The sequence below is a fragment of the Staphylococcus lugdunensis genome (genome assembly GCF_001558775.1).
Classification (GTDB): Bacteria; Bacillota; Bacilli; order Staphylococcales; family Staphylococcaceae; genus Staphylococcus; species Staphylococcus lugdunensis.
In genome coordinates this window covers 173,014-230,684 of record NZ_CP014022.1, presented here as the reverse complement: position 1 = coordinate 230,684, position 57,671 = coordinate 173,014, and the positions used below count along the sequence as shown (strand labels likewise).

Annotated in this window: 61 protein-coding genes and 1 other RNA gene (1 of these 62 running past the window's edge); 4 read left to right on the top strand and 58 right to left on the bottom strand. The window is 33.2% G+C overall.

The genetic code is table 11. The features are described 5' to 3' along the window. The 3 genes in view from dnaG to AL499_RS01110 are tightly spaced (at most 60 nt apart) and all read right to left on the bottom strand, a layout consistent with a single transcriptional unit that may run on beyond the window. A protein-coding gene (dnaG, locus tag AL499_RS01120; RefSeq protein WP_002478118.1) for a DNA primase crosses the window boundary here: on the bottom strand, positions 1-138 show its start. 1,677 nt of this gene lie to the left of the window's left edge; 138 of the gene's 1,815 nt are visible here — the first part of the coding sequence; it begins with the start codon at positions 136-138; its stop codon lies beyond the left edge, outside the window. 60 nt (positions 139-198) lie between these two features. After that, positions 199-1,017 (bottom strand): pyruvate, water dikinase regulatory protein, encoded by an 819-nt coding sequence (locus AL499_RS01115; RefSeq protein WP_002458996.1) that lies wholly within the window; start codon positions 1,015-1,017, stop codon positions 199-201. 13 nt (positions 1,018-1,030) lie between these two features. Continuing rightward, the gene (locus tag AL499_RS01110; RefSeq protein ID WP_014533295.1) at positions 1,031-1,654 is read right to left on the bottom strand and encodes a transcriptional regulator CcpN; all 624 of its coding nucleotides are present in this window, start codon (positions 1,652-1,654) and stop codon (positions 1,031-1,033) included. A 323-nt stretch (positions 1,655-1,977) separates the two neighbouring features. Here AL499_RS01110 and AL499_RS01105 point away from each other — a divergent pair, with 323 nt between their 5' ends. Further along, the gene (locus AL499_RS01105; RefSeq protein ID WP_002478117.1) at positions 1,978-3,369 is read left to right on the top strand and encodes a glycine--tRNA ligase; all 1,392 of its coding nucleotides are present in this window, start codon (positions 1,978-1,980) and stop codon (positions 3,367-3,369) included. A gap of 119 nt (positions 3,370-3,488) precedes the next feature. Here the strand turns inward: AL499_RS01105 and recO are convergent, their stop codons facing one another. The 19 genes from recO to lepA all read right to left on the bottom strand — a co-directional run bounded on the left by recO (position 3,489) and on the right by lepA (position 21,992). Further along, complete coding sequence (gene recO / locus AL499_RS01100; RefSeq protein ID WP_002458993.1) at positions 3,489-4,244, bottom strand: DNA repair protein RecO; 756 nt, start codon at positions 4,242-4,244, stop codon at positions 3,489-3,491. A gap of 20 nt (positions 4,245-4,264) precedes the next feature. Further along, a complete protein-coding gene (gene era, locus AL499_RS01095; protein ID WP_002458992.1) occupies positions 4,265-5,164 on the bottom strand; it encodes a GTPase Era in 900 nt (299 codons plus the stop codon). Further along, the gene (gene cdd / locus AL499_RS01090) at positions 5,164-5,571 is read right to left on the bottom strand and encodes a cytidine deaminase (RefSeq protein ID WP_002458991.1); all 408 of its coding nucleotides are present in this window, start codon (positions 5,569-5,571) and stop codon (positions 5,164-5,166) included. The genes era and cdd overlap by 1 nt, the downstream gene beginning before the upstream one ends. Positions 5,572-5,585: 14 nt before the next feature. Beyond that, positions 5,586-5,933: a diacylglycerol kinase family protein gene (locus AL499_RS12220; RefSeq protein ID WP_080513643.1), complete on the bottom strand. Its 348-nt coding sequence runs from the start codon at positions 5,931-5,933 to the stop codon at positions 5,586-5,588. Then, positions 5,929-6,390, bottom strand: coding sequence for an rRNA maturation RNase YbeY (gene ybeY / locus AL499_RS01085; RefSeq protein ID WP_002458989.1), 462 nt, complete (start codon positions 6,388-6,390; stop codon positions 5,929-5,931). The genes AL499_RS12220 and ybeY overlap by 5 nt, the downstream gene beginning before the upstream one ends. A 2-nt stretch (positions 6,391-6,392) precedes the next feature. Continuing rightward, positions 6,393-7,343 (bottom strand): PhoH family protein, encoded by a 951-nt coding sequence (locus AL499_RS01080; RefSeq protein ID WP_037540771.1) that lies wholly within the window; start codon positions 7,341-7,343, stop codon positions 6,393-6,395. Between the two features lie 267 nt (positions 7,344-7,610). Beyond that, on the bottom strand, positions 7,611-8,318 hold the full coding sequence (locus AL499_RS01075) for a hypothetical protein (protein ID WP_002492687.1): 708 nt from the start codon (positions 8,316-8,318) through the stop codon (positions 7,611-7,613). A gap of 16 nt (positions 8,319-8,334) precedes the next feature. Continuing rightward, entirely contained in the window at positions 8,335-9,321 is a 987-nt protein-coding gene (floA, locus tag AL499_RS01070) for a flotillin-like protein FloA (RefSeq protein ID WP_002458986.1), read from the bottom strand. A 17-nt stretch (positions 9,322-9,338) separates the two neighbouring features. Continuing rightward, a complete protein-coding gene (locus tag AL499_RS01065) occupies positions 9,339-10,046 on the bottom strand; it encodes an NfeD family protein (RefSeq protein ID WP_002492691.1) in 708 nt (235 codons plus the stop codon). A 511-nt stretch (positions 10,047-10,557) separates the two neighbouring features. Then, positions 10,558-10,734 carry a 30S ribosomal protein S21 gene (gene rpsU / locus AL499_RS01060; protein ID WP_000048060.1) on the bottom strand — a complete coding sequence of 59 codons (177 nt, stop codon included), beginning with the start codon at positions 10,732-10,734 and terminating at the stop codon, positions 10,558-10,560. Between the two features lie 123 nt (positions 10,735-10,857). Beyond that, on the bottom strand, positions 10,858-12,204 hold the full coding sequence (gene mtaB / locus AL499_RS01055) for a tRNA (N(6)-L-threonylcarbamoyladenosine(37)-C(2))-methylthiotransferase MtaB (RefSeq protein WP_037540772.1): 1,347 nt from the start codon (positions 12,202-12,204) through the stop codon (positions 10,858-10,860). A gap of 5 nt (positions 12,205-12,209) precedes the next feature. Continuing rightward, positions 12,210-12,962, bottom strand: a complete 753-nt coding sequence (locus AL499_RS01050; RefSeq protein ID WP_002492906.1) for a 16S rRNA (uracil(1498)-N(3))-methyltransferase — start codon at positions 12,960-12,962, stop codon at positions 12,210-12,212. A gap of 1 nt (position 12,963) precedes the next feature. Further along, on the bottom strand, positions 12,964-13,902 hold the full coding sequence (gene prmA / locus AL499_RS01045) for a 50S ribosomal protein L11 methyltransferase (RefSeq protein WP_037540774.1): 939 nt from the start codon (positions 13,900-13,902) through the stop codon (positions 12,964-12,966). A 3-nt stretch (positions 13,903-13,905) separates the two neighbouring features. Further along, positions 13,906-15,039, bottom strand: a complete 1,134-nt coding sequence (gene dnaJ / locus AL499_RS01040; RefSeq protein ID WP_002478111.1) for a molecular chaperone DnaJ — start codon at positions 15,037-15,039, stop codon at positions 13,906-13,908. A gap of 201 nt (positions 15,040-15,240) precedes the next feature. After that, positions 15,241-17,076, bottom strand: coding sequence for a molecular chaperone DnaK (dnaK, locus tag AL499_RS01035; RefSeq protein WP_037540775.1), 1,836 nt, complete (start codon positions 17,074-17,076; stop codon positions 15,241-15,243). 56 nt (positions 17,077-17,132) lie between these two features. After that, positions 17,133-17,753, bottom strand: a complete 621-nt coding sequence (gene grpE, locus AL499_RS01030; protein ID WP_002478109.1) for a nucleotide exchange factor GrpE — start codon at positions 17,751-17,753, stop codon at positions 17,133-17,135. A 28-nt stretch (positions 17,754-17,781) separates the two neighbouring features. Beyond that, positions 17,782-18,762 carry a heat-inducible transcriptional repressor HrcA gene (hrcA, locus tag AL499_RS01025; protein WP_002458977.1) on the bottom strand — a complete coding sequence of 327 codons (981 nt, stop codon included), beginning with the start codon at positions 18,760-18,762 and terminating at the stop codon, positions 17,782-17,784. A gap of 102 nt (positions 18,763-18,864) precedes the next feature. Then, positions 18,865-19,986, bottom strand: a complete 1,122-nt coding sequence (gene hemW / locus AL499_RS01020; RefSeq protein WP_037540777.1) for a radical SAM family heme chaperone HemW — start codon at positions 19,984-19,986, stop codon at positions 18,865-18,867. A gap of 182 nt (positions 19,987-20,168) precedes the next feature. Further along, a complete protein-coding gene (lepA, locus tag AL499_RS01015; RefSeq protein ID WP_002478107.1) occupies positions 20,169-21,992 on the bottom strand; it encodes a translation elongation factor 4 in 1,824 nt (607 codons plus the stop codon). A gap of 356 nt (positions 21,993-22,348) precedes the next feature. Between lepA and rpsT the strand changes: the two genes are divergently transcribed. Then, positions 22,349-22,597, top strand: coding sequence for a 30S ribosomal protein S20 (gene rpsT / locus AL499_RS01010; protein WP_002458974.1), 249 nt, complete (start codon positions 22,349-22,351; stop codon positions 22,595-22,597). A gap of 46 nt (positions 22,598-22,643) precedes the next feature. On the opposite strand, the gene holA is transcribed toward rpsT, so the two are convergent. The 32 genes from holA to AL499_RS00850 form a co-directional block, all read right to left on the bottom strand. Beyond that, positions 22,644-23,618, bottom strand: coding sequence for a DNA polymerase III subunit delta (gene holA / locus AL499_RS01005; RefSeq protein WP_002478106.1), 975 nt, complete (start codon positions 23,616-23,618; stop codon positions 22,644-22,646). A 66-nt stretch (positions 23,619-23,684) separates the two neighbouring features. Further along, the gene (locus AL499_RS01000; RefSeq protein WP_230578671.1) at positions 23,685-25,760 is read right to left on the bottom strand and encodes a DNA internalization-related competence protein ComEC/Rec2; all 2,076 of its coding nucleotides are present in this window, start codon (positions 25,758-25,760) and stop codon (positions 23,685-23,687) included. Between the two features lie 131 nt (positions 25,761-25,891). Beyond that, positions 25,892-26,353, bottom strand: coding sequence for a ComE operon protein 2 (locus AL499_RS00995; protein ID WP_002458970.1), 462 nt, complete (start codon positions 26,351-26,353; stop codon positions 25,892-25,894). Positions 26,354-26,817: 464 nt separating this feature from the next. Continuing rightward, the gene (locus tag AL499_RS00990) at positions 26,818-27,468 is read right to left on the bottom strand and encodes a helix-hairpin-helix domain-containing protein (protein WP_410482951.1); all 651 of its coding nucleotides are present in this window, start codon (positions 27,466-27,468) and stop codon (positions 26,818-26,820) included. A 117-nt stretch (positions 27,469-27,585) separates the two neighbouring features. Beyond that, positions 27,586-28,311 (bottom strand): class I SAM-dependent DNA methyltransferase, encoded by a 726-nt coding sequence (locus AL499_RS00985; protein WP_037540780.1) that lies wholly within the window; start codon positions 28,309-28,311, stop codon positions 27,586-27,588. Next, positions 28,312-28,665, bottom strand: coding sequence for a ribosome silencing factor (gene rsfS, locus AL499_RS00980; RefSeq protein ID WP_002478103.1), 354 nt, complete (start codon positions 28,663-28,665; stop codon positions 28,312-28,314). It lies immediately after the preceding gene. After that, a complete protein-coding gene (gene yqeK, locus AL499_RS00975; protein ID WP_002458966.1) occupies positions 28,666-29,250 on the bottom strand; it encodes a bis(5'-nucleosyl)-tetraphosphatase (symmetrical) YqeK in 585 nt (194 codons plus the stop codon). Then, positions 29,240-29,812: a nicotinate-nucleotide adenylyltransferase gene (locus tag AL499_RS00970; protein WP_002458965.1), complete on the bottom strand. Its 573-nt coding sequence runs from the start codon at positions 29,810-29,812 to the stop codon at positions 29,240-29,242. Before AL499_RS00970 ends, yqeK begins: the two co-directional genes overlap by 11 nt. Then, positions 29,813-30,103 (bottom strand): ribosome assembly RNA-binding protein YhbY, encoded by a 291-nt coding sequence (gene yhbY / locus AL499_RS00965; RefSeq protein ID WP_062248824.1) that lies wholly within the window; start codon positions 30,101-30,103, stop codon positions 29,813-29,815. Beyond that, positions 30,097-30,912: a shikimate dehydrogenase gene (aroE, locus tag AL499_RS00960; protein WP_002458963.1), complete on the bottom strand. Its 816-nt coding sequence runs from the start codon at positions 30,910-30,912 to the stop codon at positions 30,097-30,099. Before aroE ends, yhbY begins: the two co-directional genes overlap by 7 nt. A gap of 12 nt (positions 30,913-30,924) precedes the next feature. Continuing rightward, the gene (yqeH, locus tag AL499_RS00955; RefSeq protein ID WP_002492903.1) at positions 30,925-32,025 is read right to left on the bottom strand and encodes a ribosome biogenesis GTPase YqeH; all 1,101 of its coding nucleotides are present in this window, start codon (positions 32,023-32,025) and stop codon (positions 30,925-30,927) included. Further along, positions 32,026-32,553, bottom strand: coding sequence for a YqeG family HAD IIIA-type phosphatase (locus AL499_RS00950; protein ID WP_002458961.1), 528 nt, complete (start codon positions 32,551-32,553; stop codon positions 32,026-32,028). It lies immediately after the preceding gene. Between the two features lie 22 nt (positions 32,554-32,575). After that, entirely contained in the window at positions 32,576-33,262 is a 687-nt protein-coding gene (locus AL499_RS00945; RefSeq protein WP_002492909.1) for a 5'-methylthioadenosine/adenosylhomocysteine nucleosidase, read from the bottom strand. 144 nt (positions 33,263-33,406) lie between these two features. Further along, the gene (locus AL499_RS00940; RefSeq protein WP_002458959.1) at positions 33,407-34,639 is read right to left on the bottom strand and encodes an NRAMP family divalent metal transporter; all 1,233 of its coding nucleotides are present in this window, start codon (positions 34,637-34,639) and stop codon (positions 33,407-33,409) included. A 12-nt stretch (positions 34,640-34,651) separates the two neighbouring features. Next, positions 34,652-35,407: a 5-oxoprolinase subunit PxpA gene (pxpA, locus tag AL499_RS00935; RefSeq protein ID WP_002478099.1), complete on the bottom strand. Its 756-nt coding sequence runs from the start codon at positions 35,405-35,407 to the stop codon at positions 34,652-34,654. Further along, complete coding sequence (locus tag AL499_RS00930; protein ID WP_002458957.1) at positions 35,407-36,768, bottom strand: acetyl-CoA carboxylase biotin carboxylase subunit; 1,362 nt, start codon at positions 36,766-36,768, stop codon at positions 35,407-35,409. The genes pxpA and AL499_RS00930 overlap by 1 nt, the downstream gene beginning before the upstream one ends. 12 nt (positions 36,769-36,780) lie before the next feature. After that, positions 36,781-37,224: an acetyl-CoA carboxylase biotin carboxyl carrier protein gene (locus tag AL499_RS00925; RefSeq protein ID WP_002492899.1), complete on the bottom strand. Its 444-nt coding sequence runs from the start codon at positions 37,222-37,224 to the stop codon at positions 36,781-36,783. A gap of 2 nt (positions 37,225-37,226) precedes the next feature. After that, on the bottom strand, positions 37,227-38,231 hold the full coding sequence (locus tag AL499_RS00920) for a 5-oxoprolinase subunit C family protein (protein WP_002492892.1): 1,005 nt from the start codon (positions 38,229-38,231) through the stop codon (positions 37,227-37,229). Continuing rightward, entirely contained in the window at positions 38,221-38,952 is a 732-nt protein-coding gene (gene pxpB, locus AL499_RS00915; RefSeq protein ID WP_002492896.1) for a 5-oxoprolinase subunit PxpB, read from the bottom strand. Before pxpB ends, AL499_RS00920 begins: the two co-directional genes overlap by 11 nt. A 335-nt stretch (positions 38,953-39,287) precedes the next feature. Further along, positions 39,288-39,764 (bottom strand): transcription elongation factor GreA, encoded by a 477-nt coding sequence (gene greA, locus AL499_RS00910; RefSeq protein WP_002458953.1) that lies wholly within the window; start codon positions 39,762-39,764, stop codon positions 39,288-39,290. Between the two features lie 24 nt (positions 39,765-39,788). Continuing rightward, entirely contained in the window at positions 39,789-40,415 is a 627-nt protein-coding gene (gene udk, locus AL499_RS00905) for a uridine kinase (protein WP_002458952.1), read from the bottom strand. After that, entirely contained in the window at positions 40,415-41,683 is a 1,269-nt protein-coding gene (locus AL499_RS00900; protein WP_002478095.1) for a peptidase U32 family protein, read from the bottom strand. The genes udk and AL499_RS00900 overlap by 1 nt, the downstream gene beginning before the upstream one ends. An 11-nt stretch (positions 41,684-41,694) precedes the next feature. Continuing rightward, complete coding sequence (locus AL499_RS00895) at positions 41,695-42,618, bottom strand: peptidase U32 family protein (protein ID WP_002458950.1); 924 nt, start codon at positions 42,616-42,618, stop codon at positions 41,695-41,697. After that, positions 42,615-43,256: an O-methyltransferase gene (locus tag AL499_RS00890; protein WP_037540784.1), complete on the bottom strand. Its 642-nt coding sequence runs from the start codon at positions 43,254-43,256 to the stop codon at positions 42,615-42,617. The genes AL499_RS00895 and AL499_RS00890 overlap by 4 nt, the downstream gene beginning before the upstream one ends. Before the next feature lie 361 nt (positions 43,257-43,617). Then, on the bottom strand, positions 43,618-43,926 hold the full coding sequence (locus AL499_RS00885; protein ID WP_002458948.1) for a DUF1292 domain-containing protein: 309 nt from the start codon (positions 43,924-43,926) through the stop codon (positions 43,618-43,620). A 12-nt stretch (positions 43,927-43,938) separates the two neighbouring features. Beyond that, positions 43,939-44,367: a Holliday junction resolvase RuvX gene (gene ruvX, locus AL499_RS00880; protein WP_002458947.1), complete on the bottom strand. Its 429-nt coding sequence runs from the start codon at positions 44,365-44,367 to the stop codon at positions 43,939-43,941. A gap of 3 nt (positions 44,368-44,370) precedes the next feature. After that, positions 44,371-44,631 carry an IreB family regulatory phosphoprotein gene (locus tag AL499_RS00875; RefSeq protein WP_002458946.1) on the bottom strand — a complete coding sequence of 87 codons (261 nt, stop codon included), beginning with the start codon at positions 44,629-44,631 and terminating at the stop codon, positions 44,371-44,373. A 65-nt stretch (positions 44,632-44,696) separates the two neighbouring features. Continuing rightward, complete coding sequence (gene alaS, locus AL499_RS00870) at positions 44,697-47,327, bottom strand: alanine--tRNA ligase (protein WP_037540786.1); 2,631 nt, start codon at positions 47,325-47,327, stop codon at positions 44,697-44,699. 267 nt (positions 47,328-47,594) lie between these two features. Next, the gene (gene recD2 / locus AL499_RS00865) at positions 47,595-49,982 is read right to left on the bottom strand and encodes an SF1B family DNA helicase RecD2 (RefSeq protein ID WP_002492901.1); all 2,388 of its coding nucleotides are present in this window, start codon (positions 49,980-49,982) and stop codon (positions 47,595-47,597) included. A 1-nt stretch (position 49,983) separates the two neighbouring features. Further along, the gene (locus tag AL499_RS00860) at positions 49,984-50,655 is read right to left on the bottom strand and encodes a tetratricopeptide repeat protein (protein WP_002492893.1); all 672 of its coding nucleotides are present in this window, start codon (positions 50,653-50,655) and stop codon (positions 49,984-49,986) included. A gap of 141 nt (positions 50,656-50,796) precedes the next feature. Next, on the bottom strand, positions 50,797-51,909 hold the full coding sequence (gene mnmA / locus AL499_RS00855; RefSeq protein WP_002492894.1) for a tRNA 2-thiouridine(34) synthase MnmA: 1,113 nt from the start codon (positions 51,907-51,909) through the stop codon (positions 50,797-50,799). Next, positions 51,909-53,051 (bottom strand): cysteine desulfurase family protein, encoded by a 1,143-nt coding sequence (locus AL499_RS00850; protein WP_002492915.1) that lies wholly within the window; start codon positions 53,049-53,051, stop codon positions 51,909-51,911. The genes mnmA and AL499_RS00850 overlap by 1 nt, the downstream gene beginning before the upstream one ends. Positions 53,052-53,280: 229 nt before the next feature. Here AL499_RS00850 and AL499_RS00845 point away from each other — a divergent pair, with 229 nt between their 5' ends. Continuing rightward, on the top strand, positions 53,281-54,282 hold the full coding sequence (locus AL499_RS00845) for an LLM class flavin-dependent oxidoreductase (RefSeq protein ID WP_002458940.1): 1,002 nt from the start codon (positions 53,281-53,283) through the stop codon (positions 54,280-54,282). 200 nt (positions 54,283-54,482) lie between these two features. Here the strand turns inward: AL499_RS00845 and AL499_RS12425 are convergent, their stop codons facing one another. Further along, positions 54,483-54,623 (bottom strand): SAS049 family protein, encoded by a 141-nt coding sequence (locus tag AL499_RS12425; RefSeq protein WP_002458939.1) that lies wholly within the window; start codon positions 54,621-54,623, stop codon positions 54,483-54,485. 109 nt (positions 54,624-54,732) lie between these two features. Beyond that, complete coding sequence (cymR, locus tag AL499_RS00840) at positions 54,733-55,155, bottom strand: cysteine metabolism transcriptional regulator CymR (protein WP_002458938.1); 423 nt, start codon at positions 55,153-55,155, stop codon at positions 54,733-54,735. Positions 55,156-55,238: 83 nt separating this feature from the next. Between cymR and AL499_RS00835 the strand changes: the two genes are divergently transcribed. Next, the gene (locus AL499_RS00835; protein ID WP_002492916.1) at positions 55,239-56,507 is read left to right on the top strand and encodes a replication-associated recombination protein A; all 1,269 of its coding nucleotides are present in this window, start codon (positions 55,239-55,241) and stop codon (positions 56,505-56,507) included. A gap of 31 nt (positions 56,508-56,538) precedes the next feature. Here AL499_RS00835 and AL499_RS00830 read toward each other — a convergent pair whose 3' ends face one another. Beyond that, positions 56,539-57,330: a tRNA threonylcarbamoyladenosine dehydratase gene (locus AL499_RS00830; RefSeq protein ID WP_002458936.1), complete on the bottom strand. Its 792-nt coding sequence runs from the start codon at positions 57,328-57,330 to the stop codon at positions 56,539-56,541. A gap of 87 nt (positions 57,331-57,417) precedes the next feature. Further along, a non-coding RNA gene (gene ssrS / locus AL499_RS00825) (6S RNA) lies at positions 57,418-57,608 on the bottom strand. Between the last annotated feature and the right edge of the window lie 63 nt (positions 57,609-57,671).

Below are 57,671 nucleotides of genomic sequence, written 5' to 3'. Positions count from 1 at the left end.
AGGTGTTTTTTCATCATGAAAAGGACACAAACCTATATAATTGCGCCCTCTTTTTTCTAATTTAACGTATTCACTTACCAAATCTAAGATATCAGTTTTTTCTTTTATTTCATTAATCACGGATTGTTCTATTCGCAATTTCGATCACCTATTACTTGTTAGTCGTCAAATTATAACGCTTTTTTGTTTCAAAAGATATTATTTTGATTGACGCTGTTCTATAAGTGCAATAACATCATTTGCAGTTTCCTCAATCGCCTTGTCAGAAACATCGATAACAGGACATCCTACCCGTGCAACAATGTCTTCGAAGTATTTAATTTCTTCTTTAATTCTAGCGTCGGTTGCATAACGTGCAGAATCTCCTAAGCCAAGTTGTTTTAAACGTTGCTTTCGAATACGATTTAATTTATCTTCACTAATTTTAAGTGCAATACATTTTGCAGGATCTATTTCAAATAGTGCATCAGGCGGTGTAACCTCTGGTACAATTGGCACATTCATTACTTTATAACTACGATGAGCAAGATATTGAGATAGCGGTGTTTTCGATGTTCTTGAAATACCTATGAGCACGATATCTGCTTTTGGCAAACCTTTTGGATCTTTACCATCATCATATTTTACAGCAAATTCAATCGCATCTATTTTTTTAAAATAAGCATCGTCCAATCGATGAACCATTCCAGGCTCATAATAAGGTGTTTGTTCAACTGACTCTGATAATATACTCATCAATGGACCCATAATATCAACAGACTGAATCTGTTTATCTTTAAGTTCTGCTTCCATATATTTGCGCATTTCAGGTTTAACTAATGTATAAACAATGATAGCCTTTGTGTCATGCGCAACTTGAATGACTTCATCAATATTTTCAAACGATTCGATATAAGGATATCTTAAAAATTCATTTTTGCATTGTTTAGGATTAAATTGAGACACACAAGCCCGTGCCACGAGTTCAGCTGTCTCTCCAATTGAATCTGAGGCAATAATAATCTTTATATTTTCCATTAATGTATACCACCTATTCTTTAAATAAAGATACAAAAAGTTTTGTTATTGTTGTTTTTGAAATACGACCCACAACTTCGTATTTATTATTGTCTTTTTTTCTAACTACAGGTAAAGCATCAATTTCTTTTTCTATCATTTGATTTGCAGCATATACGACTAATTCCGATTCCTCTAAATATGTGACGTTTGGCATTCTTGTCATATTGATACTAATCGGCATAGTATGTATATCCTCACCAATCATAGAAGCGCGTAATAAATCTTTGCGAGAACAAATGCCTATAAAATCATTATTGTTATTCACAATGAACAATGTGCTCGCATCTTCTAAGAAAATCGTGCAAATGGCATCGTAAACAGTCATATCTCCCTTTACTACAACTGGATGTGACATGTAATCTTTGACATTATATTGGCGCAATTGATCTTTAAATATTTTATTTTTAGATTTACCAGAATAAAAATAGCCAACGCGAGGTCGTGCTTCTAAAAAACCAGACATAGTTAAAATAGCTAAATCAGGTCTTAAAGTTGCTCGTGTAAGATTTAGGTGTTCAGCAATATGCTCACCAGTGATAGGTCCTTCATGCTTAACAATATCAATTATTTGCTCTTGCCTTTTACTAAGTTCTATAGGTCTTCACCCCTCTTAATTTCTATTATATTATAACTGTAAATGGTTGTTGCTACAAATACATATAAATACTTGCTTAAAAAAATACTTTCAATTAGAATGAACTTAAGCGAGTTAAGGACGGTGCAAGCTTAACGATGACATTGGCATAACAATTTGATAAGTAAAGAGAGTGGCTACACTAATTTGGGTGGAACCGCGGGTTAATATGTTAATAAACGAATATTTATTATTCGGTTAAAAATAATGACTCGTCCCAAAGATGGAGATATATTATATCAACGTCTTTGGGACGTTTTTGTGTACAAGGAGAGGATAAGCATATGGTAAAAGATATGGATACAATTGTTTCGTTAGCAAAGCACAGAGGGTTTGTATTCCCTGGCAGTGATATATACGGAGGGCTTTCAAATACATGGGATTATGGGCCTCTTGGTGTAGAATTAAAAAATAACGTTAAAAAAGCATGGTGGCAAAAATTTATTACACAATCACCTTATAACGTCGGGATTGATGCAGCGATTTTAATGAATCCTAAAACTTGGGAAGCTTCTGGACATTTAGGTAATTTTAATGACCCTATGATTGATAATAAAGATAGTAAAATTCGTTATCGTGCAGACAAACTAATTGAAGATTATATGCAACAACAAAAAGGAGACGAAAACTTTATTGCTGATGGCTTGAGTTTTGATGAAATGAAGCGCATTATCGATGAAGAAGGCATTGTTTGTCCTGTAAGTGGTACTGCAAATTGGACAGATATTCGTCAATTTAACCTTATGTTTAAAACTTTCCAAGGTGTAACAGAAGATTCAACAAATGAAATTTTCTTACGTCCAGAGACTGCGCAAGGTATTTTTGTTAATTACAAAAATGTGCAACGCTCTATGCGTAAAAAGTTGCCATTTGGTATTGGTCAAATAGGTAAATCATTCCGTAATGAAATTACACCAGGTAACTTTATTTTTAGAACAAGAGAATTTGAACAAATGGAATTAGAATTCTTCTGTAAGCCTGGCGAAGAAATCGAATGGCAAAACTATTGGAAAACTTTTGCTAGTCAGTGGTTAAAAGACTTAAATATTAGTGAAGAAAATATGCGTTTAAGAGACCATGATGAAGATGAGTTATCTCACTATTCTAACGCTACGACTGATATAGAATATAAATTCCCATTTGGTTGGGGTGAATTATGGGGTATTGCAAGCCGTACTGACTTCGACTTAAAACAACATAGTGAGCATTCAGGAGAAGATTTTAAATATCATGATCCTGAAACAAATGAGAAATATATTCCTTATTGTATCGAACCGTCTCTTGGTGCTGACCGTGTAACATTAGCGTTCTTGTGTGATGCCTATGATCAAGAAGGTGTTGAAGGCAGTAAAGACGCTCGTACGGTTCTTCATTTCCACCCTGCTTTAGCGCCGTATAAAGCAGCAGTGTTGCCATTGAGTAAAAAGCTTTCAGGAGAAGCGATTAAGATTTTTGAAGATTTAAGTTCAAAATTTGCTATTGATTTTGATGAATCCCAATCAATTGGTAAGCGATATCGTCGACAAGATGAAATTGGAACACCTTATTGTATTACATTTGACTTTGATTCATTAGAAGACAATCAAGTAACTGTTCGTGATCGTGATTCTATGGATCAAGTACGTATGCCGATTGCTGAATTAGAAGCATTTTTAACAGAAAAAGTTAAATTTTAAGATATACGTAAAGGTTAATACTTGCTAATTCTGTGCGCAATAGATTATCAATAGCTAAATAAAACCTCCCGTAAAAAGATTGTCTAGAAATGGACAACAGTTATGGGAGGTTTTAATAGTTATTTGGGTTCTAATCTATTGAGTTGATTAATTAATTTTTGACTTTTAAAAAATACACCAGCATATTCTCTATATAACATAATCATAAAGTCAGACATTTCGTTTATAATCTCTTGATGGATGCTAAGTTGATTCATTTTTTCAATGGGTAATTGTTGTAATATATTTAACAGGTACAAGGTTTTATTTGATATTAATAAGGCATGTGGATCTCGATAAGCTGCTTCTTGTGAAATAGCACCATGAAATTTAAAACTGTACCCTATTAAGTTAGACGGATTAGTTGAACCAGTTATGACACAATGGTTAAAGTTTGCGGAAAAGCCATATTTATGCATACATTTCAACATCGTAATTATCGACATTAGCTGTGCAGAAGTACCTGCAGTAATTTTTGTTAAAACAAAATGCAATAATTCATAATAATATTTTGAAATTTCTTGATCGTCCATGGCTTTGTCTATAATTTCAGCACTAAGTGATGCGTAGCTATGTGTGTATAAATCAAGCCTTAACTCGTAATGCTGATTTATAACATCAATAGAATTAAGGGTTCCCATTCCACGCCATTGGTTATAAATAAATAAGCCATACACAAATAATTGTGTATGAGCTTGAAAACCACTTTTGGCTTTTTTTGCACGACGTACCATTAAGGGTACTTTAGCGCCATGTTCATTAAGGATAGTAATTACTTTATCTGATTCACCATAATCCACAGACTTAATAATAATCCCTTTTTGTTTCATGAGCATAAATAACACCCACTCTCTGTTTAATCTTGGTCTTCAATATATCCAATTTGACGTATAAAATTCACTTTATTTCTCCAATCCTTTTGAACTTTTACCCACAATTCTAAATATACTTTGGAACCAAGTAACATTTCAATATCATGACGTGCACGTTTACCTACTTCTTTTAATTTTTTTCCACCTTTACCAATAACGATTCCTTTTTGAGAATCACGTTCAACATATATCGTTGCTTCAATGCGAACACGATCTTCATTTTCTTTAATCATTCTATCGACATTCACGCCAATAGCATGAGGGATTTCTTCGCTAGTTAAGTGTAATATTTTTTCACGAATGATTTCACTAACAACAAATTGTTCGGGATGGTCTGAAATTTGATCGTCAGGATAATACTTTGGTCCTTCTGGTAAATGGCTTTTAAGCACATCTATAAAATGGTCAACATTAAGTCCTTCTAATGCTGAAATAGGTACTATCTCAGTGAAGTTCATATATTTTTGATAAGCTTCGATACGTGGCATCAAAGAATCTGGATGTACTAAATCAATTTTATTTAATACTAAAAATACGGGTGTCTTCACATTACGTAGCATGTCCATGATATATTCATCACCACGTCCGATATCTTCGTTTACATTGACCATAAACATGATAGCATCAATTTCAGACAATGTATTTTTAGCCACGCGCATCATATAATCACCAAGCTTATGCTTTGGCTTATGAATACCTGGTGTATCGATAAAAATAATTTGCGCATCATCTCGCGTCATTACGCCTTGAATTTTATTACGCGTTGTTTGAGCTTTATCTGACATTATTGCTATTTTATGGCCAATCACTCTATTAACAAATGTTGATTTACCAACATTTGGTCGACCTATAATTGAAACAAAACCTGATTTATGTACTGTCATTAATTTTCTAAATCCTTTCCGGAAAATCCAAATGGTAACAATTCTGAAACTGAGGAAGCACGCATTTCACCTGTATTATTTGTCATATATATGGGCATATCATCATCACATAATTCTTTTAAAACTTGTCTACAAATACCACATGGCGATGTTGGTTTTATACTATTAACTGTCACAGTTATTGATTCAAAATCCCCAGGCTGATATCCAAGAGCGATTGCTGCGGCAAGACTGGATTGTTCTGCACAAATTGTTGCAGGATAAGATGCATTTTCAACATTGGCACCATAAAACCCTCTGCCATCCTTAGTTTTCAAATAAGCGCCTACTTTAAATTGACTATAAGGCGTGTAAGCGTTACTTTGAGCTTTTTGAGCTTCTTCAAAATAATGTTGTTGATAACTCATTGTAACAAACTCCTTTACGAAAATATATGAGGAATAAAAATAATTAGTCCAGTAATAATAGCAAAGATAGATACTAGCATGACACTAAAAGCCGCGATATCTTTGGCGTACTTTGCAAACTCATGATAATCCAATGTTACTAAATCAACAACAAATTCTATAGCCGTATTCAGTGCTTCTAATGTTAAGACAAGAAATATGGATAATAGGATAAAAAGCCACTCATATCTGTTAAGTTGAAAGACAAATCCTAAAACAATAACAAGTATTGAAATGATAAGATGAAGTAAGAAATTATGGTCTTTAACAAGCAGTGCTTTAAAACCATTAAAGGCGTATCTAAAACGTTTAAACTCTTTAATCTCTCGTCAGTCCATATGCAGTTAATATTGTTTCTTGTCGACCAAACATTTTCTTTTCATCTTCTTCATTCATATGATCATAGCCTAATAAATGTAAAAATCCATGAAGAGCAAGAAAGCCTAACTCTCGTTCAAATGAATGACCATATGTCGTAGCTTGTTCTTGTGCTACATCTGTACATATAATAATATCACCTAGTACGCGAGGTATCTCCAAGCCTGTTATTTCAGGTTCATCCTCTTCCAAAGCAAAGGATATAACATCGGTTACTTTATCTTTATCTCGATATATTTTATTAATTTGTTGAATTTCTTCTTTATCTACAAATGTCACGGATAATTCTGCATCTTGTGTAATACCTTCTTGTTCTTTTGCAAAGTTAAGTAAATCGTCAATTTGTTGAAACCATGCTTCATCAACCATTTGCGTGTGGTCACTAAAATCTATGGTAAACATGTTTATTTTACCTCCCCATCATATCTTGCGATAATTTTACCTACTAAAGGATGTCTAACAACATCGGATTGATCCAAATTCATAATATGAATACCATTTACCCCTTGCAATTTGCTTATAGCTTCTTTCAAACCACTTTTAACACCTTTAGGTAAATCAATTTGGGTTTGATCTCCAGTAACAACCATTTTTGAATCGAAGCCTAACCTTGTTAAAAACATTTTCATTTGTGCATGTGTTGTGTTTTGTGCTTCATCTAAAATCACAAAGGCATCATCTAATGTACGACCTCTCATATAAGCAAGTGGTGCAATTTCAATAATTCCTCTTTCAATAAAACGTGCTGTTTGTTCACGACCTAATACCGTATTTAAGCCATCATATAATGGTCTTAAGTAAGGATCTACTTTTTCTTTTAAATCACCTGGTAAAAATCCTAAAGATTCACCAGCTTCAACAGCAGGGCGTGTTAGCACAATGCGTTTGACTTTCCCTTTTCGTAATTGTTTAGCTGCATAAACAACAGCTAAAAATGTTTTTCCAGTGCCAGCAGGACCCACGCCAAAAACTAAATCATTTCGTTGCATTGCATTGACATACATACGTTGTCCCATAGTTTTTGCACGAATGGTTTTACCATATGCATCTTTTGTAATTTCATCCTCATATAAATCTAATAAAAATTGCAAAGTATTATTATCAGCCATTTTAATAGCAGCTTCTACGTCTTTAAGTGTAATAGCATGGCCGAGTTCTATAACTTTTAATAAATTTTTAAGAATTTGTTCTGCCTTTTCAACATGCTCCAGACGTTCGCCTTTAACAGCAATTTCTTGACCTCTGGCATGTATGACAACATCATATGCATCCTCTAGCGCTTTTAAATGCTCATCATTATTTCCGATTAAAGCTTGAGATTGATTAATGTTGTCGATTTGAATTATTTCTGGCATAAACGGGCTCCTTTACAAGTAACATTATTTATCAAATTTTTACTGCATGATATAAATAGGTCAATTTATCATTATTATATCATGATAACTAGATAACCTTGGATGTGAAAATTATTAAAACTCACTTTCAATAAAAGTTTACTAAACAATCCATATTGATACAAATTAATGTGTTTGTAAATTTAAAAAAGATTGGCTAATGGGCTCAAAATATAAAAAATAACATATCCCACTACATACAATTTAATTAGTGGAATATGTTATATATTATAATTGCTTTGGTTTATTCAATATTTCTTGCCAAATTAAACCATTAACTACAGGATTGTTATCAAATTGTAGCGCTTGATGGGTCATATTTTGTTCGATTGATTTGGTGTTTAGCAATTGCTTTAAGCGATATTGTTTAGCTCTAGGTGATAAATATTTATCGCTAATAATTTCTTTTGCTTTTTGCTCAATCATTGCGAGTTGCTTTTCTTTTTCATTATCAATATCTAAACGAACACGTTTTAAATCATCCATAAGTGTATGTTCTAAATCTTGATTTGAAGGCTGCTTATTCACAACATCTCTTGATGATGGCTGTGTTTGTAAGGTATCATTATTGCTATTTTGAGATTGTGTTAGTTGCCTTGAAGATCTTTGAACTGTAGGACGTGCTTTATCTTGTGTTTCCACCTTAATCTCTCGTTCTAATTTACGATCTTTATACACAGGTTGAGAGGTATTTTTATCGTGTTGTACTTTTTTATGTTTCGTATGTTCACCTGAAATTTCTTCATTCATTTCATTTAGCTTATCTCCAACTTTATCTAAGAACGAACCTTTTTGTGGTTGACGTGATGTTGGTTTAGAATGAGCTTTCTTTTTAGGTGGTTTTTGATTCTGACGTTGTTTATGACTCTTATCCCCCATCGCACTGATAATTGAAATGATGACCGAAATAGCAAATATGAGAATACCAATGTTCATGACATCACCCCTTTAATTATTTTGGTGATTCTGGGTCTTCTTTGTCTGTATGTTTATTGATAGCATTTCTCATTCCTGTATCAGCTTCTATATTTTTTAAATTATAATAGTCTTTGACACCTAAATTACCGTTGCGTAGTGCTTCTGCCATAGCAAGAGGTACTTCAGATTCTGCCTCAACAACTTTTGCACGCATTTCTTGTACACTTGCTTTCATTTCTTGTTCTTTAGCTACTGCCATCGCGCGACGTTCTTCGGCTTTAGCTTGAGCAATGTTTTTATCTGCTAGTGCCTGCTCAGTTTGTAAATCAGCACCAATATTTTTACCGATATCTACGTCAGCAATGTCAATGGATAAAATTTCAAAGGCTGTACCTGAATCTAAACCTTTACTTAATACAGTTTTAGAAATATTATCTGGATTTTCAAGAACTTGTGTATGATGTTCACTTGAACCGATAGTTGAAACAATACCTTCACCTACACGAGCAATAATTGTTTCTTCACCAGCACCACCGACTAATCGAGAAATATTAGCTCGAACCGTAATACGTGCTTTAGCTCTAACTTCGATACCATTCATAGCCACACCAGTAATAAAAGGTGTTTCTATAACTTTAGGATTAACAGACATTTGAACAGCTTGTAATACATCACGACCGGCTAAGTCAATCGCAGCACCGCGTTCAAACGGTAGATTTATATCTGCACGTTGCGCAGCGATGTTTGCATCAACAACTCTATCAACGTTACCACCAGCTAAGTAGTGAGATTCTAACTGATTAGTTGTTAAGTTTAAACCAGCTTTATGTGCTTTTATTAATGGCGCAATTACTTTTCTAGGCGAAACGCGACGTAAACGCATACCAATGAGTGTTCCGATTCCAACCTTAACGCCTGCTGCAATTGCTGAAATCCACAGTCCAACTGGAACAAATGAAAATAAAATAAGAATTGCTACAAGAATTATAATAGCAATTACAATAAATCCAATACTAAACATTAAATCACTCCTATAAATTAATCTATCTCTCTTACTACAACTCGAGTGCCTTCTACTTCTAATATTTTGACATCTTTATTTCTTAAAATAAATGAACCATCTGACACAGCATCTATTCTTTCATCATTTATTAAAATAATGCCTGCTGGACGTAAGTCTGTAGAAGTACGAGCTATTTTGCCAACTAAGTGAGAACGGTCATCGTGAGATCTATAACCAGCTTCAGCATTTGTCGAATCTTTAAGTACAACTTTTTCAAAAAAAGGTATTTTTCGATTTAAAAGTTTTACTAAAATGACCCATTCAACAATACTAAGAATAACTGCAATAATGACATTGAATAACATAATAAACAAGTTATCACCAAGCATTATTAAGCTTAATGAGATTAGAACTATGCCAAAAAAGCCTATTACTGCACCTACAATAAAGAGCTCTATAATAACAAAAATTACCCCTATGCCAAATAAAATTACCGATATCAAATTGACGTCACCATTGATGAGAAATCCTAAAAATAATAGTAATAAACATAATGCTGCAACTACACCTATTAAATTAATTTTAGGAGAGTATAATTGATATAAAAATCCTAAAAATATAGCGACTGTCAGAATAAGTGTCATCAATGGATGTGTAAGAATTTGAGCTACATCAAATATCCAAGAGACATCAGAAGAAAAGTTCAGCAAGAAAAAGGTATGTATTCCATTTATAACTGTCATAAATTCACCTCGCTCCCATTTTGATTATACATGAATCATGACTAAGATTATAGGGATATAAAAGAGAATCTATAAGATTTCCAACAACAATATATTAAATAAATGAATAATAGCTGGTATTTATTTTTAACGATATAATGAGTCTGATAAAATCAACAACCTAAATAATAAAGTTTAATGATTTTTGAAATGCATTTAGAATTTTTAATTATATTTTTTATATTGTAATATCACTTGTATAATATGTTGTTATCACTTAACCCCTGCTTGGTACTACTTTCTCTACAGTTCCATGAAACGATAATTCATATTCAAATATACTTTTGCAATACATCATTAAAATATATGAAAAGATAATAACTTTGCAAACTAAAAAACAAAAGTATAACAAAATGGCAATTTCTACGTTATTTCAATAGAAATTGCCATTTTTCGTTGGTTGGAACCTATTTATAGTCCTAACCTTATATATAATTAACATTCGTGTTGAGGGAGTCAACAGAGCTATTAATTATTTGAATTTACGTTTACGCGCAGCTTCAGATTTCTTTTTACGTTTAACACTAGGTTTTTCGTAAAATTCACGTTTACGTACTTCTTGAATTGTACCGCTTTTTGATACTGAACGTTTAAATCTACGTAACGCATCTTCAAGTGATTCGTTTTTACGTACTACTGTTTTAGACATCTGTATTTCCCTCCCTCCAAATATCAACGGAACTTTAATAATTATGTGCATAGTACAATAGACTATGCTTTATTTAGTATAATATATCTCCATTGTGCGGTCAATTAGTAAAGCGCGGAAAGTTTACACTAGTACTTCTTGCTCAGATAAATTAGAAGCATGTTCAACTACTCTTAATGCTTCACCTTTATTTAGCGGATAATCAGCATGTACAATCTTTACTTTGACAATTTGACCTATCAATGATTCATCACCATCAAATTGTACTTTCATGTAGTTATCTGCATAACCAACCAGTGAACCATGGAAACTACCTTTTTCTTCAGGAATAACTTCCAATACGTCATCTTCAAACTTAGAAGCATATTCTTTAGCTAATTGATCACTTAAAGCAATTAATTTGTGAACACGTTCATTTTTAACATCTTCATCAATCTGATTATCCATACGAGCAGCAGGTGTACCGATTCGTGAAGAATATGGAAATACATGTAATTCAGAAAACTTATGTTTTGCTATAAAATCAAAGGTTTCTTGAAACTCTTCATCAGTTTCTCCAGGAAAACCTACTATAACATCACTTGTCACTGCCAAATCTGGCAACGCTTTATGAAGTTTTGATAGACGTTCTGAAAAATGTTCCATCGTGTATTTACGTCGCATACGTTTAAGCACGCTATCTGAACCTGATTGTAACGGAATATGCAAATGACGGACAACTTTATTAGATTTTTCAATGACATCAATCACTTCATCTGTTAGTTGACTGGCTTCAATTGAAGAAATACGAATTCTTTCTAGACCATCAATCGTTTCTAAATCGCGTAACAGTTGTGCTAGATTATAGTTTTTCAAGTCTTGACCGTAACCACCAGTGTGAATACCAGTGAGCACAATCTCTTTATAACCTGCATTGACAAGCGTTGTGGCTTGTTCAACAACCTTTTTCGGATCTCTAGAACGCATTAAACCTCGAGCCCATGGTATGATGCAAAATGTACAGAAATTATTACAGCCTTCTTGAATTTTTAATGAAGCACGTGTACGATCTGTAAAATATGGTACATCTAATTCCTCATAGGTGCGATTTTTCATAATGTTTCCTACACCATTAATAGGTTGGCGCTCTTTTTGAAACTCATCTATATATGATAGTAATTTATGACGGTCTTGCGTACCAACTACAACATCAACGCCTGGAATTTCCATAATTTCTGCTGATGATGTTTGTGCATAACAACCAGTGACGCATATAACTGCATCAGGATTTTTTCTAATAGCACGACGTATGACTTGTCGACTTTTTTTATCTCCAGTATTTGTAACCGTACATGTGTTAATAACATACACATCTGCATTGGTTTCAAAATCTACTCTTTCATAATTTGCTTCTTTAAATAATTGCCAAATTGCTTCTGTTTCATAATGGTTTACTTTACAACCTAATGTATGAAAAGCTACCGTTGACATGTCATTCACCCCAATAATTCATTTTCATAGCTCATTGCACTTAGTGCATACAATGGTGCTGTTTCTGCCCTTAAAATTCTAGGTCCTAAACCTACTGTGTGACTATTATCCTTAAACATCTCGATTTCTGACTCTGTTAACCCACCTTCGGGACCAAATATCATTAAAACGCGATCGTTTGGCTTAAAACATTGTAATAATTGTCTGAAATGGCTTCTTTCATTTTGCTTTGCTTGTTCTTCATATGCAATCAGAATATAGTCATAATGATTTATTTTATCATAAACGGATTTCAAATTCGACATGTACTTTACTGAAGGTATAGTAAGTCGATAACTTTGCTCGGCAGCTTCTTTGACAATTTTTTGCCATCTATCAATTTTCTTCATAGCTTTTGTTTGATTTAGTTTCACAACCGAGCGCGCCATATCTACTGCCCAAAACTCATTGGCACCTAGCTCTGTAGCTTTTTGAAGCATCCACTCATACTTATCTGCCTTAATGAGCCCACTACAAATTGTTACATACAGAGGTAATTCAGTATGTATGTCTAATTTGACTTTCGGCATTATTTGAATATATTCATCATTAATATCTGTAATTTCACACTCGAATACGCTTTGATTTTGGAATGTAATAATGATATGATCTCCAACACAATTGCGCATAACATTAATAATATGATGACGGTCATTTTTATTTCGAATAAAAAAACGCTGACCGTCATCAGCGTTTTCGTTAATAAAGTATCGTTGCAACTTATTCACTCACTTTCTGACCAACAAGGCATACCCATCCATTATTTTGTTCAATTGAAATGATATCAAAGCCAACCTGTTTCATGTGTGCTTCTATTTCTAAATGTTTTTCAGTGATAATACCAGACGTTATAAAATAACCATCTTCATTTAATGTATTATAAGCATCTTCTATCATTTCATCAATAATATGAGCTAAAATATTTGCAATGACTACATCGTATTTTTTAGTTTCATCTTTGAGTAAATTACCAGTGTTAGCTTCAATAACAGCATCACAGTGATTCTTTTTAAAGTTCTCTATTGCTACTTTAATTGCCATATCATCAATATCTATCGCTTTGATTTGCCGTACACCTAATAAATGGCATGCAATACTCAAGATTCCAGATCCAGTTCCGACATCAATGACATTTTTGTCAGAGGAAACGTATTTCTCTATAGCGTGTAAGCACATACTTGTCGTTGGGTGATCACCCGTACCAAAAGCCATACCAGGATCTAATTCAATACAGAGTTCCTCGTTACTATCTTTGGTATAGGTTTCCCAACTGGGTACAATTGTAAATCGTTTCGAAGCTCTAAAAGGATGGAAATAGTTTTTCCATTCATTCTCCCAATCTTCTTCAGCCACAGGTTGCGTATTATAAGTAAAAACTGTGGTATCTAATTCGGTTAAATTTAAAATTTCTTTTTTTATTTGTGTTGCTAAAGACTTTGTAAATTTAATTTCGTTAAAATAGGCCTTCAAACGGACGCCAAATTCAGGATAATCTTCAGATTTTAATTCATAAATTTCACCGTATTTATCGGCTGGTGGTTGTATCAAGTCATGAGAATCTTCAATAACAACACCATTTGAACCGAAATTTTCTAAAATGTTAGTGACTAAAGGTTCTACTTCATGGTTAACTACGATTGAGAGCTCTACCCAATTCATTGCTTATTCACCTCTGAAAAATTTACGTGCTTTATCTTTAAAATTAGAATGTTGTTCTTTAATTTCTTCTCCACTAACTTCAGCAAATTCTCGCATTAATTCTTTTTGTTTTTCATTTAATTTTGTTGGTGTTACAACTTTAATATTAACGAATAAGTCGCCATAACCGTAGCCATGAACATTTTTAATACCTTTATCTTTAAGTCTAAATTGTTTACCCGTTTGTGTACCTGAAGGAATAGTTAACATGACATTGCCTTTTAACGTTGGTACTTTTATTTCATCTCCAAGGGCAGCTTGTGGGAAACTAATGTTCAAGTTGTAATAAATGTCGTCGCCATCACGTTCAAATTTCTTAGAAGGACGAACACGGAAAACAACATATAAATCACCGTTAGGGCCACCGTTCTCACCTGGAGAACCTTCACCACCTAAGCGAATTTGTTGTTCGTTGTCAACGCCTTCAGGCACGTTAACTTCTAGTTTAACTACTTTGTTTTCAGTACCTTTACCATGACATGTTGGACATGGTTCTTCAAATTCTTGACCAGTACCTTGACATTTAGGGCAAGTTTGTTCAGTTCTTACACGACCAAGTATAGTATTTTGTTCAACAGAAGTACGGCCTGATCCCTTACAGTAACTACATGTTTTTTTGCTGGTTCCTGGTTTAGCACCTTCACCATTACATGTATGACATTTTACATCTTTTCTAATAGATATCTCTTTTGTTGCACCAAATACTGCTTCTTCAAAATCAATAGTCATTGTATATTGTAAATCATCGCCTTTACGTGGGGCGTTAGGATCTCGTTGTCTAGATCCTCCAAAGAAAGAACTGAAGATATCCTCGAAACCACCGCCGAAGCCACTGAAATCTTGACCACCAAATCCTTGGTTGCCGAAACCTCCTTGAGGACCACTATGGCCAAATTGATCATAATTAGCTCGTTTATTATCATCACTTAAAATTTCATAGGCCTCAGAAATTTCTTTGAATTTTTCATCTGCACCTTCTTCTTTGTTGATATCAGGATGATATTTTTTTGATAATTTTCGGTATGCTTTTTTTATTTCATCTTTTGAGGCATCTTTGCTGACACCTAATACTTCATAGTAATCTCTTTTATTGGCCAATTCATCTCGCTCCTTTTAATTGATAAATTTTTAAGCATTTACTACTGTTTAATGCTGTTTGAGAGGCGAATGTCATTTAAACTAACATGTTAAATAAAAAGTCAAAGCCAATGCTCAATTGACTTTGACTTTTTGGCTGTCAGTTTATATATAGTCTTACTATTTAAAATGGTATATGACTTATTTATAAACGATTAGCTATTATTTTTTATCTTCGTCATCTTTAACTTCTTTAAATTCAGCATCTTCAACAGTGCTATCGTTTTGTTGGTTACCTTCAGCACCTTGAGCTTGTTGCGCTTGTTGTTGTGCTTGTTGATAAACTTTAGCAGATAATTCTTGAACTACTTTTTCAAGTTCTTCTTTTTTAGCTTTAATGTCATCAATGTCTTGACCTTCTAATGCAGATTTAAGAGCATCTTTTTTCTCTTCTGCATTTTTCTTATCATCTTCGCTAATATTGTCGCCTAAGTCTTTAATTGTTTTTTCAACTTGGAATACTAAACTATCAGCTTCATTTCTTAAGTCAACTTCTTCACGACGTTTTTTATCTGCTTCAGCATTTTCTTCAGCATCTTTTACCATACGATCAATTTCTTCATCAGATAAAGAAGAGCTAGATTGGATTGTAATATTTTGTTCTTTATTAGTACCTAAGTCTTTAGCAGTTACGTTAACAATACCATTTTTATCGATATCAAATGTAACTTCGATTTGAGGTATGCCACGTGGAGCTGGTGGAATATCAGTTAATTGGAATCTGCCAAGTGTTTTGTTGTCAGAAGCCATAGGACGTTCACCTTGTAACACATGAATATCAACTGATGGTTGGTTATCAGCAGCAGTTGAATAAACTTGTGATTTAGATGTTGGGATTGTAGTATTACGTTCAATTAACGTATTCATACGACCGCCCATGATTTCGATACCTAATGATAATGGCGTTACATCTAATAATACAACGTCTTTAACATCACCAGTGATAACACCACCTTGAATAGCAGCACCCATCGCTACGACTTCGTCAGGATTTACACCTTTATGTGGTTCTTTACCGATTTCTTTTTTAACTGCTTCTTGTACAGCTGGAATACGTGTTGAGCCACCTACTAAGATAACTTCATTAATTTCTGATGTTGATAAGCCAGCATCTTTTAACGCTTGACGTGTTGGTTCCATAGTACGTTTAATTAATGAATCAGCTAATTCTTCAAATTTAGAACGAGTTAAGCTAATTTCTAAGTGTAATGGACCATTTGCTCCAGCAGAGATGAATGGTAATGAAATTTGGGTTTGTGATACACCTGATAAATCTTTTTTAGCTTTTTCAGCTGCATCTTTAAGACGTTGTAATGCCATTTTATCTTGAGACAAATCGACACCGTTTTCTTTTTTAAATTCAGATACTAAATAATCGATAATGACTTGGTCAAAGTCGTCACCACCAAGTTTATTGTCACCAGCAGTTGAAAGTACTTCGAATACACCGTCACCTAATTCAAGAATAGAAACGTCAAATGTACCGCCACCTAAGTCGAATACTAATACTTTTTGATCTTTTTCAGTTTTATCTAAGCCATAAGCTAATGCTGCAGCTGTAGGTTCATTGATGATACGTTCTACTTCTAAGCCAGCGATTTTACCAGCATCTTTAGTAGCTTGACGTTCACTATCATTGAAGTATGCTGGAACAGTAATTACTGCTTTATCAACTTTTTCTCCTAAATAACTTTCAGCCGTATTTTTTAAGTTTTGTAAAATCATAGCTGAAATTTCTTGAGGTGTGTATGATTTTCCTTCAATATCTACTTTATAATCTGAACCCATGTGACGTTTAATTGATTGAACAGTGTTTGGGTTAGTGATTGCTTGACGTTTTGCAACTTCACCAACTTGTGTTTCACCGTTTTTAAATGCAACAACAGATGGTGTTGTGCGGGCACCTTCAGGATTTTGAATTACTTTAGGCTCGTCACCTTCTAAAATAGCGACACATGAATTTGTTGTACCTAAGTCGATTCCAATTACTTTACTCATAATAAAATTCCTCCAATGTTCGTTTTGTAATATATTTGGTTATTTTCGTCAACGTTTTATTGATTTACTTTAACCATTGATGGTCTTAATACGCGGTCTTTCAATTTGTACCCCTTTTGCAGTTCTTGAGTAATTTCACCAGATTCATAATCTGGATTATCATCTTGAACTACAGCTTGGTGCACATTAGGATCAAATGTTTGACCTTCAGTTTCAATCACTTCAAGACCATTGTCTTTTAAAGCTCTTAATAAGCTTTCATGAACCATTTGAACACCTTTTTGCAGCGATTTAAATGATTCATCATTACCTTCAATTTGTAATGCACGTTCAATGTTATCAATCGTAGGTAAAATATCGGTTAACACGCTTTGAGCTTTGTATGCACGATTTGTTTCATTTTCTTTTTGAATACGACGTTTATAATTTTCAAACTCTGCATATAATCTCAAATATTTTTCTTCATTATCATTAGCTAATTGTTCTAGCTCGTTAATTTTTTCTTCTTGTGGATCAATTTTTTCAGATTCATTGTTTGCTTCTTCTTGTTGATTCTGTTCTGAACTTTGATCAGCTTGACTTGCTTCATCGTCAGTTTCCGTAGCATTAACAGTGTGATCTGTTTGTTCTACTTCTTCAGCATTATTTTGTTTCACTGATTCTTTTTCTTCTGCCATTTTCTGCCCTCCGAAATAATCCAAATTACTACCAAATTCTACTGAGTAATTGAATTACATTTTGATAATGCATTGCTGTTGGTCCAATAACAGCAATCTGACCTTTGAGCGAATCATCGAAGTGATAGTCACTTGCAATAATTGAAATATCGCTCAGATTTGCGTCAATCTCCTTGCCAATTTTGACATCTACTTGAGAGTTTGCAAAATCATCTAAAAGTTCCATAATTCGATTTGATTCAATATATTGTAGAATAGGTTGAATTGATGAAACATTCGTTTCATTTAACGCATTGATTAGTTTAACCTTTCCACCCATGTAAATGCTATTACTTTGTTTATGAATATGTTGCCTCATCATTGTTATGACTTTAATAATAAAGTTCTTTTCGCTATCTGACTGCGAAAATCTGTTTAACTCGGCCATTAAATTAAAAGTGCGCTGGCGATTAAAATAATCACTAATAAAACTTGAAATTTGAACCAATCGAGCACTAGATAATTTATCTTTAGTTGCAATATGAACATTTTCTACATGACCTGATGAAAAAATCATAATAAGAATAACAAGTAATGGGTTAGCTTGAATCAAATGAACTTTATTTAGTACATCCAGTTTGTGATTTGGACGAATAACCAAAGTTGCGTATTGAGATTCAGTTGACAACTCATTTGCAAAATAACTCAATGCCGATGAAATATCGTAGTGATTTTCAATCAACAATTGATGAAAACGTTGTTCTTTTTTAAACGTTTGATGAGATGTATCTTCTAATAATTGATTAACATAAAATCTAAAACCTTCTTCAGATGGAATACGTCCAGATGAGGTATGTGTCTTCTCAATGAAGTTTAAATCCTCTAAAAATTTCATTTCATTTCTAATGGTTGCTGGACTAACATCAAGATGATGATTTTCAATTAAGGTTTTAGAACCAATTGGTTGTCCAAAATCAACATAATCTTCAACAATCGCATTTAAAATGCTTAATTGTCTATCAGTAATCATGTTTCCACCTCATTAGCACTCTTTTCTTCCAAGTGCTAATTATAATTTATCAAATTGGTCAAAGTAAGTCAATGTTAAAGGCTTGGATTTGTAAAAAAATTTTTAGCTTAATAAAAATGCTTCAAATACCTCATTACCAATGACTTTTCCGCGTTCAGTTAATGCGAGATAGTTACTATTTTGTTTAATTAATTCCTTTTGACTTAAATCATGAATTGTTTGACCAAATACTTGATAAATGGATTGGTCAAATTTTTGTTTGAAACGGATAATATTAACGCCCTTATTCATTCTTAAACCTAAAAACATTTCTTCTTCCATTTGTTCTTTGATTGTAGGTATTGTGGAAGATAATATTGGAGGTTTATCAGCTTGTACTGCTTTGATATAGTGATTTACTGGATTAACATTGGTATATCTTTTGCCATTTACATAGCCACTTGCGCCGGCGCCAAAACCATAGTATTCCTCGTTTTTCCAATAGGTCATATTGTGCGTAGAAGCATGACCTTTTTCAGCAAAGTTCGATATTTCATATTGTTGAAACTTTGAGTGATTTAAACGATGCATTAAATACTGATACATATCAGCGCCTAAATCTTCATTTGGTAATTTTAGTTTTCCCTTACGATATAAGTTATAAAATTGAGTTTTTGGTTCTAAAATCAAACCATAACTCGAGATATGATTTATATCCATACTAAGCGCTCGTTCTATACTATCTTTAAAGTCGTCTAAAGTTTGTTGTGGCAGATGATACATTAAGTCTAAACTTATGGAAGAAATGTCCACCTTGTTTGCATAGTCAACAGCTTGATAGATGTCTTGTGTATTATGTGTACGTCCTAAAATTGTTAATAGTTCAGGTTTAAATGTTTGTACGCCCATTGAAATGCGATTTACGCCGTAATCTTTTAGTAAATTAACTTTTTGAAAGGTTAATTCATCGGGATTAGCTTCGAACGTATATTCACCTGAAATTGTAAATAACTTATTAATCGCTTTTAATAACTTTTCTAACTGTTTAATATTTAAGGCAGTTGGAGTTCCGCCACCAACATACATTGTTTCAATATTTGGATTAAGTCTTGTATGCATTTCCTTTATTAAAGCATCTAAATAGTCATCAACTGGCTGTTTTGCTATAAAATATTTATTAAAATCACAGTAGGTGCAAATTCTTACGCAAAATGGGATATGGATATAAGCACTATTTATTGTCATTTTGCCACCTTCTCTACTTTATCATAGTAATCAAACGAAATAGAGGCTAAGACAAAAAACATCTATTGCTAAAGCTAATAACGTTATTACTTCAGTTCAATTGAAGACCACGTTAGCGTCGAATGTGGAAACGTTATTTAACTTTAAACGTATGTGTTCTTGTATCTTGACCTCTATTTTCATTATTCATCATCCATTTTTAAGACGGCTAGGAAAGCATCTTGTGGTATTTCAACGTTACCCACTGCTTTCATTTTAGCTTTACCTGCTTTTTGTTTTTCTAATAATTTACGCTTACGGCTAATGTCCCCGCCATAACATTTGGATAACACATTTTTACCCATAGATTTAATGTTCGTACGCGCAATAATTTTTTGACCGATTGCAGCTTGTACAGGGACTTCAAATTGCTGTCTAGGGATTAATGTTTTCAACTTTTCAACTAGAGCTTTACCTCGCTCGTAAGCAAAGTCTCGATGGACAATAAAGCTTAATGCATCAACCTTATCACCGTTGAGTAAAATATCCATTTTAACAAGGTTGCTTTCTTTGTTTTCAATGAATTCATAATCGAAAGAAGCGTAGCCTTTTGTATTAGACTTTAATTGGTCAAAGAAATCGAATACTACTTCTGATAATGGTATTTCATACACGATATTAACGCGAATATCGTCTAAATAATCCATATTAATAAATTGTCCACGTTTCCGTTGACACAGCTCCATTACAGCACCTACATAGTCATTTGGTACCATCATCGTGGCTCTTACATAGGGTTCGTATATACTTTCAATACGATCACGTTCAGGCATTTGTGCTGGGTTATCTACAGTCACTTTAGAACCATCTTTCATCAAACATTGATAGATTACTGAAGGTGCAGTGGCAATTAATTCTATGCCAAATTCGCGTTCTATACGTTCTTGAATGATTTCCATATGCAACATACCTAAAAAGCCAGTACGATATCCAAATCCTAATGCTTGAGATGATTCTGGTTCAAACTCTAATGACGCATCATTTAACTGCAATTTTTCTAAAGCTTCACGTAAATCGTTGTAATCTCTATTATCTATTGGGAACAATCCACAATAAACCATAGGATTCATTTTTTTATACCCTTTTAATGGTTGTTCGGCTGGATTATTTGCAAGCGTAATGGTATCACCCACACGAGAATCATCTACGTTTTTAATCGACGCAATGATATAACCGACATCGCCAACTGTTAATTCTTCAATCGGTAATTGTTTAGGTGTGTTAATTCCAACTTCGGTAACTTCAAATTCCTTGCCAGTTGCCATCATTTTAATACGGTCTCCAGCTTTTACAACACCGTCAATCACACGAATAGACGAAATAACTCCGCGGTATGGATCATATTCAGAATCAAAAATAAGTGCTTTTAATGGTGCTTCTGGATCGCCATCTGGTGGTGGTATGACGTCTACAATTTTTTCTAATATATCTTCGATTCCAATGTTTGATTTTGCACTTGCTAAAACAACATCGTCCTTATCTAAACCAATAACATCTTCTAATTCTTGTTTCACACGTTCAGGTTCCGCGGCAGGTAAATCAATTTTATTTACTACTGGCAATAATTCTAAATCATTGTCTAAAGCAAGATAGACATTGGCCAAAGTTTGTGCTTCAATTCCTTGAGCTGCGTCTACAACTAAAATTGCACCTTCGCATGCTGCAAGTGAACGAGAAACTTCATATGTGAAATCGACATGTCCTGGTGTATCAATAAGATGGAAAGTATAAGTCTGTCCATCTTTAGCATCATATTTTAACCGTACAGCATTTAATTTAATTGTGATACCACGTTCTCTTTCTAAATCCATAGAATCTAATAATTGGTCTTGCATATCACGAGATTCAACAGATTTAGTATTTTCTAATATTCTGTCTGCTAACGTAGATTTGCCGTGATCTATATGTGCGATAATAGAGAAATTTCGGATGTTTTCCCTTCTATCATAGCGATTTTGCTTATCCATTATATTAATCCTTCTCACTTTCATAAATTTAACCCTTATATGTATACATCTTTGACATAATAACGTTTTTAACATTCATTTGCAAATATGTCTTTTCAGAAATTGAAATGCTTCAATTTTAAAGGTCATGCAATTGATCGATAAATATATGAGCTCAAGTAATTTTTATCATTTTTATTTATAGTATAATTATAAAGTGTTCTATTACGCATTCCAATATAAATAAGTAAAATATCTGTTTTAATTCCGCAAGGGTCAATTAATGATTGCACAAACATAGTAGTTTTGATAAAATATTTCTTGTTGCAATCAAATATAATTTGATAAGATAACTTCACTTTTAGGAGGTGACAGTAATGCCAAACATCAAATCTGCAGTTAAACGTGTGAAAACAACTCAAACAGCTGAAGAACGTAATATTTCTCAAAAAAATGCGATGCGTACAGCAGTAAAAAATGCTAAAGCAGCTATTGCTTCAAATGCTGACAACAAAGCAGAATTAGTTAATTTTGCAATTAAATTAGTTGATAAATCTGCTCAAAGTAATTTAATCCACTCAAACAAAGCTGATCGAATTAAATCTCAACTCATGAGTGCAAAGTAAATATTAAATTAACAGTCTGGATATCATTTCCAGACTGTTTTTTATTTTAAATAGAAAGAATAAATAACTCTAGTATAAGTTGTTTATCCATATATGAAGATTTAAGCTTATAGTCAGTTTCAGCACAAGCATTAATAATATCCAAAATATCATTCAATTGATAGTGTCGTATTTGTCCTAATGCTAATTTAACGCGATATGGATGTGCATTCACCGTTTTGGCAATTTGCTGTGCGCTATATCCTTTTTGGCTTAATATTTTACATTGATAATAAAGACGGTAGTTACTAGTAATTAATGCGAGTAATTTAATTGGTTCTTCTTTCATAATAATTAAATCTTTAACTAAATTTATTGCTTTTTGTTTTTGATTCTTTTGAATGTATTCAGTGAGCAAAAAGACATTCTGTTCTAAACTACGATTGATAATCATGCTGACATCCTGTTTATTGATTGTTGGTCTATCCCCTATGAACAACATTAGCTTTTCCAACTCTTGTTGCACAATGTTAAAATTAATTCCTGTCAATTCAATAAATAGATTTAAAGCATCTTGTTTAATGTCTTTATAATTTTCGTGTAATTGTTGCTGAATCCAATTTTTTATATCTTCTTCTGACATTTGTTCAATTTTTTTAATTTGTCCATGCTTTTTAAGCGCTTTTGTTAACTTTTTTCGTTCATCTAATTTGTTTTGGTATACTTCAAAAATAATAAGATTGTCACCATCATATTTATCAATAAATTCTAATAATTTATCAGTGTTTGTTGATAAATCTTTTGGAACTTTTTCTCCTGTAAATACATAAGCATTTTTAACTAAGATAGCCTTTTTTTCTGAAAAGAAAGGTAATGTCAGTGTTTCTTCAATAATAGTCGATATATCATGTTCGTATAAATTAAATTTCACAAAATTAAAATCATCTCTTTCTTGTTGTAGATATGTTTGAATGATTTCTAAGCTTTGTTTTTCCACTAATTCTGGAACATCACCATAGACGGCAATTAAGTTTTGAGGCATGCTTATATCTCCTTATTCATTTATGTAAGGTATCTTATAATTATAGCATTGATATATCTTTTAGCTCTAGTGATTACCATGATTTAATTTTATCGTTAATTTGGAATCAAGTGACACACTGATTTCGCCTTTATCTTGAGTATTAAATAATTTACTGTGTATAGATAATAATTTATGAATAGTTTCTATAGATGGATGATGATATTTGTTATGTTTACCGCTAGAAATAATACTTATTTTAGGTTGAATTTGTTTTAAAAATATCATAGAGCTACTCGTTTTGCTGCCATGATGCCCTACTTTCAAAATATCTATGTGAGGTAAATGGTACTTTTTCATAAGTATTTTTTCATTACGTTGACTAGCGTCGCCCATTAGCAATATCGTTTTGTAATGGTATTTGATTAATAAAACAATAGACTGTTCGTTTTTATCTTGACTGTCATAAATATAACTTCTCAAAAATTGAATTGTTGAATCATCAAAGTGCATAGTGTTGATATGATCAGCATTAATCAGTATTATATTGTATTTTGAACACCATTTTTTTATCACATTTAATTGAGAAATAGGAAAGCTTTTACTATTTATTACTAGTTGTTTGATTCTAATATGCTGCATAAGATAAGTTAATTCACCCATATGATCAACGTGTGGATGTGTAATAATGACTTCATCTAATTTGGATACGCCACGTTTTTTTAATGATGGGATAATATGATATTTGGCAATATTATGTGTAATTGTAGAATGATTTTGTGCTGTTTTTCCCCCTGTATCGATAAGTATATTATGATTTCTTGATGTTTGATACAGCAAGCTATCACCTTGGCCAACGTCAAAGCTAGTTAATGTAGGTACGTGACTATGTGCAGTATAGCTTACAATGATTAAACTTAAAATTATAAGTGCTAAAGACTGAATATACTTTTTGTGAATGAAAATGATGAAACTTAAAATCACTAAGATACTTAAAAACATTATAGTCATATTACTTAATTGTGGAATGTTCCATTGGTAATTATTTAGTTTTAAAAAGAAATATACTAATTGGTCATGTAAAGCAAATAAATAATCGATGATGAAATTTAATAATTTAATATTTATGAAAATGTGAGAGATTAAAAAGAAAAATAGAGTTAAAGGAAAATAAATAAAGGAATATAGAGGTACGAAAATTAAGTTTGTCAAAATGCCAATCCATTGAACTTGGTTAAAATGGTAAATTTGTATAAGTAATGCGCCTAACTGTGCAATATATGTGATTACAAAAAAGGCCTTTAATCTTGACAGATGATGAATTGATGGCTGTGCTAATATAAGAAAAAGCGAAATTAAGAAAGAAAATTGGAATCCGATATCATATAAAAAATCAGGTTGTACGATAAGGAGTAATAAAAAGACGAAAGCTAATATATTTAGGCCTGATAGTGAAGTCCTTTTTGGCTTAAATAGTATAATTATCATAGCAATAATTGATCTTAGTGCACTTGGTGCAAACTGAGTTTCAACAGCAAAAATAACTAAAATGCAGACACAAAGTAATTTAATAGTAATAAGTGGTGTATTCCATCTTACTAGCGATTGGTAAATAATCAATGTGATTACAGCAACATGGGAGCCACTCACAGCTAAAAGATGATATATACCTATGTCCTTAACAGCGTCTTTTATAGTACTGTTTAATTGAGAAGTATCTCCAGTTATTAAGGCGATAATGCGGTATGGATATTTTGTACCTGAATGAACAATCTGATTATTAATAAAATCAATGTGACGTTGAATCAAATTAGGATTTGAATTTATTTTACAGCTTTTAAAATCTATGCTTTTTACTACAAGAAGGGCATTTTGAGATTCTGAATGAGTAAGATTGCCGTTTATTTTGCAAGTGTAATGTTTTAACTTGTGAATATACTTACCTTTATCTTGTTTTTTAATATAGTAAATATAATTATATTCTCGATTATAGACTATAAGATGTCCTTTAATAAAATCGTTATTTTGGACAATGGCTGATGTGACATGAGCAAATGCTGAGATTTGCTCATGATGTTTATTAAAAATCTCCTGCTCTTTGATTGAATTGTTAAGGTTGCTATAGATATTGTAGCTTAATATTGAAATGAAAATTGAAAGCACAAAACAAATAAGTGTTAACCTTTTAATAGCAACAAAATAAAGTAAGCATACAAAAATTAATAGTGAAATATAAAAATTAGAATACCAAAGTGCTCCGGCAAGAAATGCTAATGCAATATAAAACACTTAAATCACGACTGTGTTAAATATTTTGCTACATATTCAGCAGAAAATGGAATCTTTTTGTATGTAATACCAGATTGATCCAATAAACGTATTGCATATTCATGGTTATGATAATCTTGAGCATAATAAATTGTTGTAATACCTGCTTGAATAATTGACTTTGTACAATTTAAGCAAGGAAAATGAGTAACATAAATCGTTGCCCCTTCAGTTGATACACCTTGTTTCGCACACTGTAATAACGCGTTCATTTCTGCATGAATTGTACGTATACAATGACCATCTTCAATTAAACAGCCTTCATCAATACAGTGAACCTCTCCAGCTACTGAGCCGTTATATCCACCCGCAATAATACGATTATCTTTCACAATCGTTGCTCCTACAGATAAACGTTGACAAGTTGAACGTAATGCTAACAAATGGCTTTGAGCCATAAAGTATTCTTCCCATTTTATTCTTTCCATTTTTTTACCTCCGTGATGTACTTTGCTAAGTTCTATGGTTTTAGTATATATGTTGTTTATTATTTTTCAATCTTTTTTAGACTGTAGTCAAGCGTTATCACTCCACGCTTGCTAGTGTGTACCTTGCTCATTTACGCAAAGTAAACTCGCTACGTTACGCTCGTCGCGCACTCGATTGAAAAACGCTTTCTAACAGTCTAAACCTCGTAATTAAGGAAACAAATTGTCATACATAACAGGGGCTGTAGTCAAGCGTTATCACTCCACGCTTGCTAGTATGTACCTTGCTCATTTACGCAAAGTAAGCTCGCTATGTTACGCCCGTTGCGCACTCGATTGAAAAACGCTTTCTAACAGTCTAAACCTCGTAATTAAGGAAACAAATTGTCATACATAACAGGGGCTGTAGTCAAGCGTTATCACTCCACGTTTGCTAGTTTGTGCCCTAATTATTATAGAAAAATTTAAACAGTAAAGTATTGCTTTAATTTTTCAAATGTTTTTTCACCAATACCTTTTATTTTTTTTAATTCATCAACACTGGTAAATTGGCCGTGCTGTTCTTTGTAATTTAAAATTTCTTTTGCTTTTGAAGGACCGATACCAGGAACTTTTGTAAGTGATGCTTCATTAGCAGTATTTAAATTGATTTGACTTTGCCCTTGAATAGTTTCATTTGAGTTTGTTGGTTGTTGATTGTTATTAGTTGATACATATTGCTCATTTTTGGTTGGTATATAAATCATCTTTTGGTCAACAAGCTTTTCTGACAGATTTATATGTGAAATATCTGCGTTTGATTTTAACTTTGCTTTTTTGATTAAATCATTTACTCTTGCTGTTGACGGCATTTCATAAACATCTGGGTGTTCTACAGCCCCCTTCAAATCGACAAAAACTGTTCCCTTTTGTGAATCTGATGCTTTTCTTTTCTGATCTTTAGACTCTTTTACGCTAGAATTTTGTTGTTGATCGTTATCTATCAATGCGACACCGTCATTATCCATGTTTGCAGAAGGCTGATGCATCTGAAATACAAAATAACCTATCAATAGTATTATGCAAGCTAGCGCAATTAAAAAATAATATTTCCATCTAGTAAATATGTTTATCAACTGTTGCTTCCATTGAAACAAAAAACTCACCTCTCTAAAGATATAAACGATAGAAAGCGTGAGTTTACTTGAGTTTGTTATTTAAATTCTTAATATTTACTACTTATGCTATAAAAATTACTTTTGAACGATAAAAAACAATCTGAGTCCGTTATCTGAATGCTCATTCATATTAAAATCAGTAAAAGTTTTGATATGATTGAAACCTGCTTGCTTCAACATTAGTCGATACTGTGTTTCATCGAAAGTTCTTTGATAATGTGATTCGTCAAAGCGTTGATAATTTTTATGATCATTAAGCTTAAAGAAAGTCATTTCATGATAAACACTTAATGGTACTTCTCCACGGAAGGCTTGCCATGCTAGAAAAGTATCATTTTGTTCTTCTATATAATTCTGATTATTAAATAATGTTTCCATTTTGTATGGTGTATGTACATCAAAAATAAATATACCATCATCGGAAAGATGATTGAAAATATTAGCAAAAGTTTGTGTAACATCATTCGTTTCAGGTAAATAATTTAATGAATCACAAAATATTGTTATTAAATCAAATGAAAGATTTAAATCAAAATCAGTCATATCACCTTCAAGCCATTGAACTTGATTAGATTTTTGTGTTGCAATTGCTAACATGTCCACGCTTAAATCCATACCTGTAACTTCACCAATATTTGTTAGCATTGATGTTAAAGTCCCAGTACCACAACCGATATCAAGTATTTTGGGATTTGAAGGTAAACTTACAGATAGTTGTTGAACAATATCGAACCACAAGTCATATGGTTGGTCTTGAGTAAATAAATCATAAAAATTACTCATGTCTTGATATTGCATCATTTAATATACAGCCTGACCATATGATTCTATTGGCGCATCTTGATATAGTTTCTCAATATTATAATAGCTTCTTTCGTCTTTATGGAATACATGAACAACGACATTGACTAAATCTATTAAAATCCAGCGTGCACTTTCATAACCCTCTATACGTTTCAAGTTAAGACCTTGTTCTTGAGCCATTTCTTTAACAGCTCTTGCAATGGATTGAACTTGTCGTTCATTGTTACCGTGACACACAACAAAATAGTCAGTCATATCACTGATTCCCTTCATATCTAGAGAAACAATATCTTCAGCTTTCTTATTTTCTGTCGCTTTGACAGTCATTGTTAACAATTGTTCTGAGCTCATTTAATCATCCTTTATTCTTTGATCACTATAGTTATAATAGTTTAAACATGCTATCGTTGCACCATACACTGTAATATCTTTGTCAATTAAGAATAATACTGTTCGCTTAGAAATTTCATAAATTGTTTTATCTAAGCTACCTTGATTGTATGCCATATCTCGAATTTCTTCAACTCCTGGGGTTTTTCTTCCAGGTTCAATGTAATCTGCAATAAATACTAATTTTTCTGTTTTAGTCATGTGTTGTCGACCTGTAGTATGATAATGAATCGCTGATAATACCTCTTCATCTTCAATACCATATTTGGCTTTCATCAACGCAGCACAAACAGGGCCATGTAGTATCTCACCACCATAACTAAGTAAATCATTATCCAAATCATATTGTCTTACAACTTGATACATAGAACTTAAATCATCATATTTACAGTAGTCATGTAATACACCTGCTAATTCAGCTTTGGCAACATCGCCATCATATATTTCTGCTAATTTTACTGCAGTTTCAGCAACACGTAAAGAATGATCGAAACGTTTTTTAGGTAACTTTTCTTTTGTTAGTTTGACAGCTTTTTTAATTTTCATATAATCCTTCCTCTCTGATATAGCTTTCTACATTTGGTGGAACGAGTACTTGGATGTTTTTATTATTTTGAACTCGATTACGTATCATGGTAGAACTAATATCTATCCTAGGAATATCTATTGAAATCATTGATGGATCAACTATTTGATGTGACGTATCTCTATTTACGATAACAAATGTAATTATTTCTTTAAGCTGATTGATGTTATGCCATTGTTCAAGTTGATTGTATTGGTCTGTTCCAATGACAAAATAAAATTCTGCATCTTGATTTTTACTAATCAAAGATTGTATCGTATCGAAAGTGTAACTTGTTCCTTTGCGTTCCAGCTCTTCATAGCAAATCTCTCCAAAACCTAATATATCAATAACAAGTTGAATCATTTTTATTCTATGCTTTGTGTTAAGGTGTTGTTTATGATCTTTTAATGGTGACATATAACTAGGTAAAAAATAAAAATGATCTGGTTGGATAAAATGATAAACTTCAGTAGCAACCACCATATGCGCCGTGTGTATCGGGTTGAATTGTCCGCCATATAAAACAATTTTTTTAGTCATTTAAGATAAATTGATGTTCTTATTTTCTTCTGATTCTTTATATAACACAATCATTGACCCGATTATTTGAACGACTTCGCTTTTAGTTGAGCTAGCTAATTGTATTGCTAAATCATTTTTATCATCAAAGTTATTTTGTAAAATATGAATTTTTACAAGTTCTCTTTTTTCTAATGTATCGCTAATTTGGTTACACATGTTTTCATTTATTCCAGATTTGCCAATTTGAAATGTTGGATCCGTATTATGTGCTAAACTTCTTAAATATCTTTTTTGTTTACCAGTTAACATGAGGATGCTCCTTTTAGTTTATTAATTACTGTTTGCTTCATTGTATTTATGTTTGCAGTTTGGCCAGTCCATATATTAAAACTTGCTGCTCCTTGTAATATAAACATATCTAAGCCATTATATATCGGATTACCATTTTGTTCAGCTTGGTCTAAAAATGGTGTTTTTGCAGGTATATATACAATGTCACTTACTAAAGTTTGTGGTGATAAATTTGAAAGTGATACAACTGATGCTTTACTTTGAGACATACCTACAGGCGTTGTATTAATTATAATATCAAATTGATTTAAATGTCGTTCAGCGGTTTCCAATGAAATTTTATTTACGTCTAAAGTCCATGAATCAAAACGTTTAGCTGTCCGATTGGCTACCGTTATTTTAGGTTCAACGTATTTTATAAGTTCATGGGCAATGCCTTTACTGGCACCTCCAGCACCTAGTATCAATATGTAGGCATGCTCAATATCAGGATAAATATGCTTTAATCCAGTTACATAACCTATACCATCTGTATTGTAGCCAATCCATTTACCTTGTTTTATTGCAATGGTATTCACTGCTCCTATGTTTTTAGCAGTATCATCTATAACATCTAAGTATGGAATGATGGCTTCTTTGTGAGGTATTGTCACGTTAAAACCATCAATTTCCTTTTCGGCTATAATGTCTTTAATATGATGAAAGTGTTCTCTTGGAACATGAATAGCTTCATACGTATGTCTCATATTAAGGGCTTTAAAGTTAGCATTATGCATTAATGGCGATAAAGAATGTGAAATCGGATCTCCGATAACTGCAAATTTCATAAATATCACACCTTATAAAATTGAATTTCTTAACACTACATCGACGTTTTTGGGTACTCTGACAATGACTTTGGCACCTGAATCAATCGTAATAAACCCTAACCCAGATATCATAATGTCTCGTTTTTCTTTTCCTGTTTCTAAGCGCACAGCCTTTATATCTTTCAGATTGAAATTTGAAACATTATTTGGGGGTGTAAGTAAATCACCTAATTGGTTTTTCCATAACTCATTGGCTTTTTCTGTTTTAGTGCGGTGTATATTTAAATCATTTGAAAAGAAGCAAATGAGTGGTCTTTTTCCACCTGAAACATAATCAATTCGAGCGAGTCCCCCGAAAAATAATGTTTGTGATTCATTTAATTGGTATACACGTTGTTTAATTTCTTTTTTTGGTATAATCGTTTTCAATTCTTTTTCAGTAACTAAATGTGTCATTTGATGTTCTTGAATAATGCCAGGTGTATCATACATAAATGATGTTTCATCTAATGGAATATCAATCATATCTAATGTTGTGCCTGGGAACCTAGAAGTTGTAACAACATCCTTTTCGCCAACACTTAACTCAATTAATTTATTAATTAGTGTCGATTTACCCACATTTGTCGTACCTACAATATAAACATCATCATGGTCACGGTTTTGATTAATAGCTGTTAATAAGTCTTCAATTCCCCACCCTTTTTCAGCAGAAATTAGCACAACTTCTTCAGCTTCTAAACCATATTTTTTTGCTGAGCGTTTTAACCATTCTTTCACACGACGATGATTAATTTGTTTCGGCAATAAGTCTAATTTATTAGCAACGAGTATGATTTTTTTATTACCTACAATGCGTTTTAAGGCATTAATAAAAGATCCCTCAAAATCAAAAATATCTACAACATTAACAATGATACCCGAGCGATCAGATAGACCATTTAATAAATTTAAAAAATCTTCACTATCCATTCCTACATCTTGTACTTCATTATAGTTTTTCAATCTAAAGCATCGTCGACAAATTACATCTTCGCGAAATAAATTGTGTTCTGGTACATAACCAGGCGCGTTTTTATTTTCGGATTGCAATGGTGCACCGCAACCAATACATTTTAAAGTCTCAGTCAATCAATTTTCCTCCCATGAGATATAGCCCTTATTTTTGAAGTGGTTTAAGAGTCGTCTTTCGATAATTCTATTAAATTTAGTTATAAATCCATCTGTTCGTTTCACTGGAACTACCATGATTGTATACAAACCATTGCGATTGCCACCAAAGACATCAGTCAACATTTGATCGCCGACAACTACAGCTTCTTCGGCTTGTATATTCATATACTTTAATGCCTTTTTAAATGCTTTACCCATTGGTTTACGAGCTTTAAAAATAAAATCAACATCTAAATCTTTTGAAAAACTAGCAACACGTTGCTCATTGTTGTTTGAAACAATAGTGATTGTAATTCCAGCTTCACTTGCTTTTCTAAACCACTCTTTGATTTCTATAGTAGGTGTTTTTACATCCCAGCCTACTAGTGTATTATCTAAATCTGTAATAATACCTTTAACTCCGGATTTTGCAAGTTTATCTATATCAATTTCAAATACCGATTTCACGTATGAATTCGGCATAAAATATTTTTTTATAATACCCATAATTTTCACCTTTAAATTATATTTATATTTGTTTAATTAAACGTTCAACTGTTTTACTAGAAGACAAGGCAGCTTGTTCAATAAATTGTTCAAATGTGATATCGGCGTTGCCGTTTGCCAAATCTGAGATTGCTCGTGTGATAATAAATGGTTGTTTAAACTGATGGCATGTTTGTGCTATGGCAGTGGCCTCCATTTCAACTGCTAACGCTTGCGGAAATCTTTCTTTAATCAAAAGGCGTTGGTCTGTGCTTCCGATAAAGCTATCACCACTAACAATAAGTCCAACTTTTGCATTTAAAGACTGTGCTTTTAAAACAACTAACACATTATCTAGTAAATGTTTATCAGCTTCAAAATGGAGTGGCATTTGTGGTACTTGACCATACTGATAGCCAAAAGCTGTTGCATCTACGTCATGATAAATAACGCTGTCACTTACTACAACATCACCTATTGATAAGTCTTCATCCAGAGCGCCTGCTGAACCGGTATTAATTATCATTTCAGGTTTAAATTGTTGAATGAGCAGCGTAGTAGAAATAGCTGCATTGACTTTACCAATGCCACTTCGTGTAAGTACAACATCGACGTCATTTAATTTTCCTTGATAAAATTCAACATGAGCAATCGTATGATATTGTGTATTTATTAATTTTTCTTTTAAAATTGTAATTTCTTCTTCCATAGCACCTATAATGCCAATCATAAATCCACCTCATTTATATTTCTTAGCAAATGTTATTCTATCATATTTTAGCCTTTACCACGATACACAAGAATAAAGTTTATTATAATACATAATAAAAAAGACTCTCTATTAAATAGAGAATCTTTTTTATTAAGCTCATTGTTAACTATGCCATAGTGCAGCTAAGTCTTGAAGTGAAAAGATAGCTGTTACAATTGTCACAATAACTGCAACTATACCAAATAACAACATCCAAGTTGGGTGTTTATAGTCTCCTACAACAGATTTCTTTTTGCTTGCGATAAGTATGGCACCTAAAGTAATTGGCAAAATCCAACCATTGATAGCTCCAGCAATAATAAGTAAGCTAACTGGTTTGCCGATAAATAAGAAAATCAGTGTAGATATTACTATAAATGTTATGACAATCAAATTATTTTTATTAAACAGTGATTTATGAAGTGTTTTTAAGAATGTTGCACTTGTATATGCAGAACCGATAACTGATGACATAGCAGCTGCAAAAATGACAACACCGAATATATTTTTACCAATAGGTCCTAGAGCATGTTCAAATACAGAAGCTGGTGGATTGTCTGCGCTTAAAGTCACACCTGTAATAACAACACCTAATACAGCTAGAAATAGCAATGTTCTCATGACGCCTGTTGTTAAAATACCAGCTATTGCAGAACGGTTAACAAATGGTAAATATTCTTTACCCTTCATGCCTGAATCTAAAATTCTATGTGCACCAGCAAAGGTAATATAGCCGCCTACTGTACCGCCAACTAAAGTTATAATTGGTAAAATCAATTTAAGTGGATGTTCAGGCGTAACCATATGTACTACTGCATCGCCATAAGGTGGATTAGATACTACCATAACCCAAGCAACTACAACAATCATAACGACACCAAGTATCATTGATACGACATCCATGATTTTTTGACCACTTCTGCTAACAAAAATTAAAATTGAGAAAACTGCAGTAATTGCGGCACCCCATTTGATATCTAAGCCAAACATTGCATTTAAACCAAGTCCAGCCCCAGCGATATTACCAATGTTGAAGGCTAAACCGCCAAAAGCTATTAATATTGACACGATTGTACCTAAACCAGGTAAAACTTTATTAGACACCTCTTGACCACGTAATCCAGTAACTACTAATACTCGCCAAATATTGATTTGTGCACCTATATCGATGAGAATAGAAATCAATATTGCAAAGGCAAAGCTTGCATAAAACTCTGCTGTGAATACTGCTGTTTGAGTTAAAAAGGCTGGACCTATGGCAGACGTAGCCATTAAGAAAACTGATCCATAAAGTAAGCGCCTGTGACCTTTAGTAAAAGTAAAATCTTTTTCCTTTTTATTTAGTTTTTCTCCCATATAATTTACCCCCTATAATGATTGAATATCAATGCCTTCTTTCATTAATGTCTTTCTTATTTGAGATACAAAATCTAGTGCATGTGCACTATCGCCGTGCACACAAATCGTATCTGCCTGTAACGTAATATCTTTTCCATCTCTTGAGGTCACTTTATTTTCTTTAACCATTTTTATGACTTGTTGTAATGCTTCGTCAGTATCAGTTATCACCGCATCATTTTCACGACGATTGACCAATTGACCATTATTCTCGTATCGGCGATCAGCAAAAACTTCAGAAGCTGCGTGTAAACCAATTTTTTCTGCTTCAGAAATCAGTAATGTATTAGCTAAACCAACTAAAATGAGTTCTGAATCAAAATCATATACAGCTTGCGCTATAGCTTGAGCAACTGTACTATCAATAGCCCCCATATTGTAAAGGGCACCATGCGGTTTTACATGATGAATTTTAGTATTATATAATTTACAAAATCCATTCAAAGCACCGAGTTGATAAATAATTGCATTATAAATTTCTTGATAAGAGAGCGCCATTTTACGTCTTCCAAACCCTTTCAAATCTGGAAATCCAGGATGTGCACCTATCTTAATTTGGTGTTTAACTGCTAATTTAACGGTTTCATTAAGTACATTTTCATCTCCAGCATGAAAACCACAAGCGATATTAGCTGAGGTAATGAGCGGAATAATTGCTTCGTCATTACCAAATGAATAATTTCCATAGGCTTCACCTAGATCACAATTTAAATCGACGGTTACCATTACAAAGTCACCCCTTTTACGATTTGATGTTTTTCTAAGAATTTAATATCTACTTCACTTGCATCGCCATCAGCATATAATGGGTAGCTAAGGACAGCATATAAGAAATCAGCTGTCGTTGTAAATCCATCAATGACCATTTCATCCAAAGTTACTTTGAGTTTATTGATGGCGCTCGCTCTGTTTTCAGATTTAACGATGACCTTTGCTACTAGAGAATCATAGTAAGGTGAAACTTGATAACCCGAATAAAGTAGTGAATCTACTCTGACATTAAATCCTTGTGGTAGATGTAAACGTTTCACTACGCCAGGACATGGTTGAAATTTTTTCTCAGGATTTTCAGCATTGATGCGCGCTTCAATGACATGACCATTAAATGTGATGTCTTGTTGTGCAAATGGTAACTTATCATGCATTAACAAGTATAATTGTGCAGTTAATAAATCACGATCAGTTCTCATTTCTGTGACGGTATGTTCAACTTGAATTCGCGCATTCATTTCAATAAAATAATGCGCATCTTCAGTAACTAAGAATTCGATTGTACCTGCACTTCTATATTTTGAGGCTCTAGCTACTTTAACAGCATCATTACAAATTTTTTCTCGGCGTTCTTCAGTAAGTGCCGCACATGGTGACTCTTCTATTAGCTTTTGATTTTTTCGTTGAACTGAGCAGTCTCTTTCTCCTAAATGTACATAATTATCTTTGCCATCACCAATGACTTGAACTTCAACATGTTTTGCTACAGGTATAAAGGCCTCTACATATACACGGCTATCGTTGAAATACTTTTGTCCTTCACTTTGAGCTTCTTTTAAAGACTTTTCTAAATCAGCTGGATCTTTAACAATTCTAATTCCTTTACCACCACCGCCACTAGCAGCCTTTAAAACAACAGGATATCCGATATCTTCAGCTAACTTTTCAATTTCTGATACATTGTTAACTGCGTCTTTCGATCCCGGAATTACAGGTACGCCAGCAGCATCAACTGTTTGTCGAGCGGTTATCTTATCTCCCATTAACTCCATAGTTTTTTTATTTGGACCAATAAAATGAATGTCGTTTTCTTCAACTTTTTCAGCAAATGTTGTGCTTTCTGATAAGAAGCCATAACCTGGGTGAATTGCATTAGCCCCGGATAATTCTGCAGCACCGATAATACGTTCGATATTTAAATAACTATCAAGTGGATTTGCTTCACCAATACAAATTGCCTGGTCAGCTAAGCTTACATGAAGACTAGCTTCATCACCTTTAGCATATATCGCTACGGTTTCTATTCCTAATTCGCGACAAGCACGAATGATACGCACAGCGATTTCTCCTCTATTTGCAATTAAACAACGATACATAGCTAGCCCCCCTTATTTTATTTGTATCAATGCTTGGTCATATTCCACATTTGTACCGTGATCAACTAAAATTTCAACAATTTCTCCTGATACATCACTTGTAACCTCGTTCATCACTTTCATCGCTTCAATATAACCTACAATGTCTCCTTCTTGAATTTTATCACCCACTTGTACAACTGGTTCAGTTAATTCTTTACTATCTTGCAAAAAGAATGTACCTACCATTGAAGCTTTGATTTGTTGCGTTTCTTCTTTAGGATTTGCTTCGTCTTGTTTATTTGAATCGCTATGATTTGTAGAAGTTGTTTGTATATCATTTTTATTAGCACTTACGGGTGAAACATCTTCTGTAAAATCTAATTCTATTTCATGTTCAAAATCTTTATATTTAAATTTTTTAACTTCATTCTTTTTAACTAAATCTATTATTTGTTCTATCTTATCTAAATTCATTTTTACTGTTCCTCCCTAATTAATTGAGCTATTTTTTTTGATGTCTGACGTAAATGCTTGAGTTCGAATTTTGGAGTTGATTCTATTTCATTTATTGTTGAACTAAAGACTTGCTCAAAATGTTTTAAATTTTTGATTGCTTGTTCAATCGTTATCCATTTGAATAGAATTTCTTCTCCTGGTTTAAATTGAGCCAGTTTATGTATATCGGCTTGGGAAACACTAGCAATCTTAGTGTAACCTCCTACGGTCTGTCTATCGTGTAATAATATGATGGGGTGACCATCATTAGGAACTTGAATACTGCCTAATGCAACGGGCTCTGAAATGATATCCGCACTTTCTATAGGCGGTATAGGCGTTCCTTTAAGTCGAATGCCCATTCTGTCAGAACTATCTGATATCTCATATACTTGTGCTGTTAGTTGTTCATGACATTCTGCAGAAAATGCATCATATTGAGGTCCTTTGATGATATGAACGATATTATCTTCTGGTACTGCATTGAATTCAATAGTTTTGCCCAATTGTTGTTTATAAGATTGATTTGTAACAACAGGAATGCTATCGTTTTTCTTCAATGTACGTCCATAAAAACCGCCCATTTGTGTTCTAGTATGAGTTGCATAGCTATTTGCTACGATTGGTATATCAAGTGGTTGACCAAAAAATATATACCCCCTAGCACCTTGTTGAACAGGACCAATTTCTAAAATATCTCCTTTATTTGCTTGTACAACCACATTTTGGTTTACAGCAGTGCCATTTAATTTGGCTGCAAAAATAGCCCCTGTTAAAACAAATGAATTTTCGCTGGAGAATTCAATTTTAGGGCCAATGATTGTAAATTCGATTGCAGGCCCATCTTGCTGGATTAATGTTTGTCCAATAAGATAGCTATATTGATCTATGGCACCAGCGCTTGAAATACCAAGATGTTGAAATCCTGTACGTCCTAAATCTTGTATAGTTGAAAATAAACCAGGTTGTATAATTTTAATTCCCATTACGCATTGTCACCCACTTTTCTTTATTAAAGCATCCCTTATCAATGTCATCTTGAATTTGTTGATAAGTATGTTGATCGATGGCATAAAATTTTATTTTATCACCAGCTTGATAAAGCGTCATAGGCTGATCATCTTTATTAAATACTCTAATAGGCGTACGACCAATAATTTGCCAACCTCCTGGTGAGTCTAGAGGATATAAGCCAGTTTGATTATTAGCAATTCCAACTGAACCTGCAGTAATACGTACTCGAGGTTCAGAGCGTCTAGGCATATGTATGCGTGAATCTAAACCACCCAAGTATGGGAAGCCAGGCATAAAGCCAAGCATATAAATTAAATATTGTTTACTTGTATGTATCTCTATTACTTCTTCAGAGGTGAGTCCGTTATACTTTGCTACTTCAGATAAATCTGGCCCTGCATCTGAACCATATAAGACGGGAATATGTACAACTTTATTATTAGATGCTTTATCAATGTGCTTATAATTAATAGAATCAAGTTGAAGTTGTTGAATCAACTCATCGATATCAATTTTATGTTGGTCAAAAGTAACCATGATGGCTCTATAAGATGGAATAATTTCGTTGATAGCTTGCAAGTTTTTATTTTTAATGTATTGAGTTGTATAAATAATTTGATTATATGTATCTTCACTAATTTCGTTTTTGAAATAAATCATTAAGGTTTGTTCGTTAATGATAGTTGCTTCCATTTTCTAACCCCCTTTGTATAAAAAAATAGAAACATAGACAAATAAAATTATAAATGACTAATTCAATAAGAATTATATCATTTATCTTATCTGTCTGTTTAATAATCATTTGTAATTAAAAGCGATAAGTAATAAATATTACGCTTTGTAGATCGGTTGATTCTACTTTAAAAAGTTGTACATATTCAATTAAATCATACTTGTAATTAATTGTCATGGAGAAAACAAGTTTAACAAAAGTATGTGACACAACATAAAAATGCTATATAGTAAAAACCAGTAAGCAGAATGCTAAACTGGTTTTTACTATATAGCTTATTAATGAGGATATTGTCTTATTTAATATCTACAATCTTAACTCTGATTTCACCACCGTTAGGTAGCTGTACTCGAACTTCATCGTTTAATCCTTTGCCAATAAGAGATTTCGCCATTGGAGATTCGTTTGAAATTTTCCCTTTAAATGCGTCGGCTTCTGCAGAACCAACGATTTGGTAGCTTTCTTCTTCATCACCAGGTAATTCTACAAATGTGACAGTTTTCCCGATTTGTACGACGTTATTATCGCCTGTGTCTTCGATAATAAGTGCGTATCTTAGCATATGTTCTATACGTTGAATATCTTGTTCAATAAACCCTTGTTCGTCTTTTGCAGCGTCATACTCAGAGTTCTCAGATAGATCTCCAAAAGAACGTGCTACTTTGATTTTTTCTACAACTTCAGGTCTTTTAACTGTCTTAAGTTCTTCTAACTCTTGTTCTAAATTGTCATATCCTTCTTGTGTCATAGGATATTGTTTTTGATTTTCCATTACGTCATCTTCCTTTTCTTGATATTACTCTTGTTTACTTACAAGTGTTTGTATTTTGGTTGTCATAATATCGATAGCAACTTTGTTACTACCACCTTCAGGAATAATAATATCTGCATACTTTTTAGTAGGTTCGATAAATTGATTATGCATCGGCTTAACTACATTCAAGTATTGATTAATTACAGATTCCATTGACCGTCCGCGCTCTTTAGTATCTCTTATCAATCTTCTTAAGATTCTAATGTCTGCATCCGTATCAACATATATTTTAACATCCATCATATCACGTAGTGTTTTGTTTTCTAAAGCAAAGATACCTTCTACGATAATAACATCTTTTGGTTCAAATGCAATGGTTTCATCACTTCTAGTATGATTTGCATAGTCATAAGTAGGCACTTCTACTGATTGACCATTTTTTAAATCCTTTAAATTTTTTATTAATAAATCGTTATCAAAGGCAAAAGGATGGTCATAATTTGTTTCTAACCGTTCTTCAAACGTGAGGTGGGATTGGTCTTTATAATAATAGTCTTGGGCCAATAAAGCAACACTATGACCTGCTAAGTTTTTCATAATTTCATTAGTTACGGTGGTTTTACCTGAGCCTGAGCCACCAGCAATACCGATAATCGTTGTTTGAGACATTAGCTAATTTCCTTTCTCATCATATTATTTGGGTAGATTGGGTGGTCAACTTTAATTTGTACAATTTGTAGTGGATGTCTTGCAGCATCCAAAGAATTCCCTTCTTCATCATAAATTGCATCAATAACTTGTTTAAAGCTATTAATTTCAGGTCCGAAAAATTCAATTTCTTGTCCAGGTTTAAAATTATTACGTTGTTGTATCGTGGCGATGTGTGTATTTGCATCATATTCAAGAACTAAACCGCAAAAATCATATGGTGATTTTTTGGATTGTTGCATACCAAACATTTGCTCTTCATAACCTGGTGTCCCCTCGAAGAAAGCAGGAGCTGTATCACGATTGGCACATTTATCTAATTCTATTAGCCATTCAGGGTCAATTTTGAAATTTGCTGGATCTTCAGCATAAGCATCGATGACTTTACGGTAAACTGATACAACTGTAGCTATATAGTGAATAGATTTCATACGGCCTTCTATTTTTAATGAATCAACGCCGATATCCATCATTTTAGGAATGGCTTCTATTAATTTTAAATCTTTGGGACTCATAGCAAAAGGTATGATATCACCTTGTTGATAATACATATCTAAATCGCCATCTTGATCAATGGATAATAAATCGTAATCCCATCGACAACTTTGGCAACAGCCACCACGATTTGAGTCTCGAGCTGTCATATGATTGCTAAGTGTGCAACGACCAGAGTATGCAATACACATGGCACCATGAATAAATGCTTCTATTTCTATGTCAACCTTTTCTTTCATTTCCTTCATTTCCATGGCACCAGTTTCTCTAGCTAACACAACACGGTTTAATCCTTCTTCTTTCCAGTATTCTACCGCCTTATAATTTGTTAGAGACTGCTGAGTAGATAGATGTATCTCTAAGTTAGGTGCAACACGTTTGCATGTTTCAATGATTAGAGGATCTGCTACAATAATTCCCGTAGCTCCTGTAGCTTGTAATTGTATTAAATATGCTTCTAAGCCTGGAATATTCTCATCATGTGCAATGATATTGGTAGTAACATAGATTTTTGCGCCGTAAGTATTAGCAAATTGGACACCCTCAGCAATTTCTTCCATAGTAAAATTATCGGCATTTGAACGTAATCCATATTCTTGACCGCCTAAAAATACTGCATCTGCGCCGTAATGTACAGCTATTTTTAGCTTTTCTAAATTTCCAGCAGGAGCAAGTAGTTCAGGCTTTTTCATTTTAGTTTGTTGTGATGGTGATGCTTTTTCTAAAATTTGCATGATTAAGCCTCCTAATATACGGTTTGTTTAAATAAGAAACCTTCATCAAAAGGACGATGTGCTGGCTGTATATCTTCAATTGGATCAACAAGCATGAATTTTTCATCCTCATAGGTTTCAGGATCATCATTATATAAATCAATAGCCTCGCGATATTGACGTGTTGTTACATTAATATATTCTTCAGTTTGCAAGATACCATCTATCTTAAACGAATCAATTCCTGCACTAAATAATGGTTCTAATTCTTCAATTAAACAAATATCATTTGGAGACATTATATGTGTACCATTGTAATCTTCAAAAACAGGATATTTATTATCTCTTTCTTCATCATATAATAATAAGTACTGTTCATCCTGTTGACGCTCTATTTTCATTTGTCTATCTTGGAATGTGTAATAATTACCTAGCAACATTCTTTTCGATTGAAACATGCAAGTCATGCCATGAACTTGCACTTCTATTTCAACATCTGATTGCTCTTTAATATTGATTATTTCTTCTAAGCTTAATTCACGAGCAAGAACGGCACGTTTCGCACCTCTTTGTCCCCAGTAGTTACATTGAAAATGATTTGTTACTAATGCTTCAGCATCCCAATTTAATGCAATTGGATGTGGTTGAGCTTTGACGTACATAACAACGGCAGGATCTCCAAATATAATACGATCTACATTGATTTCATGTAAAAATGTTATATAGTCTTCAAGTGCCTCCAAATGATAATTATGAAATATACCGTTAACAGCAGCATAAACTTTTTTATTATGTTTGTGGGCTATTTCCACAGCCTTTTTCATATCGGTACGTTTAAATTCACCGGCTAAGCGTAATCCGAATTTTTGTTCGCCAATGACAAACGCATCTGCACCAAAATCAATAAGTGTTTTTAAATGCGCAACTGATTTAGGTGTTACAAGTAATTCAGTCATTCTGATTCTCCTTTGATAGAAATTGCTAGTCCATCATCTATATTGACAAAATTAGTAGAATAATTTGATTGTGACATGAGCCATTCATTATATTGTTGTACTTTTTTAACCATCTGTTTGACATTTCGTGAACGTACAATTGATATGTCTGCAACAAAACCATGGTAAAGGACATTATCAGTAATTACTATACCCCCGTTATTTAATAATGGTGTATAAAGTTCAAAAAATTTACGTGATTGTGCTTTCGCTGCATCAATGAATATCATATCGAAATTTTTATTTTTCAGCTGAGTAAATTGTTCCAGTGCGTCGCCTTTTATAATGTCAATCTGTGATTCGTAGCCAAATGTTTTAACATTGTGTTGGGCTTGTTGAAACATATCATCATTACGTTCAATCGTTGTGATATGTATGTTTGAATCAACTGATGCAAATTGCATTGAACTATATCCTATCGCTGTTCCAATTTCTAGAATTGACTGTGGTTTGTGGATTCTAATTAACTGTTTTATCAAATCAAGTGTTAAGCGGTCGACGATTGGCACAGCATGCTCAATTGCATATGGTCTGAGCCGTTCAATAGGATTATCTAAATGCTTATGTAAATCTACTAAATAGCGTTCATTGTCCTCCATAGACGTTACTTCCTTCTTAAAAAGTTATAAATAATGAAAATAAAAATCAATCAGTCGTGGTTATTGATTAATTACGTGTAGGATCAAATAAACTGACTGATTGGATTATTTTGATTGCTGTGTACTTAGCAAATACGAAATTAACTTTACATATTTTATCATAAATTATGCATTAAATTAAGTGCTATCTTAAAAAGGAGCGGGATAAAGCCAAATTCGACTTTATCTTCCGCCCCAAAAAACAAATCATTACGCTAATTACTTTAAATTTTCATGCACAGAGAAAAATTTTCTGTGATTTTGACTCAGTAATTAAATCATATATCTAATATCTTTATTAATATAAATTCAAAGTTGTATTTTATTCATCAATTTCAGTATTGACTACTTCTTCAATCATATCCCATTCTTCATCTGTTTCGATAGGAATCAATTTACCGCCATCTCCTGATTCGTCTGGTTGATTTATCATTGGGATTAATTCAATCATGTCATCATCATCAGATTGTGCACCTTCTTCAGACAAAATAACATATTCTTTTTTGAATTCTGGATGATAAAATTCTAATATTTTGCGATAAAGTACTTCATTGCCATCTTCATCATATAATGTTAAAAGTTCTTCTTCGTTATTAAGTTCTAATTCAGTGTCGTGATTATGTTCAGTCATTTAAATTCTCCTTTATTGGATAGAGTCTAAATAGCCTTGAAGTATAAAAACTGCGGCCATCTTATCTATTACTTTTTTTCTTTTTTGTCTAGAAACATCGGCCTCTAACAATGAACGTTCTGCTGCCATTGTGCTTAGTCGTTCATCCCACATAATAACTTTCATATCAGGCATCGCTTCAAGAATTAATTCTTTATAGTGTATGGAAGCTTCTCCACGAAACCCTATAGAATTATTCATATTTTTTGGTAAACCAATAACAATTGTGTCAACGTTATTGGACTTAATAATATTAGTGAGTTGTTCAATACCATATTCTTCTTGTTCTTCATTGATGCGTAGAGTGTCTAATCCCTGAGCTGTCCAGCCCATTAAATCGCTAATTGCAATGCCTACAGTCTTGCTTCCTACATCTAATCCTAATATTTTATGCTGGAGCATATATTAATTATTTTTCTCTTTAAGATAGTATGAGACAAGTTCTTCCATAATGACATCTCTATCCACATGTCGTATTTGATTTCTAGCTTCATTTTGACGTGGTATATAAGCAGGATCACCAGATAATAAATAACCAACAATTTGGTTTACAGCATTATATCCACGCTCTTCTAATGTACGATGCACGTTGCTTAACACAGATCTGACATTCTCTTTAGGAATTTCTTCATAATCAAATTTCATTGTTTTATCAAAATTTTCCATTGATTGACACTCCTCTATCTACGATTTAACTTACATATTTTATATTACACTAGAAAGGTATATAGTTATAGTTTTTTAATGTAATCTTTAATAAAGCGTAAAGATTCTGTGATATTTTCAGGTTGTGTACCGCCACCTTGTGCCATATCCGGACGGCCACCACCTTTGCCGCCAACAATAGGAGCCATATTTTTAATGATATCGCCAGCTTTAATTTTGCTGGTATCAGCTTTTGGTACTGTAGCTATCAATGAAACTTTGCCTTCAACTTCACTTATTAATATGATAATTGTGTCTTGTAATTTAGATTTAAAATCATCCATTGTTTCTCTGATTGCTTTTGGATTAGCAATATCTACTTGTGTAGCTAATACTTTAAAACCATTGATTTCTTCAACTTGGTCTTCAATATTGCCCATTTTTAATGTTGTAATTTCTTTATTACGTTGTTCTAATTGTTTATTTACATGTTTCACTTCTTCTTGAAGCTGAACGACTTTTTCCATAACTTGATCATCGGATTTGACTTTTAAATAGGTTTTAGTTTGATTAAATTTATGCTGAATGCCTTCTAGATACAAGAATGCTGCTCTACCTGTTAAGGCCTCAATTCGTCTGACGCCTGCACCAGTACCTGATTCGCTAATAATTTTAAATAAGCCGATTTCAGATGTGTTTTGAACATGAATACCACCACAAAGTTCCAAAGAAAATGGTGCCATATTTACAACTCTAACTACATCGCCATATTTTTCACCAAATAAAGCCATTGCACCCATCTCTTTAGCTTCAGCAATTGGCATTTCTTGGATATTCACGGAAATACCACGCCATATTTCTTCGTTAACACGTCGCTCAACGTGTTCGATTTCTTCATTTGTCATTGGACCAAAGTGTGAGAAGTCGAAGCGTAAACGTTCACTTTCAACGAGAGAGCCTGCTTGGTTAACATGATCGCCTAATACTTCTTTCAGAGCGGCATGCAGTAAGTGTGTTGCACTATGGTTCTTTTGAATATCTCGTCGTTCATCTTTATTAACGTTTGCATCAACATGACTATTAACAGTTACATGACCAAATTGAATGGTTCCTTTATGCAAGTTTTGACCATTTGGTGCTTTCGTTACTTCTTCAACAGCAATTTCAAAATTGTCGTTACCAACTGTACCATGATCTGCAACTTGACCACCACTGACCGCATAAAATGGCGTTTCTTTTAAAACAAAATAAATGATGTCTCCAGCTTCTGCATGACTAACAGCTTGGCCATTGTAGATAAGATCTGTAATCTCAGTTTGATAATCAGTCGTTTCATATCCAACAAATTTGCTTTTTGTAGTTATGTTTTTAAGCACTTCGCTTTGAATTTGCATTGATTGTGAACTTTGGCGTGCCTGTCTAGCACGGTCACGTTGTTGTTGCATTTCATTTTCAAATGTTTCTATATCAACAGTGATGCCTTCTTGTGTAGCTATTTCTTCAGTTAATTCGATTGGGAAACCATATGTGTCATATAATTTAAATGCATCTGAACCATTAATTTCTTTTGTCGTCAGTTTTGCTTTAGCAATCAGTTGATCTAAAATTGATAGCCCTTCTTGTAATGTTTCGTGGAATCGTTCTTCTTCTGATTTAATGACCCGTTTAATGAAATCAGCTTTTTCTTTAACATTTGGATAATAAGGTTCCATGATATCTGCAACAATATCAACGAGCTTGTACATAAATGGTTCTTGAATATCTAATGTTTGGCTAAAACGTACAGCTCTACGTAACAAACGACGTAAAACATAGCCACGTCCTTCATTTGCCGGCAAAGCACCATCTGAAATTGCAAATGCGATTGTTCTAATGTGATCAGCAATGACTTTAAACGCCACATCTTGTTCCGGTATTTCAAGATATTTCTTGCCGGAAACTTTTTCAACTTTTTCAATGATAGGCATGAACAAGTCTGTCTCATAATTTGTACGCACATTTTGTGCTACAGAAGCCATGCGTTCTAGGCCCATGCCAGTATCAATGTTTTTATTTGGTAATGGCGTATAAGTATGATCTTTATTATGATTAAATTCACTAAACACAAGGTTCCATACTTCTAAATAACGCTCATTTTCACCACCAGGATACATTTCTTCAGCAGGGTCGTTCTTGCCAAATGCTTCACCACGGTCATAAAAGATTTCTGTGTTTGGTCCTGATGGTCCTTCTCCAATATCCCAAAAATTACCTTCGATACGAATAATGCGACTTTCTTCTAAGCCGATATCGTTATGCCATAAATGATATGCTTCTGTATCTTCGGGATGAATGGTTACATACAATTTGTCTGGTTCCATTGCCATCCATTTGTCACTTGTTAAAAATTCCCAAGCAAATTCAATAGCTTCTTTTTTGAAATAGTCCCCAATAGAAAAGTTACCTAGCATTTCAAAGAATGTATGATGACGTGCTGTAAAACCTACATTTTCAATATCATTCGTTCTAATTGCTTTTTGCGAATTTACGATTCTAGGTTTTCTTGGTGTTTCTCGGCCATCAAAATATTTTTTTAATGTTGCTACACCTGAATTTATCCATAGTAATGAATTATCATCAATAGGAACTAAAGGTGCAGATGGTTCAACCATATGTCCTTTTTCTACAAAGAAATCAATATACATTTGTCTTATTTCACTAGCTTTTAAATTTTTCATTGGGTTTCACTCCTCAAATTCTTAGTCACAATTAAAAACGTTCATCCACAAGGGACGAACGTTTTCGCGGTACCACCCTAGTTATAAAGATACGAATCACTATTGATTCCACTTTATCACTTCATTGTCTTATCCATATTAGCACAAAGTAGCGTTCAGCAAACTGTATTGTACTTTACACCAACCAGCACATCTCTTTGAATACTCATTTGCTTACTCATCTTCATGTTTATTCACTTTTTATTTTAAGTTGTGTTGTCTAAATTGTCAACGTTCAATAAAGTCATATGGCGTCATTTGATTCATGTTGATCATCGGATCTATTTGATAAATTGTCGCTGCTGATAATGTAACTTTTTTATGTTTAGCTATGATATTATCATCATTAGAATTCTGCGTTTCGTGTCCAAAATATGCTTCTAATAAATCATATAATTGCGTCATTCTAACTTGACCATTTGTTTTAAGGCCAATGTCAAAGGCTTGTGGATCCCCTAGTAATACTAAAGATTGTTTAGCTCTAGTCAAACCAGTATAAAGAATAGGTTTTTGTAACATTCTAAAATATTGTTTCACTACGGGCATAATAACGATTGGGAATTCTGAACCTTGGGACTTATGAATCGAAGTGCAATATGCATGCGTTAATTCAATTAAGTCTTGTCGTGTAAATGTAATTTCATTACCGTCAAAATCGACGATAATAACATCTTTATTTAAAGCATTTTCTTTTGCCCAAAAAATGCCAACAATAATACCAATATCTCCATTAAAAATATTGTCATTAGGACGATTTACTAACTGTAATACTTTATCGCCTTTGCGGAATGCAGCATCACCAAATTCAATTTCACGGGCGTCTGGTTCTTTAGGATTTAAAATTGTTTGCAGAATTTGATTTAAACGTTTAATACCTGCACTTCCTTTATACATGGGAGCAAGTACTTGAATATCACTCATGTCATATCCTTTACTAACTGCACTGGATACTACTTTCTTAACAACGTCAGGAATTTGTTCTGCACTACAATTAATGAAGCTTCTATCATGATAACGTTTTGTAATATCTATGGATTCGTTTTGTTTCATGTGGTGAGCTAATTCAATAATACTTGAACCATCTTGTTGTCGGTAGACTTCAGTTAAATTGACACGTGGTATTTTTTTAGACTGGATTAAGTCCTTAAATACTTGTCCAGGCCCAACAGAAGGCAGTTGGTCTTCATCTCCAACAAATACAATTTGGGCATCTAAAGGTACCGCATTTAAAAACTGATGAAATAACCAAGTGTCAACCATAGACATTTCATCTATGATAATTAATTTTGCTTTAATTTCATTATCTAAAATGTCTTCTGGTTGTGTATCTTGATTCCATCCTATAAGTCGGTGGATGGTCATTGCCTCTAAGCCAGTAGCTTCTTGTAAACGTTTCGATGCTCTGCCTGTAGGAGCTGCTAATACTACTGGGAAATCATCATCAGTGTAATCCGCATAATCTAAAGAAAGTCCATGAATTTCAGCGTATAACTCTACAATACCTTTAATGACAGTTGTCTTACCAGTTCCAGGTCCGCCAGTTAATAACATGATTTTTGAGTTTATAGCTGTTTGTAAAGCCTCTTTTTGTGATGCAGCATAATGTACTTCATTGCTATCTTCTATCTCTCCAATATGCAACTGTAAATCAGATTGCTCAAGTTCATTTAATTTATGGGTATGAGTTAATATACGATATAAGTTTTGTACGCTTTTTAATTCTGAGTAGTAAAGACTGGGGATGGCAATTTTTTGTTGATCAAGAATCAACTTATCTTCTTCCATTAAAATTTGCAACATTTCTTCAAGTTGATGTATTTCAATTATTTCATCCCCTTGCGTACTTAACATTGTTTGTGCTGATTTAAGAATTGTTTCAGCAGGTAAATAAGTATGCCCTTGTTTAATACATTCTTCCTCTAGTGTGAATAATATGCCAGCTTTTAATCGTTCTGGGTCATTAAAGTCGATGCCGATATTACGTGCTAATGTATCAGCTTTATTAAATCCAATTCCTTTAATATCATATACAAGTTTATACGGGTTATTATCAACGACGTTTATTGTTTCACTTTGATAAAACTGATAGATTGCCATTGATAGTTTAGGGCCAAACCCTAAATCATGTAAGTATATCATGATTTTTTCTGATTCTTGATTGGCTGCTATTTGTTGTGCAATTTGCTCTTGTTTCTTTTTAGAAAGATTTGAAACTTTTGTTAATATGTCTGGATGAGCTAAAATATCATTTATTGCATTTTCTCCCAAAGTATTAACAATATTTTGTGCTGTCTTTTTACCAATACCTTTAAATAAATCACTTGATAAGTAGGTAATAATAGCATCTTTCGTTTGTGGTAATTCTTTTTCAAATGTATCAGCTTTTAGTTGTTTGCCATATTTTGGATGCGCAACAACCTGTCCTTTAAAGGTGTATACGTCGCCTTCAACAATATTTGGGAAAAACCCTACAACCGTTGGCATCGTATCGAACGATTCGTTAGATTCAATGGTATCAACTTTAAGTACAGTATAGAAATTATCTTGATTTTGGAACAAAATAACTTCGACGGTGCCCTTTAACATCGTCGGTTCAAGAAGTGTAGGGTTATCCATATTAATCCTCCTTGTTCTTCATAGATAAAAAAGTGGCTTTTGCGTGTTGACTTAATAAATGTTTAGGATCAATGGCAATTGCCCGCTCAAAATACGAAATAGCTGTATCTATGTCTTCAGTCTCCATATATAACGCTAATCCTAAGTTGTATAATGCGTCAGTATGTGATGGGTCAAGTTGTAAGACGTATTTAAGTTGTTGAATAGCTTGTTCAAACATTTCTAATTGACATAATACAAGTCCGTATTGAAATTGAATTTCACTATCCCTATTTTCATCTTTTTCAGCTGCAGTCATTAAATATGGCAAGGCTTCTTTAAATGCTTCTAATTGGTTGAATGCCATACCTATCATATAATTACAATCAACCATATCCATGTGATATTTTAATGATTTTTGATAGAGTTTGATGGCTTCATTGAAACGACCTTGATTATAATAAATATTTGCTAAATTATAATAAATTGCACCGTTTGTATCATCAATTGTTAATGCACGTTGAAAAAACTTTTCAGCCTGTACGATTTCTCCAATATCAGCCAGAATAATGCCAGCATTAATGTAATTTTCAATCACGTTTGGATTTTCTTCTATGTTATTAAATAATGCTTTCAGGGCTTTATCTCTCTGCCCTTTTTGTATGTATTGATATATTTGTTCTTGTTCAGTCACTAGAATACCTCATTTCATTCATCATTATATCATGTCCAAACTTTTAATAAATAAAAACAACCGCTTATTCTAAATAGCACTTGTGAATAAACGGTTGAATATCAACTCTAATTAACAACAGTAAAGTTTATTTAAAAGTAATTAAACGACATAGCTTAATTGCCTAGAAGTTTTGTAAACATCATCAATCGTTGCGCCACCTAAACAGATTTCACCATCATAGAATACAACTGATTGACCAGGAGTAATCGCTCGAACTGGTTCTTTAAAAGTCACTTTTATCGAGTGATCATCGACGCGTTCAACTGATACCTCCGTATCTTGTTGACGATATCTAAATTTAGCAGTGCAGTTAAATCCGCGTTCTAAATCTACTGGATTGACGAATGAATAATCTGATGCTATTAAATAATCACTATATAATGCATCGTGATGGAAACCTTGTTCAACGTATAAGACGTTGTCTACTAAATTTTTGCCAACAACAAACCAAGGATCACCATCTCCACCAATACCTAAACCATGACGTTGTCCTATCGTATAATACATCAAACCACTGTGCACGCCCATTTTTTTACCATCAAGTGTTCGCATATCGCCGGCTTGAGCAGGTAAATATTGTGATAGAAATGATTTGAAGTTTCTTTCACCAATAAAACAAATGCCTGTAGAATCTTTTTTCTTTGCTGTAGCTAGCCCTTGTTCTTCCGCTATTCGACGTACTTCTTTTTTCTCTATATCTCCAATAGGAAACATGACTTTGGATAATTGTTGCTGTGATAATTGATTTAAAAAATATGTTTGATCTTTATTATTGTCAACGCCACGTAGCATTTCAACGTGACCGTCGTCATAACGTTTAAGGCGAGCATAATGACCAGTTGCTACATAATCAGCACCAAGTTTAAGTGCGTGTTCTAAAAAGGCCTTAAATTTTATTTCTTTATTACACATCACATCAGGATTTGGTGTACGTCCTTTTTTATATTCATCTAAAAAATAAGTAAATACTTTATTCCAATATTCTTCTTCAAAATTTACAGCATAATAAGGAATGCCAATTTGATTACATACAGCAATAACATCATTATAATCTTCTGTAGCTGTACATACGCCATTTTCATCAGTGTCATCCCAATTTTTCATGAAAATACCTATAACGTCATAACCTTGTTCTTTTAATAAATATGCGGTAACCGAGCTATCAACACCGCCTGACATGCCAACGACAACGCGAATATCTTTATTAGACACTATGATTCCTCCTTAAACTTATGATAAATTTTATGAATTTCCGCTACGATATATTTGATTTCATGTTCTGTAGTTAACTCACTGAAACTAAATCTTATTGAATGTTTTGAACGTTCTTCATCCTCATACATGGCAGATAACACGTGAGATGGTTCGGTTGATCCTGCAGTACAAGCGGATCCTGACGAAACATAGATATTTGCTAAATCTAATAAAGTTAGCATCGTTTCAACATCTATAAATGGAAAATATAAATTTAAAATATGACCCGTTGTTTCTGTCATTGAACCATTTAACTCAAAAGGAATAGCACGTTCCTGTAAGCTAACTAAAAATAATTCTTTTAATTGCATTAATTTGACGTTATTTTCATTTAAAGCATTATTTGCTAATTCTAATGCTTTTGTAAAACCAACAATTTGTGGTACGTTTTCAGTTCCGGCACGACGTTTCATTTCTTGTTCTCCGCCTAATTGTGAAAATTGTATTGGCGTATTTTCTTTAACAAGCAGCACACCCACACCTTTTGGTCCGCCGAATTTATGGCCAGTAATACTCATTGTGTCGATTTTAAAATCATGAAAATTAATTTCTAAATGCCCAATTGCTTGGACAGCATCAACATGTAACAATGCATTACTCTCCGCTACAATTGTTTCTATTTCATATATAGGTTGAACTGTTCCTACTTCATTGTTTACAAACATAATAGACACAAGAATGGTATCATCAGTAAGTGATTCTTCTAGCTGATCTAAATCAACTTGACCAGTATCATCTACATCTAAATATGTGACGTCATAGCCTTCACGCTCAAGTTGTTCAAATACATGTAGTACAGAGTGATGTTCAATCTGTGTAGTTATAATATGATTACCGATATGCTCATTTGCATATACTAACCCCTTAATAGCAGTATTATTAGCTTCTGTTGCACCACTAGTAAAAATAATCTCATTTCGCTTAGCACCTAATAGTTCTGCTACTTTTTGGCGTGATTGATCTAAATATTTACGTGCATCACGTCCAACAGAATGTATAGATGATGGATTACCATAATGCTGTTTATATATATTCATCATTTCATCAATAACTTCAGGTCTAACTGGGGTCGTCGCCGCGTAATCTGCATATACTTCCATGTAATTTACACTCCTTGAGATAATATCAATGTTCCTATAATAGCACCAATGCTATTATTTTTCTATAGTTCTGTTTATGACTTTCACTTATTAGTTTAACATTTTAATTAATAGTAATGATACAGATAATATACTTACTGAATTCGTGTTAAATTGAGCATCTAAATATAAAAGTATTCTCACAATTGTTATACTTTATGCACTATTATCATAAGGGGTATATAAAGTTATGAAAAAGATAAAATATTCTGCATTAAATTTAGTACCTATTAGAGAAGGACAAAATGAAAATGATGCGCTTGCTGATATGGTTACACTTGCACAACAACTTGAAAAATTAAATTATGAACGTTATTGGATTGCGGAGCACCATAATGCGCCAAACTTAGTAAGTTCTGCTACTGCATTGCTAATACAACATACTTTAGAACATACGTCATATATGCGTATAGGTTCAGGTGGAATTATGTTACCTAATCACGCACCACTTATTGTTGCAGAACAGTTTGGTACGTTAGCCACGCTATATCCTAATCGCATTGACTTAGGATTAGGTCGTGCACCAGGTACAGATATGATGACAGCTAGTGCATTAAGAAGAGATCAACATAATGGTGTATATCAATTTCCTGATGAGGTAGAACAATTACAAAAATATTTTGGACCAGAAAATCAACAAGACTATGTTAGAGCCTACCCCGCTGTGAATAAGCAAGTACCATTGTATATATTGGGGTCTTCAACTGATTCTGCTCATTTAGCAGCACGCAAAGGCTTACCTTATGTTTTTGCAGGTCATTTTGCACCACAACAAATGAAAGATGCCATAGACATATATAAGGAATTATTTGAACCTTCTGATGTACTTAGTGAACCTTATGTCATAGTCTGTTTAAATGCTATTATTGCTGATAGTGATGAAGAAGCTCAATACTTGTCTACAACCCAAGCTCAAGTGATGATTAGTATTACCCGTGGACGTATGCAACCAGTCCAACCGCCAACAGATAATTTACAAAGTTTGCTAACGCCTCGTGAGTACGAAATGGTTAAGCAACGTCAAAAATATTCACTTATTGGCTCAGAATTAAGTGTGAAGCAACAACTTGAAGATTTTATTCAGAAATATGGAGAAATTAATGAATTAATGGCGGTAAGTTATATTTATGATCAAGACAAACAACTTGATTCATATCGTCGTTTAAAACGAATTATTGAAGCTGACAAATGAGTAAAAGATTTATAGCAGCAAATCATTAGAAAATAGATAATTAAATAACTACGAAAGGACTATCGTTTAAAGTTAATAAGTAGAATAGTAAGTTATAAAATTGCAGTATACGAAAAATAAGCTCAAAATGAATTTGTTTAAATTCATCTTTGAGCTATATTTCTCTTCTATATGATTACTTTACCATGACACAACAAAGATTAATCTTTTTTATCTTCTTTATCTTTGTTGTCATTACCATCTGTAAATTCATTAATTTTATCTTTTGCTTTTTGTACCTGTTCATTATCACTATCTTTAAATTTGTTAGCTGCATCTTTTGCTTTATCCATGAAACCCATAAATAATATGCTCCTTTCAGATTTTAAATAATTTTAATATCTGTTATTTCGATGCTGTTATGATACATTTTCCCAGGTTAAGAACTAAATAAACATATTTTTTAGCTATTTAAATGTAAAACATGTAACCATCTAAATCGGCTTCAGTTTCAACATAATCAGCTAAGTATTTTAATGTTGTATTATCTAATACATCTCGTACCGCATCACGCATACGCAACCACAATTGTTTTTGTGCAGGTGGCTCGGATTCGATACTTTCAACAAATGTGATGGGCCCTTCAAGTAAGCGAATAATATCACCAGCAGTAATTTCTTCTGCTGGGACTCTAAGTTGATAGCCACCTTTAGCACCACGCACACTTCGAATTAAACCAGCATTTCTTAAAGGGCCTACTAATTGTTCAAGATATAAATCACTTAAACTGTTTTCAGCAGCGATTGATTTCAATGATACACAGCCTTGCCCTTCTTTTTTTGCAAGAGATATCATTAAAGTTAAACCGTATCTCCCTTTCGTTGATATTTTCATAACATTACCTCACTTAATTCGATATATATATTCCCATTCTATCATTTTTTAAGTTAATATAGAATTAGAAAGGATGAAAAATTGTGACTAATGAACCATTAGCTTCTCGAATGCGACCTAAAAATATAGATGAAATTATTTCTCAACAACACTTGGTTGGTCCAAGAGGTATTATACGCCGTATGGTAGAAACCAAACGTTTATCTTCGATGATTTTCTATGGACCTCCAGGTATTGGTAAAACAAGTATTGCTAAAGCTATTTCTGGTAGTACTGCATATAAATTCAGACAATTAAATGCTGTCACGAATACCAAAAAGGATATGCAGCTCGTTGTTGAAGAAGCCAAGATGTCAGGGCAAGTTATCTTATTATTAGACGAAATTCATCGATTAGATAAAGCTAAACAAGATTTCTTATTACCGCATTTAGAAAATGGCAAAATTGTACTTATTGGTGCAACAACTTCAAATCCATATCATGCGATTAATCCAGCAATACGTTCTAGAGCACAAATTTTCGAATTATATCCATTAAATGAAGAAGATATAAAAGTTGCGTTGATACGAGCAATTGAAGATGATTCTAGAGGATTGGCCTCTTATCATCCTCATATTGATGAGGATGCAATTGAATATTTTTCTACGCAAAGCCAAGGAGATGTTAGAAGTGCGTTAAATGCGTTAGAACTCGCTGTCTTAAGTGCAGATGAAGACAATGGTGAGCGCCATGTAACGCTAACCGACGCTCAAGATTGTCTCCAAAAAGGTGCGTTTGTAAGTGATAAAGACGGGGATATGCACTATGATGTTATGAGCGCGTTTCAAAAATCTATTAGAGGCAGCGATGTTAATGCAGCGTTACATTATTTGGCAAGACTTATTGCAGCTGGTGATCTTCCTACGATTGTACGTCGCTTGCTTGTAATTAGTTACGAAGATATTGGTTTAGCTTCTCCGGGTGCTGGACAACGGACATTAGCAGCAATACAAGCGGCAGAACGCTTAGGCTTTCCAGAAGCACGTATTCCGTTGAGTCAAGCTGTTATTGAACTGTGTTTATCTCCTAAGTCAAATTCAGCGATAACGGCAGTGGATAGCGCTTTAAGCGATATTAATGCTGGAAATATCGGCCAAATACCTGATTACTTAAAGGATGGACATTATTCTGGTGCCAAAAAATTAGGCAGAGCAATTGGCTATAAATATCCCCATAATTATGACAATGGTTATGTTGCTCAACAATATTTACCCGATAAATTAAAAAACAGAGAGTATTATACCCCTAAAACAACTTCAAAAACTGAACAACAGTTTAAGGCTGTTTACGATAATTTAAAACAACAAAAATGATGGCGTTAATTCACTACGCCATCATTTTTGTTTAATGTTTATTATTGCTTTGTGTACCTTTGTCCTTAATTCTTGTGATAGGAACATCTTTTAAAATATCATTGACTACATAACTTGCACAAATTAGACCAACGACACTTGGTACAAAAGCATTTGAAGATGGTGGCATTTGACCTTTGCGGTTAATTGCATTCGCATCACCTACTGTTGCTTTTACATCTTCACGGATGACAATTGGACTTTCATCCGAGAAAACAACAGGAATGCCTTTTTTAATACCTAGCCTTCTAAGTTTATTTCTAATAATTTTAGCCATTGGATCCATGTATGTCTTAGATATATCTTCAATTTTAAAGCGCGTTGGATCTGTTTTATTTGCAGCTCCCATACTCGATATGACTTTGATTCCTCTCTCAAAGCACTCTCTCATTAAATGAACTTTATAAATAATTGTATCACTAGCATCGATAAAATAATCTATTTCATAGTTGTTAAATAAATCTTCATATGTTTCTTCAGTATAAAACATATGTAATGGTGTTACTTTACAGTCAGGGTTAATTAATTTAATTCTTTCTTCCATAAGCGTTACTTTGCTTTGACCTATGGTTGAAGTAAGCGCATGTATTTGTCGATTAACATTGGTTATGTCAACATCATCTTTGTCTATTAAAATAATGTGACCAATATTTGTCCTAGCTAATGCTTCGGCCGCAAATGAACCTACACCACCTATACCTAATACGACAACAGTTTTTTCTTTTAGTAAGGCTAAACCTTCTTTACCATATGCTAACTCATTTCTAGAAAATTGATGCTTCATATTTAACTCCTTATTCAAATCACTTTTAACAGTATTCTACCAAAAGCAAGACAAAATAAAATACGCAAGACAAAGTCTTGCGTACCGATAGAGTCCATAGGTGCCGTAGTTATCATAGCTTGATCATTCGGCCTGCTATATACAGGTGGGTGCCCTGTTTCTTGTTTTGCAAGTCCTCCAATTGAGGCGTGTGCGCTGCAAGAAAACCTATTAGGCTCCCTGATCAAAGAGTGTTAGGCCCAAATTAAAAAGCAAACTTACGTACACCACAGATGACTATCTTATGACTACATCATAGCACCATTATAGATAATTTGAAACTAAAACGATTCGATATGTTA

Bases quoted from the DNA above. Each gene is read 5' to 3' on its own strand.
- AL499_RS01115 (WP_002458996.1), bottom strand. From the start codon at position 1,017: ATGGAAAATATAAAGATTATTATTGCCTCAGATTCAATTGGAGAGACA.
- AL499_RS00900 (WP_002478095.1), bottom strand. From the start codon at position 41,683: ATGCAAATTTTAGAAAAAGCATCACCATCACAACAAACTAAAATGAAA.
- AL499_RS00845 (WP_002458940.1), top strand. From the start codon at position 53,281: ATGAAAAAGATAAAATATTCTGCATTAAATTTAGTACCTATTAGAGAA.
- ybeY (WP_002458989.1), bottom strand. From the start codon at position 6,390: ATGTTTACCATAGATTTTAGTGACCACACGCAAATGGTTGATGAAGCA.
- udk (WP_002458952.1), bottom strand. From the start codon at position 40,415: ATGTCTCAAACAACGATTATCGGTATTGCTGGTGGCTCAGGCTCAGGT.
- holA (WP_002478106.1), bottom strand. From the start codon at position 23,618: ATGCCTCAAAACTTAATTGCCGTCTATGGTGATGTTCCAGAATTAGTG.
- AL499_RS00830 (WP_002458936.1), bottom strand. From the start codon at position 57,330: ATGAAGCATCAATTTTCTAGAAATGAGTTAGCATATGGTAAAGAAGGT.
- AL499_RS00970 (WP_002458965.1), bottom strand. From the start codon at position 29,812: ATGACTAAAAAAATTGTTTTATATGGCGGACAATTCAACCCGATACAC.
- AL499_RS00940 (WP_002458959.1), bottom strand. From the start codon at position 34,639: ATGGGAGAAAAACTAAATAAAAAGGAAAAAGATTTTACTTTTACTAAA.
- cymR (WP_002458938.1), bottom strand. From the start codon at position 55,155: ATGAAAATATCAACGAAAGGGAGATACGGTTTAACTTTAATGATATCT.
- rpsT (WP_002458974.1), top strand. From the start codon at position 22,349: ATGCCAAACATCAAATCTGCAGTTAAACGTGTGAAAACAACTCAAACA.
- greA (WP_002458953.1), bottom strand. From the start codon at position 39,764: ATGGAAAATCAAAAACAATATCCTATGACACAAGAAGGATATGACAAT.
- AL499_RS12425 (WP_002458939.1), bottom strand. From the start codon at position 54,623: ATGGGTTTCATGGATAAAGCAAAAGATGCAGCTAACAAATTTAAAGAT.
- AL499_RS01075 (WP_002492687.1), bottom strand. From the start codon at position 8,318: ATGAACATTGGTATTCTCATATTTGCTATTTCGGTCATCATTTCAATT.
- AL499_RS00875 (WP_002458946.1), bottom strand. From the start codon at position 44,631: ATGGAAAATTTTGATAAAACAATGAAATTTGATTATGAAGAAATTCCT.
- AL499_RS00850 (WP_002492915.1), bottom strand. From the start codon at position 53,051: ATGGAAGTATATGCAGATTACGCGGCGACGACCCCAGTTAGACCTGAA.
- lepA (WP_002478107.1), bottom strand. From the start codon at position 21,992: ATGGATAAGCAAAATCGCTATGATAGAAGGGAAAACATCCGAAATTTC.
- cdd (WP_002458991.1), bottom strand. From the start codon at position 5,571: ATGAGTTATCAACAACATTATTTTGAAGAAGCTCAAAAAGCTCAAAGT.
- alaS (WP_037540786.1), bottom strand. From the start codon at position 47,327: ATGAAAAATTTAAAAGCTAGTGAAATAAGACAAATGTATATTGATTTC.
- grpE (WP_002478109.1), bottom strand. From the start codon at position 17,753: ATGGCAGAAGAAAAAGAATCAGTGAAACAAAATAATGCTGAAGAAGTA.
- recO (WP_002458993.1), bottom strand. From the start codon at position 4,244: ATGCTCATGAAACAAAAAGGGATTATTATTAAGTCTGTGGATTATGGT.
- rsfS (WP_002478103.1), bottom strand. From the start codon at position 28,665: ATGAGCTCAGAACAATTGTTAACAATGACTGTCAAAGCGACAGAAAAT.
- AL499_RS00895 (WP_002458950.1), bottom strand. From the start codon at position 42,618: ATGACTGAATTACTTGTAACACCTAAATCAGTTGCGCATTTAAAAACA.
- AL499_RS00985 (WP_037540780.1), bottom strand. From the start codon at position 28,311: ATGATGCAATATCAAGACATGAGTAATTTTTATGATTTATTTACTCAA.
- AL499_RS00945 (WP_002492909.1), bottom strand. From the start codon at position 33,262: ATGATTGGCATTATAGGTGCTATGGAAGAAGAAATTACAATTTTAAAA.
- AL499_RS01105 (WP_002478117.1), top strand. From the start codon at position 1,978: ATGGTAAAAGATATGGATACAATTGTTTCGTTAGCAAAGCACAGAGGG.
- hrcA (WP_002458977.1), bottom strand. From the start codon at position 18,762: ATGATTACTGATAGACAATTAAGCATTTTAAATGCGATTGTTGAAGAT.
- AL499_RS00925 (WP_002492899.1), bottom strand. From the start codon at position 37,224: ATGAATTTAGATAAGATAGAACAAATAATAGATTTAGTTAAAAAGAAT.
- AL499_RS00890 (WP_037540784.1), bottom strand. From the start codon at position 43,256: ATGGAGGACAATGAACGCTATTTAGTAGATTTACATAAGCATTTAGAT.
- AL499_RS01080 (WP_037540771.1), bottom strand. From the start codon at position 7,343: ATGCCAGAAATAATTCAAATCGACAACATTAATCAATCTCAAGCTTTA.
- floA (WP_002458986.1), bottom strand. From the start codon at position 9,321: ATGTTTAGTATTGGATTTATTGTAATTGCTATTATAATTCTTGTAGCA.
- AL499_RS00950 (WP_002458961.1), bottom strand. From the start codon at position 32,553: ATGGGTATTATAAAAAAATATTTTATGCCGAATTCATACGTGAAATCG.
- AL499_RS00930 (WP_002458957.1), bottom strand. From the start codon at position 36,768: ATGTATCGTTGTTTAATTGCAAATAGAGGAGAAATCGCTGTGCGTATC.
- yhbY (WP_062248824.1), bottom strand. From the start codon at position 30,103: ATGTTAACTGGTAAACAAAAAAGATATTTAAGAAGTTTAGCACATAAT.
- dnaK (WP_037540775.1), bottom strand. From the start codon at position 17,076: ATGAGTAAAGTAATTGGAATCGACTTAGGTACAACAAATTCATGTGTC.
- mtaB (WP_037540772.1), bottom strand. From the start codon at position 12,204: ATGTCAACGGTAGCTTTTCATACATTAGGTTGTAAAGTAAACCATTAT.
- AL499_RS01065 (WP_002492691.1), bottom strand. From the start codon at position 10,046: ATGACAGTTATAAATGGAATACATACCTTTTTCTTGCTGAACTTTTCT.
- rpsU (WP_000048060.1), bottom strand. From the start codon at position 10,734: ATGTCTAAAACAGTAGTACGTAAAAACGAATCACTTGAAGATGCGTTA.
- AL499_RS00885 (WP_002458948.1), bottom strand. From the start codon at position 43,926: ATGACTGAACATAATCACGACACTGAATTAGAACTTAATAACGAAGAA.
- aroE (WP_002458963.1), bottom strand. From the start codon at position 30,912: ATGAAATTTGCAGTTATCGGAGATCCGATTTCACATTCTTTATCGCCA.
- pxpB (WP_002492896.1), bottom strand. From the start codon at position 38,952: ATGGAAGCAACTATCATTAACGAACAAACCTTAATGATTTATTTCAAA.
- recD2 (WP_002492901.1), bottom strand. From the start codon at position 49,982: ATGGATAACCCTACACTTCTTGAACCGACGATGTTAAAGGGCACCGTC.
- era (WP_002458992.1), bottom strand. From the start codon at position 5,164: ATGACAGTACATAAATCAGGTTTTGTTTCAATTATAGGTCGACCAAAT.
- ruvX (WP_002458947.1), bottom strand. From the start codon at position 44,367: ATGCTCCAGCATAAAATATTAGGATTAGATGTAGGAAGCAAGACTGTA.
- pxpA (WP_002478099.1), bottom strand. From the start codon at position 35,407: ATGGTAACCGTCGATTTAAATTGTGATCTAGGTGAAGCCTATGGAAAT.
- hemW (WP_037540777.1), bottom strand. From the start codon at position 19,986: ATGACAATAAATAGTGCTTATATCCATATCCCATTTTGCGTAAGAATT.
- yqeK (WP_002458966.1), bottom strand. From the start codon at position 29,250: ATGAAAATTAAAAAAGCTGTCAAACTAACAAAAGAAAAGTTACCTAAA.
- AL499_RS00995 (WP_002458970.1), bottom strand. From the start codon at position 26,353: ATGGAAAGAATAAAATGGGAAGAATACTTTATGGCTCAAAGCCATTTG.
- AL499_RS00920 (WP_002492892.1), bottom strand. From the start codon at position 38,231: ATGGGAATTAAAATTATACAACCTGGTTTATTTTCAACTATACAAGAT.
- prmA (WP_037540774.1), bottom strand. From the start codon at position 13,902: ATGAATTGGGTAGAGCTCTCAATCGTAGTTAACCATGAAGTAGAACCT.